The organism is Fibrobacter sp. (assembly GCA_017503015.1).
GTDB lineage: Bacteria > Fibrobacterota > Fibrobacteria > Fibrobacterales > Fibrobacteraceae > Fibrobacter.
Genome location: JAFVTX010000024.1, coordinates 1 through 41,379, shown reverse-complemented (window position 1 = coordinate 41,379; position 41,379 = coordinate 1). Strand labels below are relative to the sequence as shown.

The 41,379-nt window shown below is 52.1% G+C and carries 39 protein-coding genes and 1 pseudogene; 17 read left to right on the top strand and 23 right to left on the bottom strand.

Annotated features, from left to right (window positions below):
- Window positions 1-100: 100 nt before the first annotated feature.
- From IKB43_04525 to IKB43_04515, 3 genes are read right to left on the bottom strand one after another with little or no spacing between them, the layout of a single operon-like run.
- Entirely contained in the window at window positions 101-1,234 is a 1,134-nt protein-coding gene (locus tag IKB43_04525) for a glycosyltransferase (protein ID MBR2469404.1), read from the bottom strand.
- Window positions 1,215-2,102: a hypothetical protein gene (locus tag IKB43_04520; protein MBR2469403.1), complete on the bottom strand. Its 888-nt coding sequence runs from the start codon at window positions 2,100-2,102 to the stop codon at window positions 1,215-1,217. Before IKB43_04520 ends, IKB43_04525 begins: the two co-directional genes overlap by 20 nt.
- The gene (locus IKB43_04515; protein MBR2469402.1) at window positions 2,099-2,890 is read right to left on the bottom strand and encodes a glycosyltransferase; all 792 of its coding nucleotides are present in this window, start codon (window positions 2,888-2,890) and stop codon (window positions 2,099-2,101) included. The genes IKB43_04520 and IKB43_04515 overlap by 4 nt, the downstream gene beginning before the upstream one ends.
- A gap of 449 nt (window positions 2,891-3,339) precedes the next feature.
- On the opposite strand from IKB43_04515, the gene IKB43_04510 reads away from it, so the two are divergent.
- The gene (locus IKB43_04510) at window positions 3,340-4,236 is read left to right on the top strand and encodes a PD-(D/E)XK nuclease family transposase (protein ID MBR2469401.1); all 897 of its coding nucleotides are present in this window, start codon (window positions 3,340-3,342) and stop codon (window positions 4,234-4,236) included.
- Window positions 4,237-4,238: 2 nt separating this feature from the next.
- Here the strand turns inward: IKB43_04510 and IKB43_04505 are convergent, their stop codons facing one another.
- Complete coding sequence (locus IKB43_04505) at window positions 4,239-4,922, bottom strand: sugar transferase (GenBank protein MBR2469400.1); 684 nt, start codon at window positions 4,920-4,922, stop codon at window positions 4,239-4,241.
- Window positions 4,923-5,055: 133 nt separating this feature from the next.
- On the opposite strand from IKB43_04505, the gene IKB43_04500 reads away from it, so the two are divergent.
- Window positions 5,056-5,967 carry a virulence RhuM family protein gene (locus tag IKB43_04500; protein MBR2469399.1) on the top strand — a complete coding sequence of 304 codons (912 nt, stop codon included), beginning with the start codon at window positions 5,056-5,058 and terminating at the stop codon, window positions 5,965-5,967.
- A 54-nt stretch (window positions 5,968-6,021) separates the two neighbouring features.
- Here IKB43_04500 and IKB43_04495 read toward each other — a convergent pair whose 3' ends face one another.
- The gene (locus tag IKB43_04495) at window positions 6,022-6,378 is read right to left on the bottom strand and encodes a sugar transferase (protein MBR2469398.1); all 357 of its coding nucleotides are present in this window, start codon (window positions 6,376-6,378) and stop codon (window positions 6,022-6,024) included.
- 129 nt (window positions 6,379-6,507) lie between these two features.
- Between IKB43_04495 and IKB43_04490 the strand changes: the two genes are divergently transcribed.
- On the top strand, window positions 6,508-6,801 hold the full coding sequence (locus IKB43_04490) for a hypothetical protein (protein MBR2469397.1): 294 nt from the start codon (window positions 6,508-6,510) through the stop codon (window positions 6,799-6,801).
- A gap of 199 nt (window positions 6,802-7,000) precedes the next feature.
- On the opposite strand, the gene IKB43_04485 is transcribed toward IKB43_04490, so the two are convergent.
- The 3 genes from IKB43_04485 to IKB43_04475 all read right to left on the bottom strand — a co-directional run bounded on the left by IKB43_04485 (window position 7,001) and on the right by IKB43_04475 (window position 10,711).
- Window positions 7,001-8,383, bottom strand: a complete 1,383-nt coding sequence (locus tag IKB43_04485; protein MBR2469396.1) for a hypothetical protein — start codon at window positions 8,381-8,383, stop codon at window positions 7,001-7,003.
- A gap of 14 nt (window positions 8,384-8,397) precedes the next feature.
- The gene (locus IKB43_04480) at window positions 8,398-9,072 is read right to left on the bottom strand and encodes a hypothetical protein (protein ID MBR2469395.1); all 675 of its coding nucleotides are present in this window, start codon (window positions 9,070-9,072) and stop codon (window positions 8,398-8,400) included.
- Window positions 9,073-9,298: 226 nt separating this feature from the next.
- Window positions 9,299-10,711 carry a glycine--tRNA ligase gene (locus IKB43_04475; protein ID MBR2469394.1) on the bottom strand — a complete coding sequence of 471 codons (1,413 nt, stop codon included), beginning with the start codon at window positions 10,709-10,711 and terminating at the stop codon, window positions 9,299-9,301.
- 180 nt (window positions 10,712-10,891) lie between these two features.
- Between IKB43_04475 and IKB43_04470 the strand changes: the two genes are divergently transcribed.
- Window positions 10,892-11,911: a peptidoglycan DD-metalloendopeptidase family protein gene (locus IKB43_04470; GenBank protein MBR2469393.1), complete on the top strand. Its 1,020-nt coding sequence runs from the start codon at window positions 10,892-10,894 to the stop codon at window positions 11,909-11,911.
- A gap of 1 nt (window position 11,912) precedes the next feature.
- Here the strand turns inward: IKB43_04470 and IKB43_04465 are convergent, their stop codons facing one another.
- From IKB43_04465 to IKB43_04445, 5 genes and pseudogenes are all read right to left on the bottom strand, one after another.
- Complete coding sequence (locus IKB43_04465; protein MBR2469392.1) at window positions 11,913-12,764, bottom strand: hypothetical protein; 852 nt, start codon at window positions 12,762-12,764, stop codon at window positions 11,913-11,915.
- Window positions 12,765-12,766: 2 nt separating this feature from the next.
- On the bottom strand, window positions 12,767-13,357 hold the full coding sequence (locus IKB43_04460; GenBank protein ID MBR2469391.1) for a hypothetical protein: 591 nt from the start codon (window positions 13,355-13,357) through the stop codon (window positions 12,767-12,769).
- Between the two features lie 54 nt (window positions 13,358-13,411).
- Complete coding sequence (locus tag IKB43_04455) at window positions 13,412-16,321, bottom strand: hypothetical protein (protein ID MBR2469390.1); 2,910 nt, start codon at window positions 16,319-16,321, stop codon at window positions 13,412-13,414.
- Window positions 16,322-16,345: 24 nt separating this feature from the next.
- Complete coding sequence (locus IKB43_04450) at window positions 16,346-17,197, bottom strand: hypothetical protein (protein ID MBR2469389.1); 852 nt, start codon at window positions 17,195-17,197, stop codon at window positions 16,346-16,348.
- A 15-nt stretch (window positions 17,198-17,212) separates the two neighbouring features.
- Window positions 17,213-17,947 (bottom strand): annotated as a pseudogene (locus tag IKB43_04445) (hypothetical protein).
- Between IKB43_04445 and IKB43_04440 the strand changes: the two are divergent.
- Both IKB43_04440 and IKB43_04435 read left to right on the top strand, forming a co-directional pair.
- On the top strand, window positions 17,942-18,436 hold the full coding sequence (locus IKB43_04440; protein ID MBR2469388.1) for a peptide chain release factor: 495 nt from the start codon (window positions 17,942-17,944) through the stop codon (window positions 18,434-18,436). The pseudogene IKB43_04445 and the gene IKB43_04440 sit on opposite strands and share 6 nt — an antisense overlap.
- Window positions 18,437-18,516: 80 nt before the next feature.
- Window positions 18,517-19,746: a lamin tail domain-containing protein gene (locus IKB43_04435; GenBank protein ID MBR2469387.1), complete on the top strand. Its 1,230-nt coding sequence runs from the start codon at window positions 18,517-18,519 to the stop codon at window positions 19,744-19,746.
- 65 nt (window positions 19,747-19,811) lie between these two features.
- On the opposite strand, the gene IKB43_04430 is transcribed toward IKB43_04435, so the two are convergent.
- The gene (locus tag IKB43_04430; GenBank protein MBR2469386.1) at window positions 19,812-20,267 is read right to left on the bottom strand and encodes a hypothetical protein; all 456 of its coding nucleotides are present in this window, start codon (window positions 20,265-20,267) and stop codon (window positions 19,812-19,814) included.
- Window positions 20,268-20,287: 20 nt separating this feature from the next.
- Complete coding sequence (locus IKB43_04425; GenBank protein MBR2469385.1) at window positions 20,288-20,665, bottom strand: hypothetical protein; 378 nt, start codon at window positions 20,663-20,665, stop codon at window positions 20,288-20,290.
- A 173-nt stretch (window positions 20,666-20,838) separates the two neighbouring features.
- On the opposite strand from IKB43_04425, the gene dnaX reads away from it, so the two are divergent.
- From dnaX to IKB43_04395, 6 genes are all read left to right on the top strand, one after another.
- The gene (gene dnaX, locus IKB43_04420; protein MBR2469384.1) at window positions 20,839-22,572 is read left to right on the top strand and encodes a DNA polymerase III subunit gamma/tau; all 1,734 of its coding nucleotides are present in this window, start codon (window positions 20,839-20,841) and stop codon (window positions 22,570-22,572) included.
- 15 nt (window positions 22,573-22,587) lie between these two features.
- On the top strand, window positions 22,588-22,896 hold the full coding sequence (locus IKB43_04415) for a YbaB/EbfC family nucleoid-associated protein (GenBank protein MBR2469383.1): 309 nt from the start codon (window positions 22,588-22,590) through the stop codon (window positions 22,894-22,896).
- A 121-nt stretch (window positions 22,897-23,017) separates the two neighbouring features.
- Window positions 23,018-24,418 (top strand): TolC family protein, encoded by a 1,401-nt coding sequence (locus IKB43_04410; protein MBR2469382.1) that lies wholly within the window; start codon window positions 23,018-23,020, stop codon window positions 24,416-24,418.
- A 10-nt stretch (window positions 24,419-24,428) separates the two neighbouring features.
- The gene (locus IKB43_04405) at window positions 24,429-25,478 is read left to right on the top strand and encodes an efflux RND transporter periplasmic adaptor subunit (protein ID MBR2469381.1); all 1,050 of its coding nucleotides are present in this window, start codon (window positions 24,429-24,431) and stop codon (window positions 25,476-25,478) included.
- A gap of 20 nt (window positions 25,479-25,498) precedes the next feature.
- The gene (locus tag IKB43_04400; GenBank protein MBR2469380.1) at window positions 25,499-28,648 is read left to right on the top strand and encodes an efflux RND transporter permease subunit; all 3,150 of its coding nucleotides are present in this window, start codon (window positions 25,499-25,501) and stop codon (window positions 28,646-28,648) included.
- A 399-nt stretch (window positions 28,649-29,047) separates the two neighbouring features.
- On the top strand, window positions 29,048-30,274 hold the full coding sequence (locus IKB43_04395; protein ID MBR2469379.1) for a type II/IV secretion system protein: 1,227 nt from the start codon (window positions 29,048-29,050) through the stop codon (window positions 30,272-30,274).
- Here IKB43_04395 and mtgA read toward each other — a convergent pair.
- Window positions 30,251-31,207, bottom strand: coding sequence for a monofunctional biosynthetic peptidoglycan transglycosylase (mtgA, locus tag IKB43_04390; protein MBR2469378.1), 957 nt, complete (start codon window positions 31,205-31,207; stop codon window positions 30,251-30,253). The two genes, IKB43_04395 and mtgA, sit on opposite strands and share 24 nt — an antisense overlap.
- 29 nt (window positions 31,208-31,236) lie before the next feature.
- Window positions 31,237-32,355 (bottom strand): toprim domain-containing protein, encoded by a 1,119-nt coding sequence (locus IKB43_04385; protein ID MBR2469377.1) that lies wholly within the window; start codon window positions 32,353-32,355, stop codon window positions 31,237-31,239.
- A 34-nt stretch (window positions 32,356-32,389) separates the two neighbouring features.
- Here IKB43_04385 and murB point away from each other — a divergent pair, with 34 nt between their 5' ends.
- Window positions 32,390-33,322 (top strand): UDP-N-acetylmuramate dehydrogenase, encoded by a 933-nt coding sequence (murB, locus tag IKB43_04380; GenBank protein MBR2469376.1) that lies wholly within the window; start codon window positions 32,390-32,392, stop codon window positions 33,320-33,322.
- Between the two features lie 107 nt (window positions 33,323-33,429).
- On the opposite strand, the gene IKB43_04375 is transcribed toward murB, so the two are convergent.
- Together IKB43_04375 and IKB43_04370 are read right to left on the bottom strand one after the other, a co-directional pair.
- On the bottom strand, window positions 33,430-33,843 hold the full coding sequence (locus IKB43_04375) for a VanZ family protein (protein MBR2469375.1): 414 nt from the start codon (window positions 33,841-33,843) through the stop codon (window positions 33,430-33,432).
- 9 nt (window positions 33,844-33,852) lie between these two features.
- Complete coding sequence (locus IKB43_04370; GenBank protein MBR2469374.1) at window positions 33,853-34,407, bottom strand: hypothetical protein; 555 nt, start codon at window positions 34,405-34,407, stop codon at window positions 33,853-33,855.
- Window positions 34,408-34,537: 130 nt separating this feature from the next.
- Between IKB43_04370 and IKB43_04365 the strand changes: the two genes are divergently transcribed.
- From IKB43_04365 to IKB43_04350, 4 genes are all read left to right on the top strand, one after another.
- A complete protein-coding gene (locus IKB43_04365) occupies window positions 34,538-35,527 on the top strand; it encodes a hypothetical protein (GenBank protein ID MBR2469373.1) in 990 nt (329 codons plus the stop codon).
- A gap of 104 nt (window positions 35,528-35,631) precedes the next feature.
- On the top strand, window positions 35,632-36,516 hold the full coding sequence (locus IKB43_04360; protein ID MBR2469372.1) for a phosphoribosylaminoimidazolesuccinocarboxamide synthase: 885 nt from the start codon (window positions 35,632-35,634) through the stop codon (window positions 36,514-36,516).
- 18 nt (window positions 36,517-36,534) lie between these two features.
- Window positions 36,535-36,993, top strand: coding sequence for an Rrf2 family transcriptional regulator (locus IKB43_04355; protein ID MBR2469371.1), 459 nt, complete (start codon window positions 36,535-36,537; stop codon window positions 36,991-36,993).
- A gap of 57 nt (window positions 36,994-37,050) precedes the next feature.
- The gene (locus tag IKB43_04350; protein MBR2469370.1) at window positions 37,051-38,355 is read left to right on the top strand and encodes a GTP-binding protein; all 1,305 of its coding nucleotides are present in this window, start codon (window positions 37,051-37,053) and stop codon (window positions 38,353-38,355) included.
- Window position 38,356: 1 nt separating this feature from the next.
- Here the strand turns inward: IKB43_04350 and IKB43_04345 are convergent, their stop codons facing one another.
- The 4 genes from IKB43_04345 to IKB43_04330 form a co-directional block, all read right to left on the bottom strand.
- Window positions 38,357-39,277 (bottom strand): NAD(P)-dependent oxidoreductase, encoded by a 921-nt coding sequence (locus IKB43_04345; protein ID MBR2469369.1) that lies wholly within the window; start codon window positions 39,275-39,277, stop codon window positions 38,357-38,359.
- A 70-nt stretch (window positions 39,278-39,347) separates the two neighbouring features.
- Window positions 39,348-40,616 carry an MgtC/SapB family protein gene (locus tag IKB43_04340; protein MBR2469368.1) on the bottom strand — a complete coding sequence of 423 codons (1,269 nt, stop codon included), beginning with the start codon at window positions 40,614-40,616 and terminating at the stop codon, window positions 39,348-39,350.
- A gap of 19 nt (window positions 40,617-40,635) precedes the next feature.
- Window positions 40,636-41,124: a dihydrofolate reductase gene (locus IKB43_04335; protein MBR2469367.1), complete on the bottom strand. Its 489-nt coding sequence runs from the start codon at window positions 41,122-41,124 to the stop codon at window positions 40,636-40,638.
- 126 nt (window positions 41,125-41,250) lie between these two features.
- Window positions 41,251-41,379, bottom strand: a 129-nt coding sequence (locus IKB43_04330) for a thymidylate synthase (protein ID MBR2469366.1), incomplete at its 5' end; no start/stop codon positions are given.

Here is a 41,379-nt window from a genome sequence, read left to right as displayed (position 1 = left end):
TATACATCAATTAATTTTTACTTTACTTAATAGAAAACATAAAGGTAAATTGTCATTCAAATCTTGAAGCAAACTATATTTTTGTAAAAAGAGCACATATCTAAAACATATCCCTATAGAGCGAAGCAACGTTTTCCCACGAATAGCGTTGCTGAAGACCCTCTAGACGATTCAAAAAACATTCATCATCAACATCTCTATCAACATATCTTTTAATAGCATTTGCTAAACTTTCCGCGTTTTCATTTTCAAAAAACACTTCATCACCAAAGTCCGCCAAAGTCTCTTGAAAGCTTGGCAAATTTGATACTATAAAGAAACGATTAAAGCTAAGCGCAAGCAACAGCACTCCACTTTGCGAAATTTCTCGATACGGAATCACAATTACATCAGATTCTGAAATCTTACTATATAATACTTTGTCAGAAACAAACTCAGGAATCCATTCAACATCCAGTTTTTCTGTTTTCGTTTTTAATGACATATAGTAATCTGACGCTATTTTTCCAACTATTACTGTTCGAACCTTTTTCTGATAATCGCTAGACAACCGATTTAACGCATCAACTAAAACATCCGTACCTTTATAGTAGCTCTGGTTGCCGTACATAATCAGATTTAACTTTTCACCTCGCTTATGTGACTCTATCTTTATTCCCTTGGGAGCAAAGACTCCATGAGGAATCACACAGGTTTTTGAATCTTCAATACGAAAGTCTCTGCAAAATTCTTTTCTCGACACTTCCAAATGAAGAATAAACTTGTCAAAAAACTTTTGAATGTCCTTAAATCTCTGTTTATAGACTTTCTTTTGTACGATACTAAAATTGTGTGGGTAAAGATTATGTATTGTAAGAATAACCTTTGTCTTTGGAGAAATAATCTTTATTACACATAAAAAGAATTTTTCGACAGCGCAAATCTCAAGAAACGGCAACCACTGAAAATGAAGAATATCTATCTTGTGCAACAGTAAATAAAGAATTAAATACAAATAATTTATTATTCCCTCTATTGCTTTAAAACCTCTTTTCAATGTATTATCACTATTTTGCAGCGATGTTGGAATAAGGCTTATCAACCTTCGACACTCGCAATCAACTTTGGTTGGATTAACATTGGCGGCAAGAAAAATGAGATGATCCTTAGAAAGCATATCCTTTGACAACGCCTCGCATAAGGCAATATCATAATTCAGCACTTTGCCGGATATGTCAACCATTAAATAATTCATATCTCTTTTTACAATTCCTCACTATTTCTTCCATTTTCAAAATGGCTGAAATTTGGTGAAACAGTCCAATTCTAGAACCAAGAAGATCAACAAAATAACGAAATGGGTACAAAAAAGCAACTATAATTTTACATAAAGGCAGATAAACAAGATTTAATTTACAATAAGCTTTGCGGAATCCAAAGTATTTTTCTAAATAATCCTGAAAATGAGTTTCATGATTTACAGAACGAGTTCCATCACAAATGTAATAGTCTTCAGAAAGCTTATCCTTAACAGTTTCTAAAACACCATTTACCAAAGCCGCATTTACATTATATTTTTCAAAATCCGGATTTGTTTTTTGAACAGCAAAATCAAAGCATTTTTCATTGACAATTATATAACTGTACCCCGCTAACTCAGACGTTTCTTTATAGAAAGCCGCAAAGACTTTTATTGAACCATCTTTTATTTTTTCATACCATCCGTTAAGCGAAATAGTAAAAGTGTCCTTATTAAATTTTGGCCTGTATTTTAAAGGGTATGCAGAAAAAGCACGTTCTTGTACGTATGCAAACGCCTCAGAGTATTCCGTTGGATTAGCAACCTCTTTAACATCAAAATAACGCATAGCCTTCGTTATTTCATATCGTCTTTTTGTTTTTAATGCCGAAATATCAAACGGGGTATCCTTAATAACATACCACCAACCTGTATCATACCCACAATCCCAATTTGTCGTATATCGGACCAATAAAGGCTTTTTCCCTTCAATACGCCAAATAGAGCCGTCTTTGACAGGAATTAAGTCCGGTTCTACATGCGGTGCCGTTGTCGGAACCGCTGCATGATTGTAATATTTCCACCCTGGAATGCTATTACTCATGCATTTTTCTCCACATACCTAAACTTTTTCCACACACCAAAAAACAAATTCCTCGCCGTAATCCAGAGCGAACTAACTGGATTCAAGCCTTCGGCTTCGCGATAGAGTTTGTAGTGCCACTTGATAAGAGCTACATAGCTGTGATTGCTGATTGAGCCGCCCCTTTTGCGGTAACTTGCCAGCGTTTCAGGGAGCAGGTAGCATTCCGCCTTGCGGCATGCCTTGAGCCATATAGCGTAATCGTTGTTCTTGCGAATGTCGGCAATCTGGATATCTCCCACGATTTCGCGGTCATACATCACGGTCAGGCAACCTGGCCAGCAGTAGTTGAACATTCCCGTCTTGGTGATGCGTCTTGGGCCGCCCACGAGCGTTCCTGTCGGCTTGCCGTTTTCGTCAATTTCTTCGTATTGGGTATAACTGAAGGCATAGTCGTTTTCGGCCATGAACTTGAGTTGTTTTTCGAGTTTTTCGGGGGCCCATAGGTCGTCGCTATCAAGGAAGGCTATCCATTTGCCTTTTGCCTGTGCGAGGGCGCGGTTGCGGGAGAAGGCTGCACCGCAGTTTTGGGCGTTTTTGAGGTAATGGATTTTTGATGACGGGAGATCCCCGCCTTCGCGGGGATGACAATAGGGGGCAACAACCTCATCGGTGTTGTCGGTGCTGGCGTCGTCAACGATAATCAGTTCCCAGTTCGTGTAGGTCTGGGCCAATACGGACTGTATCGACTCGGTGATGAACCGACCCGTGTTGTAGCTGGGCATGATTATGGAGACAAGACCGTACATCAGGCGGCATCCTCCAGAGTTTCGCGGCAACGATCGTTACCCCGTGAGCCATAAGCGACTCGTCTTAACGAGTCGTGTTGGCGAGAGCGAGGCGATACCAAAAGGCTTCGACCTGACTTTACGCCGAGCGGTCGTGTCGGGGCCGAGACTCGCGGAACGAGCAAGGAGATCCCCGCCTTCGCGGGGATGACATAAGAGCGCGCGGGGATGACATGATTGCGCGCGGGGATGACATGATGGCGCGCGGGGATGACGGCGAGTGAAGCGAGGCTCGGTTTTGTGAGGGGTGCGCGAGCCGCTAGGCGAAGCGGAGCCCCACACAATAGAGCGTGACGGCCCTTCGGCAGGCTCAGGGACCTTGCCGGGCCGCCCTTCAAAAAAGCAACAGTTGTTTGCACTCTTCCGTGGGAACAATTTATAAATTCGCCCCCCAAAACGAAGGAGGATACATGAACCGCAGTGAATTTTTCGCCATGGCCAAGGACGTGCACGAGCATCCCGAACGCCTGGCGGAATACCGCAAGATCTACAGGAACGTCTACCCGTTCAGCGACGGAATCTTCAAGATGCTCATGGCCAACGAATCGAAGCCTGAACGGACGGTGAAGTTCCTGAACGCCATGCTCGGGCTCGCGGGTGCAGACGCAATCGGGTCGTTCACCCTGGGCGTCCAGGAGAACCCCGGCGTCCTGGACGACAAGACCGCCATTTTCGACATCTACGGCACGACGGAGGCGGGCAACCCCATCCTTATCGAGGTTCAGCAGTGCCACAACAAGTTCTTTGTTGACAGGCTCGTCTACTATACGTCGAGGGTGATTTCCCGCACGGTCAAGAAGTCGCAGACCTACAGGCTGCCGCACGTCTACGTGCTCTCTATCCTGACCGAAAACCAGTTCTTGCGGGAACAGGACACCTACCTGCACCATGTGGGGCTCAACAGGAACGGCCGAGTGCCCTATGACAAGCTGGATATCTACCTGGTGGAACTGGAAAAGTTCTTCTCTATCAAGGACCGCACCCCCACGGCGCTTCGCGAGCGGTCCGACAGGGCGGAAATGCTGCGCGTGTTTCGCGATGTCCTCGAGGAACGGGATATCCCTGCCGATAGGCTGAAAAAACTGCTTGACAAGGACTTTGTCAAGGATGTATCTTTTACGGCGTTCACCGACGAAATTCTTCTGAACGAGGTTGACGGTATGACCGATTTGCTTTACGAGCGGCAGGGCGCCTATGCGGAAGGCCAAGACGACCTTCTGAAGATCCTGGTTGCCGCAGGCAAGCTTACCGCGGCCGAAGCCGAGCATTTTTCCAAGATGGCCTCGGAAAACCGCGAAAAACGCTAGTTTCATGACGCCTCCGCGATGAGGCGCCTGGCCTCCTGTTGCCCGCGGTCGTACTGTTCGCGGGTGATCTTGCCGCTTGCGAGCAGGTAGTCGCCGAGGTCGGTAGCGGTGTCGGAACCTTCTTCGGTGATACCGTCGCGCTTGAACACCTTGCCGAGAGTGGTGAGGATTATCCTGATGTCGCCGAGGAGGGTGATTTTCTCGATGTACTGCAGGTCGTAGGCGATTTTCGATTCCCAGGTGACGGCGTTGCGCCCGTTCACCTGCGCAAGCCCGCTGAGTCCCTGCCGCACGGTGTGCCGCCTGCGCTGTTCGGCCGTCATGAACACCATGTCGCGCACGAGCTGGGGCCTTGGCCCGATTACGGCCATGTCGCCCTTGAGGATGTTGAAGAGTTCGGGCAGTTCGTCGAGGCTGGTGGAGCGGAGGAACTTGCCGTAGGCGTTCAGCCGCACGTCGTCGGGGAGCAGGTTCCCCTGCGCGTCACGCTCGTTGGTCATGGTGCGGAACTTGACGAGCCTGAATATCCTTTCGCCCTTGCCCGGGCGGGGCTGCGTGAAGAAGGGGTTGCCATGCATCTTGACGGCGCCGAGGACGGTGAGCACGAGCAGCAGCGGGCTCAGGGCGAGAATCGCGGCCAGCGCGCAGCAGAAGTCCAGGGGTCGTTTGAGGAAGCGGGCGTACATATTCCCCCAAATATAGGTTTTCGGTGGATTTCGGACAACCTACGGGGGCGGAATGAGTGCCGTATAGGCGAATTTGGCGTTTTTATGCCAGACCCCTTGACTCCTGCAGCTGATTAGTGTATATTTGTGCAGTATGAACGAGATTTTACTGTACAAAACCGACAATGCAGAAGTCAAGGTTGAGATCCTGCTGCAAAATGAGAATCTCTGGCTAACCCAGGCCAAGATGGCCGAGCTTTTCGATGTGCAGAAGGCGGCCATTTCAAAGCATCTGAAGAACATCTTTGCCGATGGCGAATTGCAGGAGTCGTCAGTTGTTTCCAAAATGGAAACAACTGCTTCTGACGGCAAGAACTATCAAACCAACATCTACAATCTCGATGCCATTATCGCGGTGGGCTACCGCATCAACTCGAAAAAAGCAACCATGTTCCGCATCTGGGCCACGCAGGTCCTAAAGGAATACATAATCAAGGGCTTCGCCATGAACGACGAACGCCTGAAAGAGCCGCAGAATTTCTTCGGCAAGGACTACTTCGAGGAGCAGCTCGAACGTATCCGCGAAATCAGGGCGAGCGAGCGCCGTTTTTACCAGAAAATCACGGACATCTACGCCAGATGCAGCGCCGACTACAGTCCAGACAGCCAGATTACGCAAGATTTCTTCGCAACGGTGCAGAACAAGATGCACTATGCCGTAACGCACCAGACCGCCGCAGAAATCATATACTCCCGCGCAGACAGCAAAAAGATGAATATGGGGTTGGCGAACACCCTAAACAGGATTGTCACCATGTATCTGGACTACGCTGAGTTGCAGGCGAAACGCGGCCAGGTCATGTACATGAAGGACTGGGTGGAAAAGCTAAACGCTTTCCTTCAATTCAACGAGCGCGATATCCTTGAAGACAAGGGCAAGGTCACACGCGAAATAGCGAAGGCCTTCGCAGAAGGCGAATATGACAAGTTCAGGGTAATCCGCGACGCCAATTACAAGAGCGATTTTGACAAGTTGATGGAGTCTATCGCAGAATACAAGGCGTAAGAGAAAAGCTCACCGAAGCAAGCTACGCGTTGCCGCAATCGAACAAAAACAATCTCAGGCGGCCTCCCCCAAAGTTTCGCGGCAACGATCGTGACCCGTAGGGGCGGAGACGGGTGCCGCAAGCAAAGCGAGCGGTGCCTGGCCCCGTTTTACGAGGTGCGCGGGGTGGCAAAGCCGCGACGCGGGCCCGTAAAATAGAGCGTGACGGCGCGGGAGCGCCGAGCCGCCCAAAATAAAGTCGAGCCTGAATATCCGTTCGCCCTTGCCCGGGCGGGGCTGCGTGAAGAAGGGGTTGCCATGCATCTTGACGGCACCGAGGACGGTGAGCACGAGCAGCAGCGGGCTCAGGGCGAGAATCGCGGCCAGCGCGCAGCAGAAGTCCAGGGGTCGTTTGAGGAAGCGGGCGTACATATTCCCCTAAATATAGTTTTTAGGGGAATTACGGACAACCTACGGGGCGGAGCGGGGGGTGATTTCGGCCCATTTTGACAGATATATGCAAATTATGTATATTTTATGTATAAAAAATGAGGCTAAGGCATGAAAATGGAGAACTCAAAATTCTTAGATGAGCCGATTGACGAAGAGGAACGCGCCCTCATGGAAGCTGTCGAGAACGGCGAGGCCGTTCCGCTCCCAAAAGGGGAAGAAGAGCGTATCCGTGCAGACATCATGTCCGCCTCGGCGAAGAACATCACCATCCGTATGCAGTTGGACGACCTGGACGGCATCAAGAAGATGGCGAAGGCCGCCGGAATGCCCTACCAGACCCTCATCAACTCCATCATCCACCGCTACGTGACCGGCGGAATAATCTTCAAGGTGGCCGTGTAGGCCGACCCAAAGACCAAGCGCTATACGGACATGGACGAAATGTGGGCAGACTTGGATAAATGATTTACGAAGTTATCTGGACTACGGTCTGGACAGCGAAAAGCTATTCCACGTAACCGATTCCGGCATCGTAGTTCTTGCCAAGGATACGGTGATTAAGGCATAAAAAAATTCCCGGCCAAGCCGGGATTTTTTTTCTTTATAGCAAATCCTGACCGGTGGGATTTCCTTTGGGAGCATGAGCGTTCACATTCAACCAGTTTCCCCAACCAGATTCCTTGTGGAAAGTCGTCAGTTCGTAAGAGTCACGCTTTTTTGCTTTAGTAAAACTCATTCCGCTGTTGTAGGTTGCGCTATCTACCAGAACTACGGATAGCGAGAAATGGTCCAGTGGAGCATCCTTCGCAAAATGTGCTTCCATACGTGCAAGCGTCATGGAATCAAACGCGTTATCCAAATCTGCCGAAATTTTTACCAGGGAGTCATCCTTGGTTTCTTCTGCAAGTTTTCGCGCATAGTCCCTTATGTCGTACAGGTAATATATGTTCGCCACCCTGTAGCACTTGTCTGCGGCTAAGTCTATGGAGGGCCTCACTTTTTCATCTGCGTAAAGAGCAACAAGGCGGCTAGACAACCTTTTCACGATTGGCGTCAAGTTCGCCAGCTTTTCTGCTTTCAGGAACTGGAAATCCCCATTCTGTTCCCCGGGGAGATATTCCGTTTTCCAGGCCACCTGCACATCCCTATTTTCAAAGGCTCCCTTGACAATTTCTTCAAATTTACCATCTTCGTCATGGGTCAATATATCCACAATTTCGGTCATTAGCTCCCCCCGCGAAGTCATAAGGGAATGTTCCGACACCATCACGTAATCTGCATAGGGGTAAATTTCCTGCATGGATTCGAGGTTTCCCATAAGGCAGTTATGGAAAAGAATTGCCTTAAAATGAGGAATCTTTGATTTCTTGATTCCTGTGGCGAATTCTTCCATGGTCATGGACTCATTATACCCATACTCACCATAAGTAACCCATTCATCCTCCATCACGGACATCACCGCCTGTTTCGCCAGGCTTCCGCGCTTGGATTTTGGGTAGTCGCTCTCAAAACTGAATCCCTCCCCATGGGCTTCCAGGAAAAAGAGGTATTCCTGAGCCGGCAAGCTGTCGTGTGCGTAGTTAATCACAGAAGCCAAGTAATCCGGATCATAGAACTTGATGGAGTCCTTTACAATGGCTACAGAATCTTTCATGGAAGACAAGTCGGTATTCTTCGTGAGTTCAAAGAACAGCAACTGTCCGGGGTATGCCATGGTTCCATCAAAGTCTTTGCCATCCAAGCCATATTTATAGACGACCAGGACACGGACATCTTTTTCGTCTCCGATGACATCCCTGACATCTTTCATCGTCGCTTCGATACTCTCTTCCATGTCCCCGCCATTCTGGCCATAGATAATGACCGTATAACGGGCGACGCCTTCGAAACTAGCTGAACTGGAAGAATCATCGGAACAGGCCACAAGGGCAAACAGCACAAGGAACAAGGCCATGCGCAAGAACGGCGAAATAAACCTTACCATATCACAGAGAATTCCTATTTAGTTTCGACTTTTTGAAAGGGGGCTAGTTCTTCGCAGGTCTTGCCCTTGTCTTCGTCCGAGTAATAATTTACGACAATCGTATCAAAGCCGTTATCGTCATCGCAGGTTTGCACAGGTTCTTTTTCCACGGAGGCGCACCCGTCGATAAATTCTATGTCCTTGTCATCACTTGCAAACTGCGTCACGCTTGATTTCAATGTAGCGGCAAGTTTATACTCTACGCACACCTCCATTTTTTTGTTATAGAAAGACATTACCTTGGTGCTATCCACGACAATATCTTCCTCAATGTCAAAATCATCATCCTCTTCTTCATCGTCTGCAAGCAATTCTTCGCAGCTTTGCTTGGCCACAGTCTTATCATAAACGAAAATGGACGAACCATCATCGGATTCGCAGGTATTCTTAGCGTTTTGTGCATCGCAACCCGTTTCTTGCCAGGAGGCTTTCAAGGTGAGCCCCCCATCAGTCAAGTCAGCGCACTCTTCTGCAACGGAATCCTTTGCCGATTCCGGGGCCTGCATGCATAGATAAGGAATCAATTCGTCTTCCATGACAACCGACATAAGGCAAGATACCTGGGGTTCATCAGAGGACGAGGAATCGTCGGAACAAGCAACCATAACAGAAGCGGCTACGGCAAGACCCCCAAAGACTAGTTTTTTCATTGGACTTCCTTTTTTAAAGGTGGAACGCTTTTTCAATAAATAACAATAATGCGGGAACGTGTCAAGACATATGGACTCAATACGCCACCCCAGATAATCAAGAATATAAAAAAAGAACCCGTTTCGGGCCCTTTTTTAATGTGTAATGTGTAGCCGCTTAACAACTCATTTTGCATAAAGGGAAAGGAGTCCAGAGGAAAGGGAAAGCCCTTTCCTCTGCGTCTCATTAACAGCCGAGCTTTGCGGACAGGTAAGCTTCGAGTTCGTCGATCTTCACCAGTTCCTGCTTCATGGAGTCGCGTTCGCGAACCGTCACGAAGCCGAGCTTTGCCGGATCGGATTCACCCTCGCCCACCGTGTCGAAGTCCACAGTCACGCAGAACGGCGTGCCGAGTTCGTCCTGACGGCGGTAGCGCTTGCCGATGGACTGGGTTTCGTCGTATTCCACGTTCCAGCGGTTCAGGAGCTTCTGGTAGAGCTCTTCGGCCTTGGCCTTCACCTGGCCCTTCTTCACCAGCGGGAGAACGGCAACCTTCACCGGAGCAATCTTCGGGTCGAAATGGAGCACGGTACGTTCGTCGTTTTCGAGCTTTTCAACGTCGTAGGCGTCGCAGAGGAGCACCAACAGCAGGCGTTCCACACCGAGGGACGGTTCCACCACGTACGGAATATAGCGCTTGTTCTGCACCGGGTCAATGTATTCCTGCTTGACCTTGGATTCGTTCTGGTGCTGCGTCAAGTCGTAGTTCGTACGGCTTGCGATACCCCAGAGTTCGCCCCAACCGAACGGGAATTCGTATTCGATGTCGGTGGTACCGTTGGAGTAGTGAGAAAGTTCTTCCTTGGCATGTTCGCGGAGGCGGAGCTTTTCCTTGTTCACGCCCAGGTCGTTCACCAACCAGTCGAAGCAATACTTGCGCCAGAAGTTGTACCATTCCAGTTCGGTGCCCGGTTCGCAGAAAAATTCCAGTTCCATCTGTTCGAATTCGCGGGTACGGAAGATGAAGTTACCCGGAGTGATTTCGTTACGGAAGCTCTTACCAATCTGGCCCACACCGAACGGGATGCGCGGGCGGACGTTATCGACAATGTTCTTGAAGTCAACGAAAATACCCTGAGCGGTTTCCGGACGGAGGTAGACCTTGTTGCCTTCGCCTTCGATCACGCCGATTTCAGTCTGGAACATCAGGTTGAATGCGCGGGGCTTGGTCCAGTCGGTCTTGCCGCAGGTCGGGCATTCAATCTTGTTGTCCATCATCATCTGGTGGACTTCGTCAAAGTTCTTGCCGGCGCAGCAGCCTTCGCCGAGCTTGTCTTCCAAAAGTTGGTCGGCACGGAAACGTTCGTGGCAAGCGAGGCAGTCCACCAGCGGGTCAGAGAAGTTGCCCACGTGGCCAGAGGCCTTCCAAACGCGGGGGTTCAAGAGAATAGAGCTGTCGAGACCGAGCACGTCCTGGCGGCTGGTCACGAACTTCTTCCACCAGAGGTTCTTGATGTTGCGCTTCAGTTCCACGCCATACGGACCGTAGTCCCAAGTGTTGGCGAGGCCGTCGTAAATTTCGGAGCCGGGGAAAATGAAACCGCGGCGCTTGCAGAGGGAGATGATGTCCTTGAGGGCATCCTGAACTTTCTTTGCCATTTTAGAGTCCTTTTGATTTTTATGCGAGCAAATTTAGAAAATAGTGGCTAGTGGTTAGTGGTTAGTAAACAGGAAATAGCAAAAAAACAACCATAACGAGGGCAAACAGGCGGGAGTTCTTTCGTTTAAAATCCTACCCCCTCTAATCCCTAACAATTATTCTATATTAGCCACACATCTATGAAACGCGTCGTTTCCATACTCCTGTTCTCCCTCCCCCTCTGCCTCTGGGCAAAGGAAGATGGCATGGCCGAAAATGCCGTGCCCCTGGTAGAGCAGCCTATAGAATCAGGCGCTGAATCCTTAAGCGAAGTTCCTGCCGAAACCGCCGAAAATCCAGCTGGTGCAGTCGAACTCACCGAAGCCGAAAAGCTTATCCAGCAGGAGCTGGCCGAAATAGAGGCCGAAAACCTGGAAACAGAAGATGTTGCCGAAGCCGACTCCCTAGCCGTAGAAGGCGAAGATGGCGCCGAAAGCGAATCGGGAGCCGAAAGCGAAGAAGCCGACGCCGAACTGGCCGCCGACATGGCCGCCGCCGATTCCGCCAGTGCGGACTCCGCCGTCAAGTCCCTGTTCCTGGATATGACCGCCTCGGCCATGCCCTCCGAAAGCAGGCGCATCTCGGGGCCCTACGGCATACGAACCTACCGCATGCACCGTGGAGTAGATTTGGGACTCTGCCACGGCGAAGACCGCACCATCGTAGCCGCCTTTGCAGGCAAGGTGGTCAAGACCCGGAACCAGGGCCGCCGCAGGGGCTACGGCAAGTACGTGATTCTCGACCACGGGAACGGCCTCACCACGCTGTACGCCCACTTGTCCAAATGGAATGTAAAAGTCGGCGACACCCTGCAAGCAGGCGACACCATCGGTATAGGCGGCAACACGGGACGTTCCTTCGGGGCGCACCTGCATTTCGAGATGCGCTACAACGGGCTCTACATAGACCCTTCCACCGTCTTTGATTTCGAAAACGGAAAATTCAGGTGGGAGCAAACTGAGATTGATCCCGTCGCCCTACAGCAAAACGAGGACTTTTACCAAAAAGAACTTTCCAAACACCGCTACTACAAGGTGCGCCGCGGGGACTGCCTCGGAAAGATTGCCCGAAAATACGGAATTTCTATACGCAGGCTCAAACAGCTCAACGGCCTCAAGAGCAACATGATTCGTCCGGGCCAGGTGCTGCGCTGCTCGTAGACTACTTCTTCTTTTCTTTCAGCTTGACTTTGCGTTCCTTGGAACGGAGCCTTTCCCACGGTGCAAAAGAAACCACCGGAAACAGGAACACGTAGAACCACAAGTTGAAGGCAAGCCACGACACGGCTGCTTCCGCCACCTTCACGCCAGAAACAGCCGACTTGTCCATATCGAACAACAAAGCCGCCACCGCCAAAAGGGACGACACCGTCACCGGAATCAACAGCTTTTTGCCGCTACGGATCAGGGCTCCTGCCTGGGGAGTCCCTTCGGCAAGATGTTTTGCAGAGACAAGGGCCAAAGCCAAGACCGATGCAAAGCCGACAGCGGAGAAAACCGCCCATAGCAAAAAGGCTGGAGCAAAGGCCGGCAGCAATGCTACCATTGCAGTCAATAGCACCCAGCTAAAGGCAAAGGGGAAAAGCACATTGGCAACGCCCAGTTTTGCAAAGAGCAAAAGGAGCAGAGCCACGCCGGCAAACGCTCCATAGAATATCAGGACCATGCTTTCGGCACCGTCCAGGGCGTACAAGGCAAAAACCATGGCACTGAGGCCAAACAAACCTGCAATACCGCCTCGGATTCCTGCAAACACAAACAGCAGAACCACCATGGCCACCGCAGAAACGGCGAGATACTGGCCTCCCTGCCACAGAGATGCAAAGCCCCCATGTTCAGCCAGCCACATTCCCAAAGATTCCGAAGAGGCCACCGGCATTGAGACCATGGCCTGCCAGCGGGTCGCCACAAAAGTCACGGACAAAACAACAAGAAGTACCACCGAAATCAGGCGGAATCTCAAAAACAATTCCAGCAGTTTCTGAATCTTTCCAGGTTTTTCACGCAAATCCATTTTTACCTCGATATAAGCAATTTTTGTTTCTTTGTCCAAGTTTTCTTTTTGAACCCGTCCGAAGCCTCCACTTCGCTACGGACCACATAATGGTATAGCCCGTTGGCCAAAAGCCTTCCGTGATTGTCACGACCATCCCAGCGGGTCATGCCCGAGACAGCATTTTTGATGACCTTCACCAAGCGACCATTCTGGTTGTATATAAAGATGTTCACCATAGAATTGCGGTTCACGGCCAGGTTCTTGAAATAGAAAGTCGTTCCCTTCTTGCCCATGGGATTCGGCACGTTGAAAACATCCTGCAAGCCGGACTTCATTTCTTCGGTCAGTTCCAGATTCAAGGTCTTGGTGGCCACATTGCCCAAGACATCTTGTGCGCGGACCTTGAAAACGTATTTGCCTTCGGGGTAGTTTTCGGCATTGAAAGTCTTGCGGACCACAACCTTCTTGGAAGTCTGCTCCAAAAACGGTCCCGGGTGGTACGGGTGTTCCACACCCACAATTTCAAAACTAATTCCTTCGTCGGGTTGTTCTCGGAAATCAATGGCGGTAGAATCCTCGATGGTCACCTGAAGGCATGCCGGGAACTGCATTTTTACAGATTCCCCATCGGCAAAGGAGGTGTTGATTCCTCCGCTGTAACAAGTCTACACCTGTATCGAAGGTGGCGTCTGATCATGGATAGAATCCGCAAATGTAGAAACTCCAGAAATCAAGATTTTCCTTTTCAAGAATCTACCAACGGCCCTATCCTTCGACGAATATGCCCAGGCGCTCAACCGGGCGGCAGTATCGCCAAAAGAAAGTTTTCTTGGAGAAATAAATTCCGTTTCAAACCGGCCTCCACGAACGGGGACAACCTGGGAATGTATCAGAGAACCATCAAAAACAACATCCACAGTATCATCTTCTACGTCTAGACCATTAAACAGCCTCTTGCTTCGCTTGCCCTCATGCAAAGATATTCCAATATACCCATCTTTCATGCCCGAAACATTTCCAGAAAGCCTTACCTTGTCAAGGGCCTTCAGGGTATCCATTTCGGCATCGAAAGAAACCTTCATAGAGGCCTTGGGCATCTGAAGAACAGGCTCCCCTATCAACACATAGAGTTCGTTATTGTATCGCTGGCGGCTATAGCCCACCCCTACAGAATTTTTAGCATTCCGATACGCGTCTCCGACAAGCATGCCCTCCGTCTTTAGCAAAGAAATCAAAAAAGCTCTTCCGAAAGCCTCGTTGTAATCGGCAAAAGTTTCTCTTGTCGAACCAATAGACGCAATAGAGCCTACTTGAGATGCCAGCACGAATTCTTCGGATAAGGATCGCGCATTGCCCATATCAAAACGTCCCACGGTACAAGAAAAAGAATTGAGAATAGTCAGGCGGCCCCTGTTGGAAATTTTCGCTATGTAGCTAGGCTTCAAAAGTCCTTCAGAAGCCCAATCCGTCATGGATCCATGACCAAAATAGGCCGTAATCAATGCGCCTTGGTTTATCATGTTGACAAAATCATCAACCGCATCCTTTTTTTGTCCCGAGGCATCGGCCGGGTAATCCAGCAAATACATCTTTTTCAGATTCCACTGGTGATTCTGGGCCGTGGCCATACTATCGATAGACCTTGCAAGCATTTCTTGCAGTTTGGTATGTTCCGTATAGTCTACGATATGGCTGTTGAGTGCGTCATCGGCAGCGAGCAGCAGCGTGGACCGCCATTCCGAATGGTCATAGAGTCCCACCTTCTCGTATTCCCGGACCTTGTCCATGTAGTGGGACAATTCCTGTTCTGTGGATACCGGTAAACGACCTACGGCAACATCTAAATCGTACTTACCGTACAAAATTAGTTCACCAGGTTCAAGTGCACCAAAGAAATCATCGCTTGCCACAGATTCCTTTTCATAGGGCGGCATATAGTTCGGACCTAACTTCGTATTGATTCCGCGGTAATCATAATGACCCGAACCCAAGAGAAGCACATATTTGAGTTTATTGCAACGGGTCTTCGCATAGGCTACATAATTGCGGATTGCCACAGGAGAAACAGCGCCACCTGTATACCTTGCATAAATATCTTCTACGGCAACAACCGCAGTCGGGATTGTGGTCACGGCAGAGCCATCGGAGCGGAATTTTCCTAGGGCTACGGCTCCATTCAGAAATTCCGACGGCGATACGATCAAATATTCCGTACGGGAATCAATTCTAGAAATATCCGAAATCACCCCTGCGGGTTTAACAGCTTGGCTAACCACGCTAATAGTGTTTCTGTACACATTTTTCTTGTAGACCAGATAACGCACATCATCGGAAGCAGCTACACTATCCTTTGCAACGCCATTTTTCACCTGCAAAAGGCCCACCTGACGATAGTTTACAAACTTCATAATCTGAAGATTTGCATCTTTGCCAACGGGAATCTGTATAACTCCAGATACTCGGCCCGGCAAAAGCCATTCTGCCGAATCCACCGCAGGAGTCCACTGATAGGCCAGCGTGTAACCGTCAAAACGGTCGAACTGGTAATCGTTAGGCAACATCGTCAAGCCGAAACTATTTCCCTTGTCCTTGAGCCCTGGATTACCCAGACGGAAAGTATTGCCCGGCATCAAGGTGGCGGTACTGCGGGGTAGCTTCTTTCCATTCACCGTCATGGAAAAATCAATACCGTCCATCCGTTCCTGATAAGACTTGCCGGACATTTCCAAATCGTGCTTCTGATCATCGGACTTTTCGGCAAAAGAGCGCCAAAGAGATCTATACGGGAAGTAGGACACCCCCAAAAATTCCTTTCCACCTGCAATTCGCCCAGGTAAATCTTGAACCTGCGGCTGAATCAGGTCCGAATTGGAATAGGTGGTAGAATCTAGACGGCTATGCCAAAGCCAAAACCATTCTCTACCCGAAGAACTTTCCCAGTCTCCTTCACGACCATAATAGGTATCCCGCAAGATGGCCTCTTTTTCTGCGCGGACGTAGCGCATCCATTCTATGCTCTTGCCCGTACCGGATGGTTCCTTCAAGTAATCATTCAAACGAAGTCCCTTGCCAGAGGATTTCCAGCCCAGCTGAAAGTTCTGGTAAAAGGAATAGGGCGAATGTGAATGGAAATAGTCCATCTTGCCCGTTTCAAAGGACGGGTCCTCTGAATCGACGCGTTTCCAAATAGAAGTGCCGTACCCCACAAAAAGGAGCGTATCACCAGCGTCGAAGATTCCGTTTCCGTTCTTGTCCCGAACCTCAATAGGGATTTCAAAGGTCTGGTCCGGTTCTAGCTTGGCCTTTTCGGGCACCTTGTCGCTCAAGGTGTCGGGAGAAGCCGCATAAACGCAGAGTTTTTCGACCTGGATCCCATCCAGGTCTCCCTGCCTCTTGTTTTGGACCAGGGCCTTCTTGATTGTTGCAAAATCCACCGCATAGAGACCGTCTTCGCTAAAGGTGGCCACATTCTTGTCGCCAACCGCAAATTGGGCAATAAAGGTCACAGATGCGTCCACATGAGAAACCGCAAGGCAACCCAGGGCAAGCAACAATGTGGACCATTTCAAGCGCATATCTCTAAAATACAAAATAGCTGGCTACGGGGCGAAAATATCCATTTCAAAGAAGCCGTTGCCGTTCACCCGAAATTCCACCGTCTCGCCGGTAGCGGCCCTGGTCTTGAAAATCGTGACATATTCCGGTGGAAATCCTTTCGAAAGAATGGCTTCCAGTTCATCGGCCTTGATAAAGGCGGAATGATTCCAGGAATCCATGTACCAATGCCAAGGTTGCCAGTTGAACAGCCCCCGAACAGACTGGACAAAGGCCCGAAGCATCAGGGCATATTCATAACGAAAATAGTCCATGTAACTGCGGACTTCGGAACGTTTTTCTACAAAGGTTTTCTTGGCAAAATCTCTGTCGTAACGGAGCGCCGTCTTGTCCGCCTTTTCGTAGGTAAAGCGGATCAGTTTTTCGGATATGGAAATTTTCAGGTTGGGCTTGTCCAGGTGGACAAAGACCGTCGGGGATTCCTGCTGGTAGTCCCGGAGAAACACCCGCGGGTCCGGTTCCGGATTCAGCTTCAGAGGCTCCGGTTTGGCATCTAGGGCGGAAAGCTCATAGAACACAAGAACCTCCCCCGCTCCCTTCGAAAAAAGGATAGCCATCAAGGGCTTTTCCCGCTCAGATATTACCCACACCATCTGGGGTTTCTGGGAGGTTTTCATGGAAGGTGCAACCACCGACATGATAGAAGGGTCTTTTACGCCGGTGCTGTCCCATTCCATCCAGGTTCCTGTGCCACCTACAGAATCCAGAACAGCAAAAAGGCGGTCGCCACTAAAAGGAGTCTTGGACTCTACCGCTCCCGAAATCTTGGCTGGAGCGGCAATGGCGCAGACGCCAAAACACAGGAGCAAAAACAAGCACTTGCAGATACTACGCATCGTGTATTCGTCTAACTAAAAACCGATAGGCTCCAACAGGGAATCGTCCAGCCTGGAGTAGGTCATGTGGTATTCCTTCTCTATCCAGTAAAGGGCCAGCTTGCGGTTGGTCCAGTTCTTCTTGACCGCGATAGATTCGATTCCCTTGGTAATCAGAGGGAGCGTTGCCGGCAGGTCCAGTTTCCAGGTCCGGTCATCCCAGACAAATAGCATAATGGGCACGTCGGGGCTTTTGGCAAGGCCTATACTTCCCCGGTCGTTTTTCACCTTCATGGGTCCAAGTTGCAGACGCAGGAACCGGTCCAGCATACCGCTCTTGCTGAGCAGCATAAAGAGCATGCGGTCATCTTCGGTTTCCCAGAGGTGTTCCCGCTCATAAAGGCGGTAAAGAATAATGGCGTAGGCCTCATAAAACTGGCATGTATCCAGAGCCTCAGCGTCGTAGCGGCGGGCATGTGTTTCAAGAGTGTCCAGCCAGTATTCCGAAGTGTCTGTCAGATAGCCGTACAGGACTTCGGCAGAAGCACCGTTCCGGATACCGTCCAGAAAGTTCTGGAACATAGTTTCCAAAAGGGCCTACTTGTCCTGGACTCGCTCCTGGTATTGGGCGTCCTTTGCCTGGGCATTTTGGGGCGTATTTTGAAGAACTCCACCCTGGGAAGCGTTGTCCGCAGAGCCTGCACAGGCGGTTAATAGCAAGAAAACAACCATAGCGAGGGGCACAAGAATTTTATCTTTCAAGATATGCATCGCGATACCTACTTAAAAATGAGCCTGGACCAGCTGCTAGGCGTCTGTACCCTGAAAGGTTTCCAGGGGTCCGGTCCTGGCGGGCAACACAGGAACAAGACCAACACCGGAGTGCAGCTGACCTTACGGGAATACAATTTAGAAATCAAATCCTCCGAAGGCAGATCCGCCAAGGAAAATAAGGTCCACGCTCTGCACCGCATGCAGATGGCACTTGCCCTCAAGGTGCGAGAAGCACCCCAAGAGCCCGAAATGCCCTTTCCCGGAAGCAACGGGCATATTCAAACAAGTAACCCTCTTTTCCCCCTGTTCGTGGCCCACGTCTTTGACCGCATGGCTCAAAAAAACGGTGACACCAAGGAAGCAGCTAAGGCTTTTGGCCTTTCTCCCAGCGCCCTGGTGAAAATTTTAAGACAAAGTAAGCCCTGCGCTGAAAAGCTACAGAGTTCCAGGAACCATAATTCCGGAAATCAGCCACAGAACTCGTAATATTTTTTTTACCGTTCCTTTTTGGCCTCCCAATTCCGTTTATAAGGCATAGGATGTCTTATAAACCAAAAGGAGGTCAAATGAATCCTATCAAGAAAACAACTCTGTGGGCTCTGGCCCTTTCCCTATTCGCCCTTGTTCTTTGGGCCTGCGGCAAGGATTCCGGCGAAAAAACTATTGCAAACACCGAAGGTGTCTCCACCAAGGTGCAGCTGGAACTCCACTACACAAGCGTCCCCCTCATGGACAGTCTAGTCATCGACTGTATGGGAGCCGATACTCTGCACCTGGTCAAAAGTCCAGAAGAACATTCCCTAGAGCTAGACCTGTTCCCCCATGACCACTGGAGATTCCAGGCTAAAATTTATGCCAACGGCAACCTGATGCAAAAAGGCGAAGTGGAGGCCCGGTTAGAAGCGGGCAAAACAGAAGAAATCAACATCAAGATGCGGCCTCTGGCCGGATTCATCTACCTACGGATTCCCCTAGGGTTTGGAAACCCCGTCAAAATCGCCTATGGGCAAATGGAATTGGAATCCGAAGATTCCCTCTATACCTACCTTATGGAAATAGTCGACAGCGACGGCGTGTTCCATACCGATTTTCTCGCTCTGGAAAAAAGCTACCGATTAAAAATAACGTTGTTCGACCAGCTGGACAACAACATTTATCAAATAGAAGATTCACTCTATTTAAGTCCAGACAATCCGGTTCCATCATTAGAACTGAAATCCCTGAGAGGCAAGGCGGCCATAGCCATAGAAATCGCCGACAACGCCAACCTGGAGATTCAAATGAACCTGCCAGCATCGAGGCGCAGTCCAAAAGAAAACGACCTGGTTATCACAGAATTCTTGAGTGCACCCCTCAAAACAGATTCCAATCAATACGAATTCATCGAGATCTACAATGGAAGCATAGACACCCTTTTGCTGGGCGGCTGCACCATCGGCACCGGTTCAACGGGCAGCAAGGCCTGGGAAATCACCGTTAATGACATCGCTCCAGGCAAAAACCTCGTGTTTGGCGATACTTCGGCAAGCACCCCAACAGCATTCAGGAACACCGCAACCTGGGGAGACCTGACCAACACCAAGAGCTCCATCGTGCTCCAATGCAACGGAACCATTCTTGATTCCTTATTTTATTCCAACGTTCAGGATTCGGCAACAGTCATTCCCAACAACAACAATCCCAGCAAGAATCCCCAAAGCACCCAGCTTAACCAGCGTCTTTGGCAAACAAGGGGGCTAGGCGAATCCTGGTGCATGGGAGTTCCAACTCCAGGATCACCCGAGGGTTGCTTCTAAAGCTACACAACAACAAAAAACTCCGGGGAGTTCTCCTCGGAGTCTTAAAAATTTTTTGACCTAAACTAGCCGTGAAGTTGCGCAGCAGGTTTATCCATGTCGAAAAGCCTACGCAAAAGTTCTGTCTTGGCGGGGTCACGTTCATCGGGCAAGGTCAACGGCCCCATGGAGATGGCCACGAGAATTGAACCCGGGTAGTTGTTAACACGCTTGATAAACTCGCTCTCGGAGACCCCTTCAGAATAAAAATCGACCACGAAGGTATCCCAATCCTCGTTTTCCAGTTGTTCCAGGGCCTCGGCCTCGGTTTTCACGGGCTTGATAGTGGCACCCACCAACAGGTCAGTCAAAACCTCAAGACAAGCTTCACGCCGGGCATCATCTTCTTCCCAAATGAGAATCTGGCGCTGGCTGTAATCCCTAATTACAGGGGCACTTTCAACACCTTCATCCGAATCCAGAAGATTCTTATCGAATTCTCCCAAATCTTCGTCATCAAAATTGTCAAGTTCTTTTTCCATAATGCTGCAATATAGTAAAACTATTCCAAAGCTTCACGAATCTGCTGGACAAAGGCCATTTCTTCCGGAGATACATTGCTCTCGTTTTCATCTTCGCGGGAGGCATTTGCTACTTTCAGCATAGATTCCAACACTTTGCTCTTGAACTCGGGACTTTGCTCCCTAAGGGTTTCCACACAAGCCGTCGCACGTTCTTTTGCCGATGAAAACGAGCCATAAACCTTATTGAAGTCATCCCAAGAGACATCGGGGGTCAGTTCGTCGTGAATTTGGTCCAAAGTATCACTTTCCGCCTGTGTCGCAGAAGAAGAGCCAGGCAAAAGATTTTCAGTTTCATTCTCGTGAAAAAGACAAGCCACCTGCCAAGATAGGACCAAAAGCGCCAGATTCGGATTCATTATAGACCTCATGATTTTCTGTACAAATAATAAAAAAGTTACCAGTTACTAGTTACTTCGCCCTTCGGGCTAGTTACTAGTTTTTGATGTTACAAGAGTCTTGTTTCAGAATAACTCTAGTAACTAGTAACTTAGAACTCGAAACTCGCATCATTTTTTACTATACTTTACGCATGGCATACGTAGCAATGGCCCGAAAGTGGCGCCCCCAGTCTTTCTCCGACATGGTCGGACAGGAACATATCGCAAAAACCCTCCAGAACGCAATCGAGGGCGGCCGCCTGCACCATGCCTTCCTTTTTACCGGTACCCGCGGCGTGGGCAAGACCACCAGTGCCAGAATCCTCGCCCGGACCTTGAACTGCAAAGGAGGAGACCCGCTACACCCCTGTGGTCAGTGCGACAGCTGTAAGGATATCGCCAGCGGCAATCCCATGGACGTCTATGAGATAGATGCAGCCTCCAATACCGGCGTTGAGAACATCCGCGATGTTATCGAGCGCGTGCAATACCCCCCGGTTATCGGCAAGTACAAGGTCTTCATCATTGACGAAGTGCATATGCTCTCCACCGGAGCCTTTAACGCCCTGCTCAAAACCCTCGAAGAACCTCCTCCGCATGTAATTTTCATCTTCGCCACCACCGAGGTGAACAAGGTTCCCCAGACCATCCTCAGCCGCGTACAGCGTTTCGACTTCAAACGGCTCACCATGGACCAGATCCGTAGTCGACTCCGCTACATCTGCGAGCAGGAAAACATCAACGCCTCTGATGAGGCCCTGGACATCTTCGCCGAGAAGGCAGACGGTTCCATGCGCGACGGACTCACCTATTTCGACCAGGCCTACGCCTTCACCGGCAGCGACATGACCGCCGAATCGGTGCGCTCTATCCTCGGGATTCCACCGGTGGAGCTGTTCTTCTCCCTTATCCAGGCCATCGAGACCCATGACCTGAAGGGCTGTTTCAAGATGGTGGATGATGCCGTCAAGATTGGCATAGAGTTCACTCCCCTACTAGACGGTTTCGGAAAATTCCTGCGGAACATGATTTACAGCCGCCTGGAAGCCTTCACCGCCGATGAGCTGAACGTGACGGAAGAGCTTTTCAACAAGTTCAAGAGCGCAGGTCAGGGAATCAGCAACGGCGACCTGCTGCGCTTGAGCAAGATGCTCATTGACCTGCAGGCGAACCTGCGTTACAGTACCAACCCGAGACTCGTAGTGGAGACCACGTTTGCCCGGATGGCATGGCTCGACCGACTCACCGACCTCAAGCGAGCGCTGGCCGTCATCAACGACCCCAAATCCGCCGCCGACGAGGCGGTAAAAAAAAAAGTAGCTGAAGTTGCCCAGGCCCTCGAGGCCGAACCAGCCCCCACACCCTATGCCGACCCCTTCGAAAATTACCAGGGCTCCGAAGGCGGTGCTACCTATTCGCGCTACGAGATTGCAGCCGCCTGGCCCTCTATCTGCGCAAGTTTTGCCGATGACGGAGACCTGTACTTCTCGGCTGCTATGGCGGGCACGGTTCTCGAGACCGGCGACATTCACGAAAATCCCTTCCCCATCGCCCTCACCTTCGTTGGCGAAACGACAAAAAATGACTCTTGGAACTTCCAGCAGCTGCAGGAACATCCAGAGTTCATGACCAGGCTGCAAAACCTGCTCGAAGACAAGCTCCAGACCAAGGTTTCTCTTTCGGTGAAGACCCGCGCCTACACGGAAACGGAGCGAATCTTGCGAGAAAATGCCAAAAAAAGCCCCTACGAGCTGGACAAGGACAGGGAACCCGTTTTGAAAGATTTGGAAAAAATGTTCGCTGCAGAATTGGTATATTCTGTAGCGTTGAAAAAGGAAACGGCCAGCATGGCCCAAGACGACCTAGAAGAAGACAACGACAACTAGAAAGGAGTTCATTCCATGGACATGAGTAAAATGCTGAAGGACCTTCAGAAGATGCAGAGCAAGATGCTGAAGGCACAAAGCGACCTGAAAGCCCAGAGTTTCGATGCCGAAGCAGGTGGCGGCATGGTGAAAGTCGCCATGAACGGTCGCGGGGTACTCACCATGATCAAGATCAATCCCGACGCCGTCGACAAGGACGACGTGGAAGCCCTGGAAGACCTAATTATGGCGGCCATCAACGCGGCCGTCAAGAAAAAGGACGACGCCACCCAAGAAAGCATTAGCGGTGTCACCGGCGGCATGAAAATCCCCGGCCTGATGTAGTGCCGGCAGGCTGTGCCTTTTATCCGCTATAAAGGGCATTTCATCCACAAATAAACGGAGCTCCCTATATAAAAGGGGGCTTTTTTGCTAAATTTGGCCCATATTACAAACTGGAGAACGAATGTCAAGGCAATTTGCTATCCTACCTTCCGTGGCTTTCGCGCTTTCGCTGGCATTGCCCGCATGGGCCGGGCAGGCCTATACCCGCGAAGACGCCCTCCGCATTGCCATGGAAAAGTCCACGACCATCAAGACCGCCGAAGAAGAGCTGGTTTCTGCCAACTCCCAGGTGGACGCCGGTTATGGAAACGCCATGCCCTCTATCGACCTGAGCGCAGGCGTCACACGCATTTTCGGGCTGGACGACGTCAAGAACGACCATGCCCTGACCAACGCGGCCACCCAGATGGGCGCACCCGATTATGACCAACAGGTCATGGCTCCCGCGGTAGACGGCCTCATTTACGGCATGAAATCCCAGGGTTACCGCTGGCAATCCAGCGTGGGCCTCACCGCCACACAGATTCTGTACGCCCAGGGCAAGGTAGGTACCGGCATCGAGATTGCCAAGGCCTACAGGCGCTTAAAGGAAGTGAACCTGGAAAACGTGAAGTCCACCGTCAAGTACAACGTGGAAACCGCCTTTGACCAGCTGATCTACCTGGATTCCGCCGTGGCTATCCTGGAAGCGAGCATCGCCCAGACGCAGCAGCATATCGACTACGTGAACGGCGCCGTAGAAAGCGGACTTGCCTCGGAACTGGACCAGATTCGTGCCCAGCTCCAGTTGGACCAGCTCAAGTCCGAGCTGGAAAAGACCAAGAAGAACCAGATTCTCGCCCGTAACGCGCTGCTGAACACCATGGGAATGGACTGGGAGGCCGACGTGCAGTTCAAGGGGGAACTCCGTGACCCGAACTCCAACCTGCCCTACCCAGACACCGCCATGGCCAACGTGAAAAAGCGCCGCAAGGAACTGGTGATGCTCGACCAGTCCGAAGACATGCTCCAGAAGAACATTTCCATCGAAGAGGGCGGCTACAAGCCCACCGTCGTGCTGGTGGGCGGCCTCAAGTACACCAACAACAAAAACGAGATCCAGCAGTGGGACGCCCCCGACTGGGACAAGAACATCAACAAGTACGTGGGCCTGAACCTGACCATGAACCTCTTCAACGGTATGAAAACCAAGGAAGCCGTGGTCCAGGCGAAATCGAAACTGCGCGACACCCAGATCCAGAAAGAAACCGCCGAGCGCGGGTTCCGCATGCAGATCGAATCCTGCGCCAACACCCTGGAAGACGCGGTACGCCAGCTGGAGCTCCAGAAACGCCAGGTAGATCTGGCCACCCGCAACTACGACTTGACCGAGGCCTCCTACAAGGTGGGTAAGTCCACCCAGCTGGACTACCTGGACGCCTCCATGACGCTCCGCACCACAAAGCTCAAGTACATGGAAGCGGTCTTGAATTGGAACAACGCCTACAACGCCCTTTTGCAGGCCACCGGAGAATATCAATAGGACAAAGATTATGAACAGCATCAAAAAGTACATCATCACCCTTTCTGCCCTAACGTTTGTCCTTGTCGGCTGCAAGGGCAAAGACGCCAAGGATAGTGCCACAGTGGCACCTTCCACCATCGAAGAAATCCAGAAGGAAAAGGGCAAGCCCGCCCGCGTGGCAAAAGCCAAGAAATCCTCCCTCAAGGACATCCGCGAATTCAGCGGTACCATCGAGGGCATGCAGCAGGCTAACGCCATCTCCAAGATGGGCGACCCCCTGGCAAAGATCTACGTGCAGGTGGGCTCTACCGTCCAAAAGGACCAGGTGCTGGCCGAATACATCTTTACCGGCGACAACACCCAGTACGAACAGGTGCAGGAACAGGTGGCCCTGCTCGAAAAATCCACCCAACGTCTGCGCGAAGTACACGCCAAGGGCGGTCTTAGCCAGCAGGACCTGGACCAGGCCGAAATGCAGCTGAAGATTGCCAAGATGAACCTGGAAACCGCCCGTCGCGCCACCAAGATTCTGGCACATGCCGCAGGCGTGGTCACTGAACTGAACTACCAGGAAGGTCAGACCCCCGGCGTGGGTTCCACCCTCTGCACCATCGCCAAACTGGACAAGGTCATCTTGAAGCTGAACGTGACCAGCAAGGACATTTCGCAGTTCAAGATGGGTGCCGCCGCTACCGTCGAGGTGGCCGGCAAGAAAATGAAGGGTAAGGTCACCCTAATTCCCCTGGCCGCTAACCCTGTGACCAGGTTCTTCCCCGTAGAAGTGACGTTTGACAACAGCAGCAAGAAGTTGCTCCCCGGCATGTACATAACCGCCGAACTGGAAACCAAGCAGGTGAACGGAGTGGTGGTGCCCGCCGAAGCCGTGGTCTACAAGAACGGCCTCAACATGGTATGGACCGTAGACAAAGATGGCAACGCCCGCCGTAAAATCGTGAAGGTCGGTATCCAGACCAAGGACCAGGTGCAGATTGCCGAAGGCCTCAAGGGTGGCGAGACCGTCATGGTGGAAGGCATGTCCAAGATGAACGACGGCGACAAGGTCAACATCGTCAAATAATTTTACTGGAGATACGCTGAATGATCAAGGCCAGTATTTATAAACCGATTACCATGCTCATGGTCATCTTGACCGTGGTGGTTTTCGGTCTGTACACCTACTCCATGATGGTCGTGGACCTGATGCCGAAATTCGAAGTTCCTGTGGTGACGGCAACCATGGTCTATGCAGGTGCAAACCCCGAAGAAATCGAAACCACTGTCATCAAGCCTGTAGAAGAACAGGTAGAACTGGTGGACGGTATCGACTACGTGCAGTCTATCTGCCTCGAGAACTACGGCATTATCGTTGCCATGTTCAACATGGGCGTCAACGTGGATGTAGCAGCAAACGACGTACGTTCCAAGGTGGAACTGGCATCCGCCAACTTCCCGGATGCCGTAGAAGCCCCCATCATTTCTAAGGTGGACATCAATGGTGCAGCCATCATGGCCATTTCCTTTACGGGCCCGCTGAACTCCACGGAACTCCTCCAGATGGTGGAAGACGAAATCGAACCCCTGTTCACCTCCGTTTCGGGCGTGGCCAGCGTGGATGTTTTCGGTGGTACCACCCGCCAGATTTCTATCGAGCTGGACAAGGACAAGATGAAGGACCGTGGCGTAGACATTTCCACCATCATGGGAATGTACGGTCAGTCCAACCTGAACTACCCAGTGGGCGAAGTTATCGGCAAGCACAAGAACACCTCCGTGCGTACAGCGGGCAAGTTCCAGAACCTGGACGAAATGCGCAACATGGACGTACCTACGGCCAACGGCGTTATCAAGCTTTCCGAAATCGCAAAGGTCAAGGACACGATCGAGACAGTCACTTCTATTTCACGTTTCAACGGTACAAGTTCCGTCACCCTCGATATCAAGAAACGTTCCGACGCTAACGTGGTGGATGTTTCCAAGGGCGTTATCAAGCGCATGAACGCCATCAACAAGAGCCTCCCCGAAGGTTTCGAGCTCCACCTGGTGTACGACAAGTCCGAAGCGGTGAACGAAGCCATCGACAACGTGATCCAGAACGTGATTATCGCCATCTTCTTGACCGCAGGCCTTTTGCTTCTGTTCCTCGGCAAGTTCTCCACAATGTTCATTGCGGCCCTCACCATGCCCACCTCTGTGATTGGCGCCTTTACCCTTATGTACTTTGCGGGTTTCGGCATCAACATGATGTCCCTGATGGCATTATCGTCGTCGGTGGGCTTGTTGGTGACCAACGCTATCGTGGTGCTTGAAAATATCAACGTAAAACTGAACGAGGGCCTGGACCCGAAAGAAGCAGCCTATAAAGGGACCTCTGAAATCATGGTGGCCATCATGGCATCGACACTTACCAACGTGTGCGTGTTCGTGCCTATCGCCTTCATGAAATCCATCGCCGGTATTTTCTTCCGTACCTTCGGCCTTACCATGGTGTTTGCCACAATGGTGTCCCTGCTCGCCACCTTCACCCTGACCCCGCTTTTAGCAGCCTACCTGTTCAAGGGTAAAAAGAAAGACGAAAACGGGAACATCATCGAGGAAAAGCCCTCCATCATTGGGCGCGTTCTCGGTCTGTTCCCCCATGCACTCAATGTCGTCCGCGATATTTACCTGAAGACCCTCTCGTTCTGCCTGTCCATTCCCGGTGTTATTTTCCAGGTGCTGGCACTTGTGGCCATGGTCTTGTTCGTAGGTTACATGGCAGCGACCCACATGACCGTGGAACTGATGCCCAAGCAGGACCAGGGCATGATTAGCATCAAGCTGGAAATGCCCGTGGGTACGAATGTGGAGACCACCGACAGTATTGCCCAGATTATCGAAGAACGCGTAAAGGGCATTCCAGAAATCGTACACTACAGCGTGAACGTAGGCGGTACCAGCAGCAACGGCGGCGCCGTAAACCAGGCCAACATGCGTATCAAGCTCTTGAAGGACTGGGAAGGCCGCACCAGGAGCACCGACCAGATTGTGGACTCCCTGCGCCCCTACCTGGCCGACATCCCCGACGCCTATATCGCCATCAAGTCCACATCCGCCTCCGAAATGAACAACAACAGCGCAGGCGACGTGGTGCTCGAAGTGAACGGTCTCAAGAAGGATTCCGTCATCAAGGCATCGGAACTCATTATGGACCGGGTCAAGGAGACCATTGCCGGCGTTGTGGATGTAAAGACCAGCTACGAAGCGGGTAAGCCCGAAATCCGGCTGATACCTAACAGGCAGGCCCTGGCCGACTACGGCGTGACCCTGCAGTCCCTTGCCACCATGAACTATATCGCCGTAAGCGGTTACGAGGCGGGGCAGTACACCGAAGACGGCGAGGAATACGACGTGTATGTGCGCATGCAGGAGAAAAACCGCAAGAGCCACGCCGATATCGAAGACCTGCCCATGAAAACTCCCAAGGGATTTGTATCTGTCAGTGACTTGTTCAAAGTAGAGGACGGCGCAGGCCCCACCCGCATTGACCGCAAGCGCAAGATGACCCGCGTGGACGTTTCCATGAACCTGTTGCCAGGCCACACCACCGGTGAAGTCATGGGTAACCTGGGCAAGCTAACCGCCAGCATGAAGGACGAACTCCCCGAAGGTGTTTCTTTCAGTTTCGGTGCCCAGGCCGACATGCAGGAAGACATGGTGAACGAATTCAAGACCGCCATCATCATGGCTATTCTCCTCACCTACATCTTGCTGGTTGCCCTGCTGGAAAGCTTTGCACAGCCCTTTATCATCATGACCACCATCCCCATGGGTGCCATTGGCGTGTTCCTCGCCCTCATATTCACCGGCAAGGCACTCTCCATGATTGCCCTCATGGCTATCGTGATGCTTATCGGTGTGGTGGTGAACAACGCTATCCTATTGCTTGACGAAGCCAACAGACTGTTGCGAAGCGGTTCCATGGGGCGTCGCTCTGCCATCATGACGGCGGGCAAGACCAAGTTCCAGCCCATCGCCCTTGCCACCTTCGCCTCTGTGGTGGCCCAGATGCCGCTAGCCCTGGCCTTTGGCGGTAACGTGGCCGCCATGACCCAGCCTATGGGTATCGCATCCGTGGGTGGCCTGATTGTATCTGCCATCCTCACCATGTACCTGGTGCCCACATTCTTCTGGCTACCCAACGCCCTGTTCCACAAGGCTAAGAAAAAAGCCAGCAACCTGAAGGGCAAATTCAACAAGGCGAAAGCGTAACAGCTAGTCAACCTTCTTAAAAAGGCCCGGTCCACGACCGAGCCTTTTTTCATCATAGCCCCCTCGTCATTCCGGACAGGCAATCCCTCGTCATTCCGGGCTCACTTTCCTTCGTCATTCCGGGCCACGACCCGGCGGACAGCACTTGGCAATTTATTGCCTAGTGCGCATGGCCACCTTTAGGTGGGAACCTAGATGGCGGCTCAAGGCCGCCATGACGTACAACCCACACGTCTTTCCGGGCTCCCCCTCCTGCGTCATTCCGGGCTTCCCCTCCTGCGTCATTCCAGCCCCCGAGCCGGAATCTAGATGGCGGGTCGAGCCCGCCATGACGATAGAACGAACCGCCATGACGCAAAAACTGGTTTTTCTGAGTTAGTGTTTTGTATTTTGGCCGGCATGAATTTTACTGACGCCTGGTGCAAAGTACACTTGACCACTCCCCTTCCCTGCCCTGCGGGCAAAAACCCAGCCGCCCTGTACCTGGGCATGGCAAACATCCACGACGAAATGCTGTTGGAGCGCATCCGCTTTATGCACGGCGGGCCCGTTGTCCCCTGCCCCATGACCGAAGCCGAAGTGCTCCGGACCATACGGACGAACTTCGCAAGCGAAGCGGAAGCCCTGCAAGAAAGCAAGGCCAACTCCTGGGAATCGGAGCCGGTCATCAACCTGGTGGATTGCCTTATGGACAAGGCCCTGGAGCAAAACGCCAGCGACATCCACCTGGAACCCACCGAAAAGGAACTGAAGGTGCGCTTCCGCATCGACGGACTTTTGCAATTCCACAGAAGCCTGCCCCCATGGTTAAAGGACCCAGTCCTTGTGCGGCTGAAGCTCCTGGCCCAAGTGGACATCACAGACAAGCGAATTCCCCATGACGGGAGTTTCAAGTTCCAGGGCGTATCGGGAACGGTGCGGGTCCGGCTCAGCACCCTGCCGGTACAGCACGGCGAAACCTGCGTACTGCGGCTTTTACCCGCCAAGGACGAAGGCGGCACCCTCGGCGACCTGGAATTCAGCCCAAAAATCCTTGCAGAACTCCGGCGCATCTTCGCCATGCCTCAGGGGCTGTTCCTGATAACAGGCCCCACCGGCAGCGGCAAGACTACCACGCTGTACGCGGGCCTACGGGAAATCATCCAGAAAAAGATAAACGTCACCACCATCGAAGACCCGGTGGAATACAGCCTTGCCGGGGCAAACCAAGTGCAGGTCAACGAAAAATGCGGGTTTACCTTCGCCGCAGCGCTCCGCTCCATACTCCGGCAAGATCCCGACGTGATTCTGGTAGGCGAAATCCGGGACGAAGAAACCGCCCGTATTGCGCTCCGCGCCGCAGAAACGGGCCACCTGGTGCTTGCGACGTTACACACCAACAGTGCAAAGGGAGCCTTTGCACGACTCCAGGACCTGGGAATTTCCCAAGCATCACTGCAAGATTCCCTGCTGGGGGTAATGGCCCAGAGGCTTTTGCGGAAAAAGACCGGCGGCCGCATCGCCGCACTGGAACTGCTAGGGTCCGACAACGCCTACACCGACGGAACGCTGCAGGAATACGCCAGCAGACTTGTCCAAAACGGCCTTGTCAAAAAAGAGGAATTACTCCGGGTTCTCGGGAGCTGAAGGCTCCGCAGGTGCGGGGCTTTCGACAACCTCTGGCGCAGCAGGAGCGACGGGCGCCGCCACAGGTTCAGCCGCTGTCGCCGCCGGAGCCGCAGCAGGAGGCGGCGCCATCAACTGCCTTAAGGAATCCACCAGCAGGCTGTCCTTCTTGGGGAACATGTTCTGGTAGATGACCGCCCGGCGCTTGGCCATGAACTGGCTTTCCCGCATGTTAGGATGATGCTTGCCGGGGCTTGCCAGCATGGCCGCCAGATTGATGGCCTGGTCCACGCTAAGCTTGCTGCAACTCTTCTTATAATAGGTGGAGCAGGCCGCCTGGCATCCGAAAATATCCTTGCCCCACTGGGCGTAGTTCAGGTACAGTTCCAGAATACGGTCCTTCCCCAACTCGTGTTCCATCAAAAGCGCATAGGCCAGCTCCTTGAACTTCCGCTCCCAAGAGCGTTCCCCGCTCAAGAACAGGTTCTTGGCCAGCTGTTGCGTGATAGTGGACCCACCAAACTTGGTCTTGCCGGACATCTTGTTGGCGTTCAACGCCTCGGCGATGGCGTTCACGTCAAAGCCCGGGTGGAAATAGAAACCGGCGTCTTCGCTGGCAATCACCGCCTTCTGCAAATAGGGGCTGATTGAATCCAGGGGCACATAGGTATGCTTGATTTTCACCGTCGGATTGGAATCCACCAGTGCCTGCATGTAGCGGCTCATCTCGGGCTGGGTATCCTTCAGGGACTCCACGCCGTCGTACAAGTTATATCCGTAAATAAAGGCCTTGTACAGGGCCACGGAGGCCACGATACTGAACACCGCCGAATAGATGATGAGAATCAGGAGAACGCACCTCAACAAGAAGTTGATGAACCCGTAAATTCCCTTGAAAATCTTGAAAACCAGGTTGCCCCTGATTATCTCGATGATGTCCTTAATTTTTTTCATAAATTAACCGCACCAATATATAGCTTTTGTCAGTGCTTCCCGCCAAACCAGTCGTTCACATCTTCGCCTTCCTTTATAGAAGAATCCAGATGTTCCGTGCCCTCCCCCAGCACGATGGTGCGGATTCCCGCATTGCTGAACACCTCTTGCAGGTACTTGGTGGCCTCGCGACCGGCGTTGTCCTTGTCCATGCACAACACCACGTTCTTGTTCTTGAACAGGGGCAGCCACTCCACCTTGAAACTGCGCACGCCGGGTATGCCCACCGCATCGATTTTACGGCCTAAAAAGGTAAGGGTGTCCACCACTCCCTCGCACAGGTAAATCCAGCCCGGTTTCTCGTCCAGGGCCGCCATGTTGTACGGGTAAGGCACCGTGCCCCGCAGGTTCATCTCCTTGGGCACTACGGAACTTTCCAGCGCCCGGGACTGGAAATAAAAAGCCCTGCGCTGGGTGTCCAGGTACGGAAATATCAGCGGGTGCTTGTAAAACTTCAGGTTTCCCTTCTCGTTGAACAGGCCCACGTACTGCAAGACATCCATGCTGTAGGTGTCCTTGAGGGCATTGTTCAGCTGACCGTAGTCCTTGATGGTCCTAAGAAGCATCTTATCCCACACGGGCTTAAAGATGCGACGCCCCATAAGCCAAGCGGCGGCCTGGGTTCCGTCTACCGGCGAAAGCATCTTCAAAAAATTCAAAATGATCTTTTTGCGTTCGTCTTCGCTGACCAATTCCTCTGCCGGTGCCGGTTCCGGCATGGGCATAGGCTCCGTAGCGTAGATTTCCTGGGGAGCCTGTGCGGCACCATTATGATGGGTGCCCACAACAGGCTTGCCTGCCGAGGTGGACTTGCCCGCAGGGGCCAAAAACGGAAAAGTTTCGCGAAGGTAATTCAGGGCCTCCATAAAAGAGCAACCCTTGTACTTTTGCACCAGGGAAATCACGTCGCCCCGCACGTCGTCGCAGACCCAGCAGCGGAAATAGCCCCTCTCCTCGGAAATGGAAACCGACGGAGTCCTGTCGCCATGGGCATGACGGCTCGCAAAGGCACAGCGGCACTTGCCCCGGACAACATCTATGCCCAGGGAACGGGCCACCGCCGTAATGGACAGGGAGGACTTGAACTGTTTCAGCTCTTCGTCGGTCATCTAGGGGAATTATAGTAAATCCTATATTTAGGCCATGGTTATCCTAGAAAACGAGCCGATGAGCGTGCACACCTCCTTCAAGGTGGGCGGCCCTGCGCGGTATTTTGCCAAGGTGAGCTCCATAGAAAGCCTGAAAAACGCGCTTTCATTTGCTCGGGAAAAGAATCTCCCACATTTTATTTTGGGTAACGGGACCAACCTGTTGGTCTCGGACAAGGGCTACGACGGCGTGGTCATCTCCCTCGCCGGAGATTTTTCGGAAATCGTGGACCTTGGGAACGGCAAGTTCAAGGTAGGTGCGGCAACACCCCTAGGCAGGTTTGCAAGGCACACCCTCAAGCAGGGCTACGCCGGTATACACAAACTGGCCGGAATCCCCGGGACCTTGGGCGGGGCGGCGTACATGAACGCAGGCGCCTACGGCCAAGAAATCGGACAAGCCTGCACCGGCGTGACGGTCCTTGATGCTGTCGGAAACATCCGTGAGCTGTCCGCTGACGAATGCGGTTTCGGCTACAGACGGAGTATTTTCAATGACGGCAACAATGGCGCCGGGGATGACAATGGAAAAATCATTCTCGCGGCTACGTTCCAGTTGCAAAGCGCAAGTTCGCAGGGATTGACCGCCGCCGACCTGGAAGCGGAACTGGCCGAGTGCATGGCCAAACGCAAGGCCACGCAACCCCTGAACATGCCCAACGCAGGCTCCACCTTCAAGCGGCTTGACAAGGGAGCGGCCGAAACGCCCACGCAAATCGCCCCCGGCTACTACATCGAACAGGCGGGGCTCAAGGGCTATCGCATAGGTAGCGCCGAAGTGAGCACGCTACACGCCAATTTCATCGTGAATGCAGGCGGCGCAACCGCCCAAGACATCAAGAGCCTCAGCGAGTACGTACAAAATAAAGTTTCCGAAAAATTCAGGATTGAACTGAAACGGGAGATTATTCTGCTGGGAGAATTCTAGAAGTTATGAGTTATGAGTTGTGAGGTGTGAGTTCTTATAGTCGCGCCTTTGGCGCCAAATTATATACTGATAACCGACAACTCATTACTAATCTCACACCTCTCACTTCACATTTTTTTGTCCACCGGGTCAAAGCGGTTCAATATCCGCGTGATGATGGCATAGACGATTCCGCCGAACAGGCCGCCTGTCAAGTCCGCCACTAGGTCAAAAGCGCTACAGTCCCGACCTTCTACAAAGCTCTGGTGGTATTCGTCGGTACAGCCGTAGGCCAAGGCGAGAACACCTACAATCAAGACCCGCAACCACTGCCGCCTAGACCACTCGTTTCGCGTCCAGATCATGGCGTAACAGCCCGCGAGGGTGGCGTATTCCAGAAAGTGGGCCAGTTTGTCCCAAATCTGTGGAAAATCTTCCAGCTGTTCGTTGGTCAAGGACGACAGCTTGAAGACAATCGCCATGCAGAGGATGCATGGTACAGCGCGAAAGAACGGGTATTTCTGGAACAGGGACTCGAACATTTTTATTCCTTAGGGGACAACGCACCTTCCGACAAGGCCCACCAGCTTCAGCCGGAGCTTTTCCCTGTCCAGGGAAATCTCTTCTAGCAGGGACTTTACCGTGTAATTCTTTTTGATATGCTTGTAGGCGCACTTACAGCGGGACTTGTTTCCGCCACGGACCACCAGGAGGCATTCCTCCTCGATGGACTTTTCCATCTCGGGAGTAAATTCCGGAGGGAGGCATGGCGAAAGGAGCCGCATGCCCAGAGGGCCGAAATCCTTGATTTCGCCGTTAGCATCCATGGATTTCATCAAGAGGTAGAGCAGGGTATCGTTCCTGACCAGATGATTGAACGCGCAGACACAGGTTTCTTTTGACTGTTTCGTTCCCAGCAGGCTATCCGCTTCGGCAGTGCACCTTTCCATAAAGGTAGGACCAAAACTTTCGTCGTTCAGGAGCATCTGGATAAGCATCCGCTCGGTAGAGGATATGGAAACGTTCCCGGAACTACCCTGGGGCGGAGCGGCAAAAACGCTTACCGCAAGGCTCAAAAAAAACAAAACGGGAACGGCAAATCTCATGAATTACCCTAAAATGGTACCGATAAATGGCAAATTTAGATATTTCGCACAAATTTTTCAAAAAAAATGATAAATCCGCCAATTTTTTTCTTAGATTACAAAGAGGTATACTTAATCGAGGAGAATCACCATGAAAAAAAGTCTCTACGCCGGCATTTCCGTCGTTTCCACTGCCCTCCTGATGAGTCTCGTTGCCTGCGGCGACGACAGCTCCAGCGGCTCTGACAGCAAAACCGCCACACCCGACTTCGAAGTCCAGACCTTCGACGAACTGGGTACTTGCACAAAGACCGCTGAAGGCAACGTCGGATTCGTGAAGGACGACCAGACCGCCAACACCTGCAAGTCCGGAGAATGGATGAAAGCCGATGAAAAGGACTCCAGCAAGGACAACGACTCGAAGGATTCCGACGACGATGGTGGCAAGACTCAGTCCGACGACGGTGGCAAGACTTCTGCCGATGACGATGGTGATTCTTCCGGCGACGATTCCGGAGCCAAGGTTTACTGCGACATCAATGACGGTCTTTGGATTGTTGAAAAAGAAGGCGATGACTATCGTCAGTTCTACGAATGGACCGAAGACGGAGATTCTATCAACATCTACAGGATGAGGGTTGCGTCCGACTATAAGAGTGCAGATTTGTGCAAACAATACGCAAGTGGCGGTATCTGCGAAGGAGGAAAGCATTGGCAAAAATTCGCAACAAATACCGTTGTGATTGATGATAAGACTCTCAAGGACATTAAGGCTGAATGCACCGACGAAAAAGATTTGGAAATCAAGGCTAACGCAAGCGAACCGGAATCATCGGGTTCGGAAGCTAAAGAAAATAAGTGTGATTTCGAAAAGACGGACGACACTTGGGTGGTCGAAGGGAACATCGCAGGAATGATGGATGAAAAGATAACCTATACCTGGTCAGGTTCAACGCTTACCATCGTTACAGAAACAAGAACCAATATGTTCATGGAAAGCGCATGCCAAGAAAGTGCAGCAGAAGAAGAGAATGCAAAATGCGAAGGATCCATTCTTGTAACCTCCGAAGAAGAAACAGAAGATGACGCAGACAGAGACGAATGGTTCGAAACAGCCAAAAGTAGCAGCTTCTGCGGATAAATCCGTAATTAAATGAGAATCATCCAGCGTGTCCGTGAATGCGGGCACGCTTTGTTCGTTTTAGGCAGCCAACCCCCTCCCCTTTTCCTATATTTGGACACACTATGAGCTTAAAATTTGAAACCCCCATTACCGAAGTTCCGCTGTTCCACCAGGGCAAAGTACGCGACATGTACGACCTGGGCGACAGCTTCCTGATGGTCGCCAGCGACCGTCTTTCCGCTTTTGACGTGGTGCTCCCCACCCCGATCCCTGGTAAGGGCAAAATCCTGAACCAGCTTTCGCTGTTCTGGTTCCAGCACCTCGGCATGAAGAACCACCTCATCACCGCCGACGTGAACGAATACCCGGCCGTGCTCAAGAAGCACGCCGACTACCTCCGCGGCCGTTCCATGATCGTGAAAAAGGCCCACCGCCACTCCGTGGAATGCATCGTCCGCGGCTACATCGTGGGTTCTGGCTGGAAGGACTACCAGAAGACGGGCAAGATCTGCGGTCATGTTCTCCCGGAAGGCCTGCAGCTTTGCCAGAAGCTGGAAAAGCCGCTCTACACGCCGAGCACCAAGCCCGACGTTGGCCACGATGAAAACATCAGTTTCGAACAGACTTTCGACATCGTGGGCGAAAAGGTGGCAACCACACTCCGCGACATGTCTTTGGACATCTACACGAAGGCCCGCGATTACGCTGCAAGCAAGGGCATCATCCTCGCCGACACCAAGTTCGAATTCGGTGAAATCGATGGCGAAACCATCCTCATCGACGAAGTGCTCACGCCGGACTCCAGCCGCTACTGGCCGGCCGACAAGTATCAGGTGGGCAAGAACCAGGAAAGCTTCGACAAGCAGTACGTTCGCGACTGGCTCGAAACTCTCGACTGGGGCAAGACCTACCCGGGTCCGGAAATCCCTGCCGACGTGGTGAAGAACACGCTTGCCAAGTACGAAGAAATCTTCGTGCGCCTCACCGGCAAGCAGCCCGAACTGTAACAAACCGAGCCGCAAGCCATGCGCATTTCCACCAAGGGGCGGTACGCCTTGAGAGTCATGATAGACCTTGCCTCCCGCAAGGAGGGGGAATTCGTGAAACTCCAGGACCTTTCTACCCACCAGCAGATTTCCGAAAAGTACCTGGAAGGGATTCTCGGGACACTTGTCCGCGGGAATTTCCTGGAGGGTGCCCGCGGAAAAACTGGCGGATACAGGCTCAAATGCGACCCCAAGAAATGTAGCGTCTGGGATATACTCTCCCAGACGGAAACCTCTGTTGCACCCGTGGCTTGCCTTGACGACAAGAAGAACGCCTGCAAACGGGCCGCCATTTGCGTCACGCTCCCCGTGTGGACGGAACTGGACCGGGTCATCCGCGATTACCTGGGAAGCGTCAGGCTGGACCAGCTGGCAAAAAAGACCCAAAAAGTCCGCGGCACTTCGGGTATCGGAAAAGACTGGAACTGTGAACTTTAAGCAGGCTCCACTGTTTTCACTACGAGCAGTGGGCGCTTGCAATTCAAAGGAATCAAAATGAAATCAGTACCTATTACGCTGCTCACCGGTTACCTCGGAGCCGGAAAAACCACCCTTCTCAACTACATTCTCAACAACCAGCAGGGCTACCACGTGGCCGTTATCGTAAACGATATCGGCGAGGTGAACATTGACCAGACCCTCATCGAGAAAGGCGGAAACATCACCAAGGAAGATTCCGGAAAGGTAGTTCCCCTCAGCAACGGTTGCATCTGCTGCTCCCTGAAGGCTGATTTGCTGGAACAGATTGCCGAAATCCTGGAGATGGGCAAGTTCGACTACATACTGATTGAAGCCAGCGGCATCTGCGAGCCGGTACCTATCGCCCAGACCATCTGCATGGCCGGAAGCCAGCTGCAGGGCAAGAACGGCCAGCGTCTGGCCTGCCACCTGGACAACATCGCCGCCGTGGTGGACGCGCTCCGCCTGGCCGACGAGTTCGGCGGTGGCGAAAAGCTCCTGGACAAGGACCTGGAAGAAGAAGACATCGCAAACCTCTTAATCCAGCAGATCGAATTCTGCAATACGGTTATCCTGAACAAGGTGGACATGCTTTCCAAGGGCGACCTGGAACACGTGAAGGCCGTGGTGAAGGCCTTGCAGCCCACCGCCAAGATGATCGAGACCAACTTCGGCAAGGTGGACATGAAAGAAGTCCTGGACACCAAGCTGTTCGATTTCGAGAAGGTGGCGGAGTCCAGCCGTTGGGCCATCGAGCTTAACAAGACGGACAACGACATGGATGATGATGACCATGACGAGCATGAACATCATCATCACGATCACGATGATGACCACGATCATGACGAGCACGAGCATCACCACCATCACGATCACGATGACCACGATGAAGAAGATCACAGCCACTGCGACCACGAGCACGGGGTCTGCCACTGCGGTCATCACCACGACAAGGACCACCCGCACGGCGACGAATACGGCATCAGCACCTTTGTGTATGAGCGCCGCCCGCCTGTGAATCGCAAAAAGTTCGAAGAATTCCTGGACGACTATCCCAGCTGTATCATCCGTACCAAGGGACTCATGTGGTTCAGCGACGAACCGACAGAGAGCTACCTGTTCGAACAGGCGGGCAAGCAGGCTTCCGCCCAGAATTTCGGGCGCTGGTTCGCCGCCGAAAGCAAGGCCGTGCAAGACCAGCTACTGCGCGAAAACCCGCAGCTCAAGAACATCTGGGACGAAAAATACGGCGACCGCACCAACCGCCTGGTCTTTATCGGCCAGCACATGGACAAGAAAAAGATTATCGCCGCTATGGACAACTGCCTGGAAAAAGAATAGCCTAGACTTGGCTATAGGTCCACTTCACGTGGCCTTCCAGGAATTCGTGAGCATCAAAGACCAGACCAAAATGGTCTTTGATTTTTTGTACCTCGAAACGCATGGGATTGTCGTCCCAGCCTAGGTCCTTTTCTACAATCTTGGACTTGCAGCCGGGCTTTTGCGCCATCATCAGTTCCGCGATTTCTTTCCAGCTAATCCACACGTCTCCAAGCCCCAGGTAGATTTCCTCGTTCTTGTCGGATTCCAGCAGGTTCATGTAGAGCATGGCCTGCTGGCTTGCGTGGATAAACTGGGTACCGTCGTTCTTGACGATATGAATGTCCCTGTCTTCCTTGACGGCACGGGCCATTTCAAAGAAACGGCGGTCCGGCTGGGAACATCCGTCGGGGAACGCGGGATTACCGAAGGTGTAGCCCGGACGAATGATGTTGCGCTTCATGGAAACTTCGGGGAACTGTTCTCCGTAACCCCTGCGGAAGCCTAGCACGTAGGCCTCCCCCGCCGCCTTGGTGGCGCCGTACAGGTCCAGAGGCAGGTTGCTGGTCACTTCGCGCATAGAGGGCCGCATCACGCCCATGGCTGCCGTACTGGAGGTATAGATAAACTTCTTGCAGCCCGCCTTGGCGGCGTTTTCCAGCAAGAAAACGGTAGCGCGAGTGTCGTTCATCAGCATGGTGCTGGGGGTCTCGCCCCAGCCAAGAGCGATATGGATACAGGCGTCACACCCTTCCAGCCCCTTGGCCAGCTTGTCAAAGTCGGTCAGGGAGGCTTCTACGAAACTCACACTGGCCTGAGAACGCAGGCTTGGCACCTTGTTAGGATGCCTTGTAGCGATAACCACCTCGTGACCTTTCTCCAAAAGGGCACGAACTACATAGTGACCGATAAATCCTGTTCCGCCAGTGACGAATACTCGCATAATAACCTCTTTAGTTTCCGTTCCTAAAAATAAAGTCTTTAGAATTTCCAGGCAAGGGCCCTTTCAAAATTTACAGGTAAAAACCGATGAGTCCCGCCGTGCAGAGGCAAATCAGCACCACCGCAGGCAAAATAGGCTTCCGCATGGACTTTGCCCCCAGCACGCACACAAGACCGCCCTTGGTAAGGGTGTTGGCAAGGCTTGCAAGCAGCATAGCAAGCACCAGTTCTTGCACTGGTAAGCTCGACTTCATGCTCATGTCCAACAGGGAGAATGCCACCGCATCCATCTCGGCGGCACCGCCCAGAAAACTGCAGGCCAAAAGGGCTCCCGAACCCAGATAGACCCGGGCCGCATTGGCCACAAACATGACCGCCGTAAACACGATACCGAACTTGATGGCCGGGAGCAGATTGAAAGGATTGTTGAAGGTCGAGTTCTTCGCCTTGTGGTCCATGCCGTCCTTGACTTTCAGGTAAAAAGCGTAAAGCAACGCGGGCACCGCAGGCAACAGGAGCGGAAGTGCCAAGGGTTTTGCAAGCTCTGGCACCAGCACAATGCAAATCAGGTACAGGCGCACATACATCACCGCCCAGCTGAGCACGATTCCCAGCGCAAAGTTTCCGGAGTAGTCTTCGTTTTCGCGGCTGCGGCCTGCAAGGTTCAGCGTCAAGGCGGTACTGCTGGCCAGGCCTCCTAAAAGTCCCGTAAGCCAGATGCCCTTGCCGGGCCCCACCAGCTTAATCAAAATATAGCCCACAAAGCCGATACCGCAGATAAAGACCACAAAGAGCCAGATGGTGTGGGGATTCAGGACCTCAAGCCCGGCAGGTCCGTAGGCCTGGTTCGGCAAGAAGGGCAGAACCATCAGGGAAATGACGGCAAACTTCACCGTGGCGATAATGTCTTCGGTAGAAATCCGGCTGGCGAACTCGTGGAGCTGCCGTTTCAACGTCAAGAGCCACACGATGACAATCATCAAAATGCAAGATTCCAGCAGGCGGTTGTACCAGCACAACGCTCCCAAGAAATACACCACAATCAGGGCAAAACTGGTGGTCAGGCCGTCTTCTTCCTTGTTCACGAAACCGTGGGCCACATGGCTTGCCACCAGAAGGAGGCCCACCACCACAAAGCCAGTGATGAAGGGGGCCACGGAACTCATGAGTTCCGAAAGGAACGATGCCAAAGCGCCACAGAGGCTTATGATGGAGAAGGTACGGACCCCTGCGGGGTGGCGGCTTGCGCTTTCGGAGTAGGATTTCTCCCGCTGCATGCCGATGATAAAGCCGATGCCCAATGCCGCGGCCAGCTTGTAGAATTCGTTGAATTCAATCATAGGGCACCTCCCTTAAAAATCAGTCCCGCTCCCACACCTGGAAAGCCGTCGGAAAATCGTTTTTTTCGTCGGCAGGGAACGCCTCTTCGCTGACCATACGCCAGCCTTCACCCCATTCCGGGAAAAACACGTCCCCTTGAACCTGGGAAAGCACCTTGGTCAGGTAAAGCTTTTTCACCCTGGGCATGGCTTCGCGATAGACGGCAGCACCGCCGATGATAAAGCATTCCGTCTCGCCTGCAGCCTCCGCCTGTTCCAGAGCGTTTTCCAGCGAAGGACACACAATGCAGCCGGGAGCCTCGAAAGAAGCATTTCTGGTCAGTACGTAGTTGGTTCGGTTCGGCAAGGGCCGCCCGATATCGTCGTAGTTCTTGCGGCCAAGGATAATGGAATGGCCCGTAGTGATGGCCTTGAAACGCTTGAGGTCGGCAGACAGGTGCCACGGCAGGTGACCGTCACGACCGATGACGTTATTTTCAGAAACAGCAACTATTGCGGAGATGAGCATAATGTGGGATGTGGGATGTGGGATGTGGGATGTGGGATGTGGGATGTGGGATGTGAGATGTGAGATGTGGGATGTGAGATGTGAAACTATTCATTACACATTACACACTTCACACTACACACTATTTTAAACGGCAATCGGTGCTTTAATGGTGGGCCACGGGTCGTAATCCGTGAGTTCAAAGTCCTCGAACTTGAATTCAAAAAGGTCCTTCACATCGGGGTTCATCTTCATGGTGGGGAGCTTGCGGGGCGT

What these genes read in the sequence shown, in the direction of transcription:
- IKB43_04525 (MBR2469404.1), bottom strand. Translation starts at nt 1,234, where the DNA reads ATGAATTATTTAATGGTTGACATATCCGGCAAAGTGCTGAATTATGAT.
- IKB43_04520 (MBR2469403.1), bottom strand. Translation starts at nt 2,102, where the DNA reads ATGAGTAATAGCATTCCAGGGTGGAAATATTACAATCATGCAGCGGTT.
- IKB43_04515 (MBR2469402.1), bottom strand. Translation starts at nt 2,890, where the DNA reads ATGTACGGTCTTGTCTCCATAATCATGCCCAGCTACAACACGGGTCGG.
- IKB43_04510 (MBR2469401.1), top strand. Translation starts at nt 3,340, where the DNA reads ATGAACCGCAGTGAATTTTTCGCCATGGCCAAGGACGTGCACGAGCAT.
- IKB43_04505 (MBR2469400.1), bottom strand. Translation starts at nt 4,922, where the DNA reads ATGTACGCCCGCTTCCTCAAACGACCCCTGGACTTCTGCTGCGCGCTG.
- IKB43_04500 (MBR2469399.1), top strand. Translation starts at nt 5,056, where the DNA reads ATGAACGAGATTTTACTGTACAAAACCGACAATGCAGAAGTCAAGGTT.
- IKB43_04495 (MBR2469398.1), bottom strand. Translation starts at nt 6,378, where the DNA reads ATGTACGCCCGCTTCCTCAAACGACCCCTGGACTTCTGCTGCGCGCTG.
- IKB43_04490 (MBR2469397.1), top strand. Translation starts at nt 6,508, where the DNA reads ATGAAAATGGAGAACTCAAAATTCTTAGATGAGCCGATTGACGAAGAG.
- IKB43_04485 (MBR2469396.1), bottom strand. Translation starts at nt 8,383, where the DNA reads ATGGTAAGGTTTATTTCGCCGTTCTTGCGCATGGCCTTGTTCCTTGTG.
- IKB43_04480 (MBR2469395.1), bottom strand. Translation starts at nt 9,072, where the DNA reads ATGAAAAAACTAGTCTTTGGGGGTCTTGCCGTAGCCGCTTCTGTTATG.
- IKB43_04475 (MBR2469394.1), bottom strand. Translation starts at nt 10,711, where the DNA reads ATGGCAAAGAAAGTTCAGGATGCCCTCAAGGACATCATCTCCCTCTGC.
- IKB43_04470 (MBR2469393.1), top strand. Translation starts at nt 10,892, where the DNA reads ATGAAACGCGTCGTTTCCATACTCCTGTTCTCCCTCCCCCTCTGCCTC.
- IKB43_04465 (MBR2469392.1), bottom strand. Translation starts at nt 12,764, where the DNA reads ATGGATTTGCGTGAAAAACCTGGAAAGATTCAGAAACTGCTGGAATTG.
- IKB43_04460 (MBR2469391.1), bottom strand. Translation starts at nt 13,357, where the DNA reads ATGCAGTTCCCGGCATGCCTTCAGGTGACCATCGAGGATTCTACCGCC.
- IKB43_04455 (MBR2469390.1), bottom strand. Translation starts at nt 16,321, where the DNA reads ATGCGCTTGAAATGGTCCACATTGTTGCTTGCCCTGGGTTGCCTTGCG.
- IKB43_04450 (MBR2469389.1), bottom strand. Translation starts at nt 17,197, where the DNA reads ATGCGTAGTATCTGCAAGTGCTTGTTTTTGCTCCTGTGTTTTGGCGTC.
- IKB43_04440 (MBR2469388.1), top strand. Translation starts at nt 17,942, where the DNA reads ATGCATCGCGATACCTACTTAAAAATGAGCCTGGACCAGCTGCTAGGC.
- IKB43_04435 (MBR2469387.1), top strand. Translation starts at nt 18,517, where the DNA reads ATGAATCCTATCAAGAAAACAACTCTGTGGGCTCTGGCCCTTTCCCTA.
- IKB43_04430 (MBR2469386.1), bottom strand. Translation starts at nt 20,267, where the DNA reads ATGGAAAAAGAACTTGACAATTTTGATGACGAAGATTTGGGAGAATTC.
- IKB43_04425 (MBR2469385.1), bottom strand. Translation starts at nt 20,665, where the DNA reads ATGAATCCGAATCTGGCGCTTTTGGTCCTATCTTGGCAGGTGGCTTGT.
- dnaX (MBR2469384.1), top strand. Translation starts at nt 20,839, where the DNA reads ATGGCATACGTAGCAATGGCCCGAAAGTGGCGCCCCCAGTCTTTCTCC.
- IKB43_04415 (MBR2469383.1), top strand. Translation starts at nt 22,588, where the DNA reads ATGGACATGAGTAAAATGCTGAAGGACCTTCAGAAGATGCAGAGCAAG.
- IKB43_04410 (MBR2469382.1), top strand. Translation starts at nt 23,018, where the DNA reads ATGTCAAGGCAATTTGCTATCCTACCTTCCGTGGCTTTCGCGCTTTCG.
- IKB43_04405 (MBR2469381.1), top strand. Translation starts at nt 24,429, where the DNA reads ATGAACAGCATCAAAAAGTACATCATCACCCTTTCTGCCCTAACGTTT.
- IKB43_04400 (MBR2469380.1), top strand. Translation starts at nt 25,499, where the DNA reads ATGATCAAGGCCAGTATTTATAAACCGATTACCATGCTCATGGTCATC.
- IKB43_04395 (MBR2469379.1), top strand. Translation starts at nt 29,048, where the DNA reads ATGAATTTTACTGACGCCTGGTGCAAAGTACACTTGACCACTCCCCTT.
- mtgA (MBR2469378.1), bottom strand. Translation starts at nt 31,207, where the DNA reads ATGAAAAAAATTAAGGACATCATCGAGATAATCAGGGGCAACCTGGTT.
- IKB43_04385 (MBR2469377.1), bottom strand. Translation starts at nt 32,355, where the DNA reads ATGACCGACGAAGAGCTGAAACAGTTCAAGTCCTCCCTGTCCATTACG.
- murB (MBR2469376.1), top strand. Translation starts at nt 32,390, where the DNA reads ATGGTTATCCTAGAAAACGAGCCGATGAGCGTGCACACCTCCTTCAAG.
- IKB43_04375 (MBR2469375.1), bottom strand. Translation starts at nt 33,843, where the DNA reads ATGTTCGAGTCCCTGTTCCAGAAATACCCGTTCTTTCGCGCTGTACCA.
- IKB43_04370 (MBR2469374.1), bottom strand. Translation starts at nt 34,407, where the DNA reads ATGAGATTTGCCGTTCCCGTTTTGTTTTTTTTGAGCCTTGCGGTAAGC.
- IKB43_04365 (MBR2469373.1), top strand. Translation starts at nt 34,538, where the DNA reads ATGAAAAAAAGTCTCTACGCCGGCATTTCCGTCGTTTCCACTGCCCTC.
- IKB43_04360 (MBR2469372.1), top strand. Translation starts at nt 35,632, where the DNA reads ATGAGCTTAAAATTTGAAACCCCCATTACCGAAGTTCCGCTGTTCCAC.
- IKB43_04355 (MBR2469371.1), top strand. Translation starts at nt 36,535, where the DNA reads ATGCGCATTTCCACCAAGGGGCGGTACGCCTTGAGAGTCATGATAGAC.
- IKB43_04350 (MBR2469370.1), top strand. Translation starts at nt 37,051, where the DNA reads ATGAAATCAGTACCTATTACGCTGCTCACCGGTTACCTCGGAGCCGGA.
- IKB43_04345 (MBR2469369.1), bottom strand. Translation starts at nt 39,277, where the DNA reads ATGCGAGTATTCGTCACTGGCGGAACAGGATTTATCGGTCACTATGTA.
- IKB43_04340 (MBR2469368.1), bottom strand. Translation starts at nt 40,616, where the DNA reads ATGATTGAATTCAACGAATTCTACAAGCTGGCCGCGGCATTGGGCATC.
- IKB43_04335 (MBR2469367.1), bottom strand. Translation starts at nt 41,124, where the DNA reads ATGCTCATCTCCGCAATAGTTGCTGTTTCTGAAAATAACGTCATCGGT.